60 protein-coding genes (1 of these 60 running past the window's edge) are annotated in these 57,671 nt (G+C 37.3%); 44 read left to right on the top strand and 16 right to left on the bottom strand.

Features of this window, described 5'->3' with window-relative positions; all coding sequences use genetic code 11:
• Both GH715_RS11460 and GH715_RS11455 read right to left on the bottom strand, forming a co-directional pair.
• A protein-coding gene (locus GH715_RS11460) for a TetR/AcrR family transcriptional regulator (RefSeq protein ID WP_153835540.1) crosses the window boundary here: on the bottom strand, positions 1-318 show its 5' portion. 276 nt of this gene lie to the left of the window's left edge; the window shows 318 of its 594 coding nt (coding positions 1-318); its start codon is at positions 316-318; its stop codon lies beyond the left edge, outside the window.
• A gap of 18 nt (positions 319-336) precedes the next feature.
• Positions 337-798, bottom strand: coding sequence for a hypothetical protein (locus GH715_RS11455; RefSeq protein WP_153835541.1), 462 nt, complete (start codon positions 796-798; stop codon positions 337-339).
• Between the two features lie 410 nt (positions 799-1,208).
• On the opposite strand from GH715_RS11455, the gene GH715_RS11450 reads away from it, so the two are divergent.
• The 18 genes from GH715_RS11450 to GH715_RS11365 all read left to right on the top strand — a co-directional run bounded on the left by GH715_RS11450 (position 1,209) and on the right by GH715_RS11365 (position 16,999).
• Positions 1,209-1,670 carry a hypothetical protein gene (locus tag GH715_RS11450; RefSeq protein WP_153835542.1) on the top strand — a complete coding sequence of 154 codons (462 nt, stop codon included), beginning with the start codon at positions 1,209-1,211 and terminating at the stop codon, positions 1,668-1,670.
• Between the two features lie 109 nt (positions 1,671-1,779).
• Entirely contained in the window at positions 1,780-2,367 is a 588-nt protein-coding gene (locus GH715_RS11445) for an LOG family protein (RefSeq protein ID WP_153835543.1), read from the top strand.
• An 88-nt stretch (positions 2,368-2,455) separates the two neighbouring features.
• On the top strand, positions 2,456-3,313 hold the full coding sequence (locus GH715_RS11440) for an aminoglycoside 6-adenylyltransferase (RefSeq protein ID WP_153835544.1): 858 nt from the start codon (positions 2,456-2,458) through the stop codon (positions 3,311-3,313).
• Between the two features lie 6 nt (positions 3,314-3,319).
• Positions 3,320-4,078 (top strand): GNAT family N-acetyltransferase, encoded by a 759-nt coding sequence (locus tag GH715_RS11435; RefSeq protein ID WP_153835545.1) that lies wholly within the window; start codon positions 3,320-3,322, stop codon positions 4,076-4,078.
• Positions 4,072-4,422 (top strand): hypothetical protein, encoded by a 351-nt coding sequence (locus GH715_RS11430; RefSeq protein WP_240469383.1) that lies wholly within the window; start codon positions 4,072-4,074, stop codon positions 4,420-4,422. The genes GH715_RS11435 and GH715_RS11430 overlap by 7 nt, the downstream gene beginning before the upstream one ends.
• Positions 4,423-4,500: 78 nt before the next feature.
• Complete coding sequence (locus tag GH715_RS11425; RefSeq protein WP_420842027.1) at positions 4,501-5,337, top strand: glycerophosphodiester phosphodiesterase; 837 nt, start codon at positions 4,501-4,503, stop codon at positions 5,335-5,337.
• Between the two features lie 174 nt (positions 5,338-5,511).
• The gene (locus tag GH715_RS11420) at positions 5,512-5,808 is read left to right on the top strand and encodes a DinB family protein (RefSeq protein ID WP_153835547.1); all 297 of its coding nucleotides are present in this window, start codon (positions 5,512-5,514) and stop codon (positions 5,806-5,808) included.
• Between the two features lie 9 nt (positions 5,809-5,817).
• On the top strand, positions 5,818-5,985 hold the full coding sequence (locus GH715_RS11415; RefSeq protein ID WP_153835548.1) for a hypothetical protein: 168 nt from the start codon (positions 5,818-5,820) through the stop codon (positions 5,983-5,985).
• A gap of 17 nt (positions 5,986-6,002) precedes the next feature.
• Positions 6,003-6,554 carry an alpha/beta fold hydrolase gene (locus GH715_RS11410; protein WP_153835549.1) on the top strand — a complete coding sequence of 184 codons (552 nt, stop codon included), beginning with the start codon at positions 6,003-6,005 and terminating at the stop codon, positions 6,552-6,554.
• Between the two features lie 47 nt (positions 6,555-6,601).
• Complete coding sequence (locus GH715_RS11405; RefSeq protein ID WP_153835550.1) at positions 6,602-7,210, top strand: dihydrofolate reductase family protein; 609 nt, start codon at positions 6,602-6,604, stop codon at positions 7,208-7,210.
• Between the two features lie 488 nt (positions 7,211-7,698).
• Positions 7,699-8,337: a hypothetical protein gene (locus GH715_RS11400; RefSeq protein WP_163578615.1), complete on the top strand. Its 639-nt coding sequence runs from the start codon at positions 7,699-7,701 to the stop codon at positions 8,335-8,337.
• 6 nt (positions 8,338-8,343) lie between these two features.
• Positions 8,344-9,057 (top strand): ABC transporter ATP-binding protein, encoded by a 714-nt coding sequence (locus GH715_RS11395; RefSeq protein WP_153835551.1) that lies wholly within the window; start codon positions 8,344-8,346, stop codon positions 9,055-9,057.
• Positions 9,026-11,494: an ABC transporter permease gene (locus GH715_RS11390; protein ID WP_163578614.1), complete on the top strand. Its 2,469-nt coding sequence runs from the start codon at positions 9,026-9,028 to the stop codon at positions 11,492-11,494. The genes GH715_RS11395 and GH715_RS11390 overlap by 32 nt, the downstream gene beginning before the upstream one ends.
• Positions 11,495-11,506: 12 nt before the next feature.
• The gene (locus GH715_RS11385; protein WP_153835553.1) at positions 11,507-12,010 is read left to right on the top strand and encodes a PadR family transcriptional regulator; all 504 of its coding nucleotides are present in this window, start codon (positions 11,507-11,509) and stop codon (positions 12,008-12,010) included.
• Positions 12,011-12,265: 255 nt separating this feature from the next.
• A complete protein-coding gene (locus tag GH715_RS11380; RefSeq protein ID WP_153835554.1) occupies positions 12,266-13,252 on the top strand; it encodes a LacI family DNA-binding transcriptional regulator in 987 nt (328 codons plus the stop codon).
• Between the two features lie 148 nt (positions 13,253-13,400).
• Positions 13,401-14,735 (top strand): ABC transporter substrate-binding protein, encoded by a 1,335-nt coding sequence (locus GH715_RS11375; RefSeq protein ID WP_153835555.1) that lies wholly within the window; start codon positions 13,401-13,403, stop codon positions 14,733-14,735.
• A 113-nt stretch (positions 14,736-14,848) separates the two neighbouring features.
• Positions 14,849-16,162, top strand: coding sequence for a carbohydrate ABC transporter permease (locus GH715_RS11370; RefSeq protein ID WP_240469381.1), 1,314 nt, complete (start codon positions 14,849-14,851; stop codon positions 16,160-16,162).
• Positions 16,163-16,177: 15 nt separating this feature from the next.
• Positions 16,178-16,999 carry a carbohydrate ABC transporter permease gene (locus GH715_RS11365; RefSeq protein WP_153835556.1) on the top strand — a complete coding sequence of 274 codons (822 nt, stop codon included), beginning with the start codon at positions 16,178-16,180 and terminating at the stop codon, positions 16,997-16,999.
• 17 nt (positions 17,000-17,016) lie between these two features.
• Here GH715_RS11365 and GH715_RS11360 read toward each other — a convergent pair whose 3' ends face one another.
• Positions 17,017-18,459 (bottom strand): amidase, encoded by a 1,443-nt coding sequence (locus GH715_RS11360; protein WP_153835557.1) that lies wholly within the window; start codon positions 18,457-18,459, stop codon positions 17,017-17,019.
• Between the two features lie 112 nt (positions 18,460-18,571).
• Here GH715_RS11360 and GH715_RS11355 point away from each other — a divergent pair, with 112 nt between their 5' ends.
• The 4 genes from GH715_RS11355 (at position 18,572) to GH715_RS11340 (ending at position 21,015) form a co-directional block, all read left to right on the top strand.
• On the top strand, positions 18,572-19,003 hold the full coding sequence (locus GH715_RS11355; RefSeq protein ID WP_163578613.1) for a VOC family protein: 432 nt from the start codon (positions 18,572-18,574) through the stop codon (positions 19,001-19,003).
• Positions 19,003-19,785, top strand: a complete 783-nt coding sequence (locus tag GH715_RS11350; RefSeq protein ID WP_153835558.1) for a DNA alkylation repair protein — start codon at positions 19,003-19,005, stop codon at positions 19,783-19,785. The genes GH715_RS11355 and GH715_RS11350 overlap by 1 nt, the downstream gene beginning before the upstream one ends.
• Before the next feature lie 13 nt (positions 19,786-19,798).
• On the top strand, positions 19,799-20,383 hold the full coding sequence (locus tag GH715_RS11345) for a TetR/AcrR family transcriptional regulator (RefSeq protein ID WP_153835559.1): 585 nt from the start codon (positions 19,799-19,801) through the stop codon (positions 20,381-20,383).
• Between the two features lie 83 nt (positions 20,384-20,466).
• Entirely contained in the window at positions 20,467-21,015 is a 549-nt protein-coding gene (locus GH715_RS11340; RefSeq protein ID WP_153835560.1) for a DUF7010 family protein, read from the top strand.
• A 43-nt stretch (positions 21,016-21,058) separates the two neighbouring features.
• On the opposite strand, the gene GH715_RS11335 is transcribed toward GH715_RS11340, so the two are convergent.
• The 4 genes from GH715_RS11335 to GH715_RS11320 all read right to left on the bottom strand — a co-directional run bounded on the left by GH715_RS11335 (position 21,059) and on the right by GH715_RS11320 (position 27,414).
• Entirely contained in the window at positions 21,059-24,256 is a 3,198-nt protein-coding gene (locus GH715_RS11335; protein WP_153835561.1) for a DEAD/DEAH box helicase, read from the bottom strand.
• 247 nt (positions 24,257-24,503) lie between these two features.
• Entirely contained in the window at positions 24,504-24,914 is a 411-nt protein-coding gene (locus tag GH715_RS11330; RefSeq protein WP_153835562.1) for a VOC family protein, read from the bottom strand.
• Positions 24,915-24,956: 42 nt separating this feature from the next.
• Positions 24,957-26,468 carry an osmoprotectant update ABC transporter permease/substrate-binding subunit OpuFB gene (opuFB, locus tag GH715_RS11325; RefSeq protein WP_153835563.1) on the bottom strand — a complete coding sequence of 504 codons (1,512 nt, stop codon included), beginning with the start codon at positions 26,466-26,468 and terminating at the stop codon, positions 24,957-24,959.
• Positions 26,461-27,414, bottom strand: a complete 954-nt coding sequence (locus tag GH715_RS11320) for an ABC transporter ATP-binding protein (protein WP_153835564.1) — start codon at positions 27,412-27,414, stop codon at positions 26,461-26,463. The genes opuFB and GH715_RS11320 overlap by 8 nt, the downstream gene beginning before the upstream one ends.
• A 486-nt stretch (positions 27,415-27,900) precedes the next feature.
• On the opposite strand from GH715_RS11320, the gene GH715_RS11315 reads away from it, so the two are divergent.
• From GH715_RS11315 to GH715_RS11295, 5 genes are all read left to right on the top strand, one after another.
• Complete coding sequence (locus GH715_RS11315) at positions 27,901-28,380, top strand: DinB family protein (RefSeq protein WP_153835565.1); 480 nt, start codon at positions 27,901-27,903, stop codon at positions 28,378-28,380.
• A 157-nt stretch (positions 28,381-28,537) separates the two neighbouring features.
• Positions 28,538-29,731, top strand: a complete 1,194-nt coding sequence (locus GH715_RS11310; protein ID WP_163578612.1) for an MFS transporter — start codon at positions 28,538-28,540, stop codon at positions 29,729-29,731.
• A 118-nt stretch (positions 29,732-29,849) separates the two neighbouring features.
• Complete coding sequence (locus tag GH715_RS11305) at positions 29,850-30,395, top strand: NfeD family membrane protein (protein ID WP_476729759.1); 546 nt, start codon at positions 29,850-29,852, stop codon at positions 30,393-30,395.
• 14 nt (positions 30,396-30,409) lie between these two features.
• Positions 30,410-31,861 carry a flotillin family protein gene (locus GH715_RS11300; RefSeq protein WP_153835568.1) on the top strand — a complete coding sequence of 484 codons (1,452 nt, stop codon included), beginning with the start codon at positions 30,410-30,412 and terminating at the stop codon, positions 31,859-31,861.
• A gap of 329 nt (positions 31,862-32,190) precedes the next feature.
• Entirely contained in the window at positions 32,191-32,640 is a 450-nt protein-coding gene (locus tag GH715_RS11295) for a DUF1801 domain-containing protein (RefSeq protein ID WP_153835569.1), read from the top strand.
• A 2-nt stretch (positions 32,641-32,642) separates the two neighbouring features.
• Here the strand turns inward: GH715_RS11295 and GH715_RS11290 are convergent, their stop codons facing one another.
• Positions 32,643-33,593: a sodium:calcium antiporter gene (locus GH715_RS11290; protein WP_018932211.1), complete on the bottom strand. Its 951-nt coding sequence runs from the start codon at positions 33,591-33,593 to the stop codon at positions 32,643-32,645.
• A 144-nt stretch (positions 33,594-33,737) separates the two neighbouring features.
• Here GH715_RS11290 and GH715_RS11285 point away from each other — a divergent pair, with 144 nt between their 5' ends.
• A complete protein-coding gene (locus tag GH715_RS11285) occupies positions 33,738-34,232 on the top strand; it encodes a metal-dependent hydrolase (protein WP_153835570.1) in 495 nt (164 codons plus the stop codon).
• Here the strand turns inward: GH715_RS11285 and GH715_RS11280 are convergent.
• Positions 34,204-34,923, bottom strand: coding sequence for a MurR/RpiR family transcriptional regulator (locus tag GH715_RS11280; protein ID WP_153835571.1), 720 nt, complete (start codon positions 34,921-34,923; stop codon positions 34,204-34,206). The genes GH715_RS11285 and GH715_RS11280 overlap by 29 nt on opposite strands.
• Before the next feature lie 191 nt (positions 34,924-35,114).
• Here GH715_RS11280 and GH715_RS11275 point away from each other — a divergent pair, with 191 nt between their 5' ends.
• A complete protein-coding gene (locus GH715_RS11275; RefSeq protein ID WP_153835572.1) occupies positions 35,115-36,557 on the top strand; it encodes a glycoside hydrolase family 1 protein in 1,443 nt (480 codons plus the stop codon).
• Positions 36,558-36,883: 326 nt separating this feature from the next.
• Here GH715_RS11275 and GH715_RS11270 read toward each other — a convergent pair whose 3' ends face one another.
• Positions 36,884-37,270, bottom strand: a complete 387-nt coding sequence (locus GH715_RS11270; protein WP_205601851.1) for an ACT domain-containing protein — start codon at positions 37,268-37,270, stop codon at positions 36,884-36,886.
• Between the two features lie 128 nt (positions 37,271-37,398).
• On the opposite strand from GH715_RS11270, the gene GH715_RS11265 reads away from it, so the two are divergent.
• Both GH715_RS11265 and GH715_RS11260 read left to right on the top strand, forming a co-directional pair.
• Positions 37,399-37,743: a DUF4260 domain-containing protein gene (locus tag GH715_RS11265; protein WP_163578611.1), complete on the top strand. Its 345-nt coding sequence runs from the start codon at positions 37,399-37,401 to the stop codon at positions 37,741-37,743.
• Positions 37,744-37,811: 68 nt separating this feature from the next.
• Positions 37,812-38,630, top strand: a complete 819-nt coding sequence (locus GH715_RS11260) for a polysaccharide deacetylase family protein (RefSeq protein WP_153835573.1) — start codon at positions 37,812-37,814, stop codon at positions 38,628-38,630.
• A 228-nt stretch (positions 38,631-38,858) separates the two neighbouring features.
• On the opposite strand, the gene GH715_RS11255 is transcribed toward GH715_RS11260, so the two are convergent.
• Together GH715_RS11255 and GH715_RS11250 are read right to left on the bottom strand one after the other, a co-directional pair.
• On the bottom strand, positions 38,859-39,314 hold the full coding sequence (locus GH715_RS11255; RefSeq protein ID WP_153835574.1) for a DUF2188 domain-containing protein: 456 nt from the start codon (positions 39,312-39,314) through the stop codon (positions 38,859-38,861).
• Between the two features lie 25 nt (positions 39,315-39,339).
• Complete coding sequence (locus GH715_RS11250) at positions 39,340-39,666, bottom strand: four-helix bundle copper-binding protein (protein ID WP_153835575.1); 327 nt, start codon at positions 39,664-39,666, stop codon at positions 39,340-39,342.
• Positions 39,667-39,811: 145 nt separating this feature from the next.
• Between GH715_RS11250 and GH715_RS11245 the strand changes: the two genes are divergently transcribed.
• The 10 genes from GH715_RS11245 to GH715_RS11200 all read left to right on the top strand — a co-directional run bounded on the left by GH715_RS11245 (position 39,812) and on the right by GH715_RS11200 (position 49,695).
• Entirely contained in the window at positions 39,812-40,783 is a 972-nt protein-coding gene (locus tag GH715_RS11245) for a sugar-binding protein (protein WP_153835576.1), read from the top strand.
• On the top strand, positions 40,776-42,185 hold the full coding sequence (locus GH715_RS11240; RefSeq protein ID WP_153835577.1) for a sensor histidine kinase: 1,410 nt from the start codon (positions 40,776-40,778) through the stop codon (positions 42,183-42,185). The genes GH715_RS11245 and GH715_RS11240 overlap by 8 nt, the downstream gene beginning before the upstream one ends.
• A 4-nt stretch (positions 42,186-42,189) precedes the next feature.
• Positions 42,190-43,716: a response regulator transcription factor gene (locus GH715_RS11235; protein WP_153835578.1), complete on the top strand. Its 1,527-nt coding sequence runs from the start codon at positions 42,190-42,192 to the stop codon at positions 43,714-43,716.
• Positions 43,717-44,054: 338 nt separating this feature from the next.
• Positions 44,055-45,458 (top strand): sugar porter family MFS transporter, encoded by a 1,404-nt coding sequence (locus tag GH715_RS11230; protein ID WP_153835579.1) that lies wholly within the window; start codon positions 44,055-44,057, stop codon positions 45,456-45,458.
• A 252-nt stretch (positions 45,459-45,710) separates the two neighbouring features.
• Positions 45,711-46,193 (top strand): small multi-drug export protein, encoded by a 483-nt coding sequence (locus GH715_RS11225; RefSeq protein WP_153835580.1) that lies wholly within the window; start codon positions 45,711-45,713, stop codon positions 46,191-46,193.
• A gap of 17 nt (positions 46,194-46,210) precedes the next feature.
• Positions 46,211-46,987, top strand: coding sequence for a hypothetical protein (locus tag GH715_RS11220; protein WP_153835581.1), 777 nt, complete (start codon positions 46,211-46,213; stop codon positions 46,985-46,987).
• Between the two features lie 17 nt (positions 46,988-47,004).
• Complete coding sequence (locus GH715_RS11215; RefSeq protein WP_153835582.1) at positions 47,005-47,406, top strand: GntR family transcriptional regulator; 402 nt, start codon at positions 47,005-47,007, stop codon at positions 47,404-47,406.
• Positions 47,403-48,278, top strand: coding sequence for an ABC transporter ATP-binding protein (locus GH715_RS11210; RefSeq protein ID WP_153835583.1), 876 nt, complete (start codon positions 47,403-47,405; stop codon positions 48,276-48,278). The genes GH715_RS11215 and GH715_RS11210 overlap by 4 nt, the downstream gene beginning before the upstream one ends.
• A 415-nt stretch (positions 48,279-48,693) precedes the next feature.
• The gene (locus GH715_RS11205) at positions 48,694-49,023 is read left to right on the top strand and encodes a PadR family transcriptional regulator (RefSeq protein WP_153835584.1); all 330 of its coding nucleotides are present in this window, start codon (positions 48,694-48,696) and stop codon (positions 49,021-49,023) included.
• Entirely contained in the window at positions 49,024-49,695 is a 672-nt protein-coding gene (locus GH715_RS11200; protein WP_153835585.1) for a DUF1129 family protein, read from the top strand. It begins immediately after the preceding gene.
• A 68-nt stretch (positions 49,696-49,763) separates the two neighbouring features.
• On the opposite strand, the gene GH715_RS21875 is transcribed toward GH715_RS11200, so the two are convergent.
• The 4 genes from GH715_RS21875 to GH715_RS11185 all read right to left on the bottom strand — a co-directional run bounded on the left by GH715_RS21875 (position 49,764) and on the right by GH715_RS11185 (position 53,421).
• Entirely contained in the window at positions 49,764-50,564 is an 801-nt protein-coding gene (locus GH715_RS21875) for a CAP domain-containing protein (protein ID WP_153835586.1), read from the bottom strand.
• Between the two features lie 415 nt (positions 50,565-50,979).
• Positions 50,980-51,105: a hypothetical protein gene (locus tag GH715_RS21785; RefSeq protein ID WP_018932177.1), complete on the bottom strand. Its 126-nt coding sequence runs from the start codon at positions 51,103-51,105 to the stop codon at positions 50,980-50,982.
• Positions 51,106-51,219: 114 nt separating this feature from the next.
• On the bottom strand, positions 51,220-52,392 hold the full coding sequence (locus tag GH715_RS11190) for a TraB/GumN family protein (protein WP_153835587.1): 1,173 nt from the start codon (positions 52,390-52,392) through the stop codon (positions 51,220-51,222).
• Positions 52,393-52,536: 144 nt separating this feature from the next.
• Positions 52,537-53,421, bottom strand: a complete 885-nt coding sequence (locus GH715_RS11185) for a TIGR01777 family oxidoreductase (RefSeq protein WP_153835588.1) — start codon at positions 53,419-53,421, stop codon at positions 52,537-52,539.
• A gap of 251 nt (positions 53,422-53,672) precedes the next feature.
• On the opposite strand from GH715_RS11185, the gene GH715_RS11180 reads away from it, so the two are divergent.
• The 3 genes from GH715_RS11180 to GH715_RS11170 all read left to right on the top strand — a co-directional run bounded on the left by GH715_RS11180 (position 53,673) and on the right by GH715_RS11170 (position 57,283).
• On the top strand, positions 53,673-55,130 hold the full coding sequence (locus GH715_RS11180) for a nicotinate phosphoribosyltransferase (RefSeq protein ID WP_153835589.1): 1,458 nt from the start codon (positions 53,673-53,675) through the stop codon (positions 55,128-55,130).
• An 18-nt stretch (positions 55,131-55,148) separates the two neighbouring features.
• Positions 55,149-55,979: an ammonia-dependent NAD(+) synthetase gene (gene nadE, locus GH715_RS11175; RefSeq protein WP_153835590.1), complete on the top strand. Its 831-nt coding sequence runs from the start codon at positions 55,149-55,151 to the stop codon at positions 55,977-55,979.
• A 317-nt stretch (positions 55,980-56,296) separates the two neighbouring features.
• Entirely contained in the window at positions 56,297-57,283 is a 987-nt protein-coding gene (locus GH715_RS11170; protein ID WP_153835591.1) for a ring-cleaving dioxygenase, read from the top strand.
• Positions 57,284-57,671 lie beyond the last annotated feature (388 nt).

Raw genomic sequence — 57,671 nt, 5'->3', positions numbered from 1 at the left:
ATTGTGAGCATGATGAGTACCTTGATAAGCCAAAGAGGCATCTATAAAAGTAATAAGTTGATCATATGCAGATTTGCGCTCAGCAACTTTTTCTTTAATAAAGTCATATTGATTTGTTAATAAATAGACAAGTGTATTGTTTAACACATCTTCTTTATCAGAGAAATGATAAGAGATCAGTCCTGTACTAACCTTTGCTTTTTTGGCTATTTTGGCCAAACTGATCTTTTTATAACCAATTTCGTCTAAAGCTTCAATGGTTGCTTTGATAATTTGCTCTCTTCTCGCTTGTGTAATAAAAGACGGTTGCTTTTCCATTCTCTTTCCTCCTGCATATTACTTTTTCAATTTTTTAAGTTGATCGATTATCCACAAAACACCAATAATAAAAAGTACGCCTAATATGATTATATCGAATTTACTTGGATAATTCTCGATAAACATTCTAATCGGTTCGGGCACACTCCCTTGAAAAATGGACTGCAGAACTATTCGGATCACTCGTAAAATAAGCAAGAAAAGCTGGAGCATTAAGAGTACGGGTATCAAAGTTAATCCACCAATGAACAATTTCCAAGCTTCCTCTTTATTAAATACGAATGTGACAGCAGAAAAGACTAACACCGTACCAATGATAGAAAATATAATGATTCGCAGCCAATGTACAAATTCTAAATCTCCTTGTGTGTAACGGTAGAAAACATAGAAAAAAGCTAATAACGACAGCACGATACTTATAAAGGGAAGAAGGCGTTGAAGCCAATCAGGGAGACTTTTATATGCTTCTACATGATCCATAAAACCACTCCTTTTTGATTAATCAATATTTATTTTGATTATTCAATCAAATTTTATCATTACAATAAATATTTTACAAGAGAACGGATCAGAAAAAAACAGGGGACACCCTCTGTTTTTTTCTTGTGCTACAGCTATACCTGAGTTAAATTAAGTTCTCTAAATATCGATTGCATATAGGTAGTCGTATCTATTATACCTACTTCCCTTTTTTTCCATAGGAGTAGTTTGTGATAAGATCAAGATAGGACTACTAAGAAGTGAAAGACATAAAACTGTAACATTAATTTAATATGGATAAATGAAACCTTACATGTAGTGAAATCGTCTCCTTTAATATAGAAAAATAAAGATAAGTACAAGAAAATGTCTTATTTGTATATACATTCAAGGGAAGGAGCAATTCAACATTGAAGAAGGTATCTTTTATACTAATCATTCTTTTTGGCCTATTATGTGCTTGTTCTACTGAGGAAAAAACGGTTCAAATAGATAATAAGGATTTTGCCGATACATTATATGTGCAGAAGGTGGAAAATAATTTTACTTCAGATAAACTAGCGAAGATGATAGAAGATACGGAGAAGATCAAACAAGTGTTATCGAAGGTGGAAGGACTAGAAGCAGAAAAAATTGATAATGATGAGCTAATCAGGATACTAGAAAATCATGATAGTTACTATATGTTTGGCTTTTTTGAAGGTGATAGTACAAATATTCAAAAAGAAGATTACGGGTTTCAAATTTTGGAGGATGGAACGATTCTATTCAACTATGATCAAGTCGACAATTCTGATCATCCTCTTGTCACGGTGGACACACATAAAGATATTTTAGAGGATATGAAAGAAATGCTTGAAATAACTTTCTGATTTCAAGTGGAATGTCATAATTGCTCTTTCTCTATTAGGCATAAGTAGGAATATAGGTTAATATAGTAATATATGAAGTAATCAATAATGAATGAGTGAGGTAATAGTAATGAAAAGATTAGCAGTTTATTGTGGATCTAGTACGGGGACTGACCCGATTTATGTAGAAGAGGCAAAGAAGTTAGGACAGCTATTAGTAGCGAACGGTATTGATCTGGTATACGGCGGTTCAAATGTTGGTTGTATGGGAGCTGTTGCCGATGGTGTTTTAGAGAACGGCGGTAATGTGATCGGTGTCATTCCAGAAAAGTTAAAAAATGTGGAGATCGCCCATGAAAAACTGACTGAACTACATGTAGTGCAATCGATGCATGAGCGAAAAGCGATGATGGCAGATTATGCGGATGGATTTATTGCATTACCAGGTGGAACAGGAACGTTAGAAGAATGGTTTGAAGTATTTACATGGGCTCAAATCGGTTACCATAAGAAACCATGTGCATTGCTTAACATCAATAATTACTATGATCCGATTATGACGCTTTTTGATCATATGATAGAGCAAGGATTTGTGAAACCTGCATATAAAGAACTGATTTTAATAGAAAATGAATCCAAAAAATTAATCGATCGAATGTTGAAATATGAGGGAACTTATATACATAAATGGGGAGCGGAACCAACAGAGAAAAAATAATGGTTATAGTTCTAACAAATATCCCTACGCCAAACAGTAATAACTGAGCGAGACCTAAATGATACAGAAAGATGGTAGGTGGATGAGTTTGGTTAATTTGACATACGATATTATAACGGAGAGATTTCAATCATTTGCTGAAAGAGAGCAAAATATCCGAGCAGCAATAATAGTTGGCTCAAGAGCAAGGCAAGAAAAACCAGCTGATCAATATGCAGATCTGGATCTCGTTATATTTGCGGAAAATCCCAATTCATTACTGCATCATACCAAATGGTTAGCTCAGATAGGTAAGTATTATCTTACCTTCCTTGAACAAACAGCAGTTGGTGGAGGGATAGAAAGAAGAGTTTTATTTGATGGTGGACTGGATGTCGACTTTGCTTGCTTTCCTATATCAGCAATTGCAGAGATGGAGTCTCACCATCAAGTCTTAAGTGTTCTTTCCAAAGGAACAAAAGTACTATTAGATAAGGATCATATCATACCACGCCTGAAAAACAATAATATAAAGCAAAATAATAAAGAAATGTCAGAAGAGGAAATAGAAAATATGGTGCACGATTTCTGGTATCACGCCGTCCTAGCTGCTAAAAAACTACGTAGAGCTGAGTTGTTAGAAGGGAAATCTATAGTCGATAGTTATATGAAGCACTTGCTGATATCTTTCATTCGAATACAAGCAAAATTAAAGAATGGTAATGAGTATAACACATGGCACGGATATCGTTTTTTTGAAGAATGGGCTGATACTAAATTTGTGTCTCCATTCAAGCAAATCTATGCACATTACGATGAAGAAGATGTTTGGAAAGCACTTAAAAATACCATGAATCTGTTTCATGAAGTCGCTATAGAAGTTTATCAATTCAAGAATCTTTCTTATCCTCACGAAAATATTCGATACGCAATTCATTTAGTTGATTCATATTATCAAGGGAGATAACAATAAATGAGTAGTGATATAGATATTCGAAAAATCGAAGAGCTATCCATGAATGCTTTTCCCTCACTGCAAACGCAACTTTTGGATGGATGGGTATTACGTTTTTCCAATGGCTATGCCAAAAGAGCAAACTCTATTAATCCGTTATATCATTCACAAGAAGATATTAACCGAAAGATAGAGAAATGTGAAAAAGTATACCAAAGGAAAGGATTAAAAGTTATCTATAAACTAACAACTCACGTTTTCCCGGAAGAATTAGACAACATTCTAGAACGAAAAGGGTATGGCCTTGTTGGAGAAACGAGCGTTCAATTATTATCCCTAGACGAAGAAGAGACAATTTTCTCGAACAAGGCTAGTATTGATAATCAATTAAATGATAGATGGTTTTCAGAGTTTTGTGAATTAAATCATATAAAAGTTGCGGACCAGCATACGCTTAAACAGATGTTAAACCATATTAATGCTGATGTTTGTTATGTTCGTTTGACTAACGAAAAGGAAGAAACGCTCGCATGTGGAATGGGTGTGTTAGAAGGCGGGTGGATAGGGTTATATGATATTGTTACGAGTAAAATGCATAGAAACAAAGGCTATGGTATAGAACTCGTTTCTTCGATTCTGAATTGGGGAAAGAAACACGGTGCAGAAAAGGCTTACCTACAAGTGATGTTACATAATATACCAGCTTTAAAGCTATACAAAAAGCTAGGCTTTACAGAAGCGTATCAATATTGGTATAGAATAAAAAGGGAATGTTAATACACGATGGTGAGGTGAAGCGCTTGTATACTATCCTCGCATATTCCTCCTTAACTGTAGCACTTTTATCAGTAGTTTTAGCTGTTAGCGGGAAACGTTACTATTACTGGGTATCAGCAATTGGCATTTATATATTTAGTTTCTTGGCGGGGTTTTCTATAGGGCAACTGACAGTAGGATTAACGTTTATACCACTCGTATTGGCTGTTGGTTATACGTTCGGTTGGATCAAAAATAAAGCTCAAATTTTAATAGTTTTAAGTATAGGTGTCCTCATAGGAATTATCATGGTATTTTTTGTGGATGATAAATGGGTGTTTTTACCTTTCTGGATCTTTAGTTAGAATCATTTTTAGAGTAGTGAAGGTGATGTTGTGAAGACAACTTGGAAATGGAGCTTCATCGTACTTTTTGTTGTGATAGTGATAATTGGAGGAACATATTTATGGAAGGCTGAGGAAAAGGTGAGGAATGTTAATAGTGTATCACCCATTTCTTTATCTTCTGACAAAATTTTAAATATAGCCCATCGTGGAGCATCCGGCTATGCACCAGAACACACATTAATTGCTTATCAGTCTGCTCAACAGATGAATGCTGATTATTTAGAGATTGACATACATATGACAGCTGATGGAGAGTTAGTTGCGTTGCATGATGAGGATGTTTCCCGTACGACAAATGGAAGTGGTTTAGTTGAATATATGTCTCTTACTGAACTGAAAAAATTAGATGCTGGTACTTGGTTCAATATTGCTTATCCTGAAAAAGCAGACGATTATTATGTTGGAATAGAAGTGCCCACTTTAGAAGAGATTTTCGATAATTTCGGTTTACATAGCAATTATTATATCGAAATAAAAGACCCAGATCCTGTGATGACTGACAAATTTCTTAGCATGTTAGAGGACTACCACCTAATCGAAGAAAATAAAGTCATCATTCAATCCTTTAGTGCAGAGACATTGGAACAAATTCATGCAAAATATGAGTCAATTCCGCTTATTCAACTGTTGTATAAAGATGAAGCAAAGTCCGCTAATTACAATCAGATTCGACAATATGCATCAGGAGTAGGTGTTTCCTATCAAGAGCTTGATCAAGAGCTCGTTCAAAAGATTCATCATGAAGATTTACACGTTCATACTTATACAGTCAATACGGCAGAAGATATGGTACAAATGGTAAGGTGGGGAGTTGACGGCATTTTTACAGATTATCCTGATCGGTTGGCAGAAATACTTTCAAATAATAGTTAATAAGAGTAACTTTGTAAATCGCTAATGACCTCCGTTCACATATGAAAAGTGAGCGGATTTTTTTACTTATAAAGAGAGCAGAACCCTAGCAATTAATAAGAAATGTGTTGTGTTAGTCTTTGGTATACTCTCATTAATGTTTGATTGAATACTAAACCAAGGAGGAGGAAGCACATGACAATATTGGATCAATATGAGTTGACGAGAGGGTTGTTTATTGATTCCATCTCACCGATTGCGAAGGATTTGATTGATCTGCAGCCACCTGGATTTCGTAATACGATTCATTGGCAGATTGGCCATGTATTAGTCATAGCAGAAGAAATTGCTAATTTCCCGCATCGAAGTAAGAGTAGCTTACCAGATAATTATAAGAAGTTGTTTGGAAGAGGTACCAAACCTAATGATTGGCGTCAAAATGTACCAAGCATGGACCAATTAATATTAGATTTACAAGATCAAGTAAATTGAATCGGGAATATGTCATCTGAACAGGTGCAAGAACGTTTAATAGAACCATTTGATGGGATCGACCGTTTTGAAGAGTTTGCTAGTCTTGGATTATTCCATGAGGCCATGCATTTAGGGCAGATTTTTGCAATGCAGCGAATATTGGAGCAAAATCATTCGGGTTATCAAGATTTATAGTATAGGAGATGTAACAGTTGAAAAAACAAATACTTTTTGTTCATAGTGCAGGGCCACAGGGTCCTCAGCAAGGAAGCAGTGATTTAATCGAATATTTACAAGCTCTACTTGGTGATACGTATCATTTGTTATCTCCTAAGATGCCTAATCCAGAAAGTCCTGAGTATGCCAGATGGAAAGCAGCATTAACAAACATATTCGCTAACTTGGACAATGAAGTTATACTGATTGGACATTCGCTAGGTGGTGCGGTTTTATTAAAATATCTTTCGGAAATGGATGTAAAGCCTGTTGTCTCTAGTTTGTTCTTAATTGCATCACCATACTGGGGAAAAGAGGAGGACTGGCAGGCTGAGGAGTTTACCCTAGCAGAGAATTTCACATCAAAACTTCCACACGTATCCAATATATATTTGTATCACAGCAAGGATGATATGGTAGTGCCGGTTACGCACATCCATCACTACGCGAACGAATTTCCACAAGCTATTACTAGAGTGTTAGAAAGAGAAGATCATTACTTTTCTAATGGCATACCTGATCTCATAACTGATATAAGGATCTCTTAGTTAGATCCAGTAAGATATTATTAAAGTATATAGAAAGGAGAAATGGAATGGGTAAAGTAATTCTAGATATTTCTATGTCACTTGATGGTTTTATCGCAGGTGTGAATGATAACCAAAAACAGCCGCTAGGAGAAGGAGGGGAATTGATTCAAAACTGGTTGTTCAGTGGTGATCAATCCAGTCGTTACAATGAATTTTTTAAGCTTTCTGCAACAAACAAGGAAATTTTTGATGGTCCAGTTCCCATGACAGGGGCGATGGTTGTAGGGAGGAGAACTTTTGATATTGTTAATGGTTGGGGTGGCAGTCACCCGATTCAGGGTGTTCCTATTTTTATTGTGACACACGAAGCTCCGGAACGTTATGTAGAAGATAAGACAAGCTTTACTTTTGTCACAAGTGGAGTTGAAGATGCTATTGTACAGGCGAAAGAAGCTGCAAATGGTAAAAATGTCAGTATTGGAACAGCAAGTGTTGCTCAGCAATGTATAAAAGCCGGTATTCTGGATGAAATGCATCTGCATGTAGCGCCAATCCTAATGGGAAAAGGTATTCGCTTGTTTGATCAAATTGGCTCAGAACAAATAAAGTTAGAATCTCAAGAAGTTACAGATGGTTCAAATGTTACACACTTGAAATATAAGCTGTTGTATTAGCATCTTGTTTTTTTACGGACAGTTTAGAGTCCATATGCAAAATTGTGTCCGTAAAAACAGATCTTATGGACAGTATGAGGGAAATGTGAGAAATTTTGTCCATAAGAATGCGTCTTACAGACAGTTTAAAGTAAATAAGTCAAAATGTGTCCATAAGATTGATTCTTATGGACACAAATACGTAAAAATCTGAAATCGTGTCCGTAAGAACCCCGAATCCCCCCCATTTCTTTCTAAAAATCACCCGAATAATATTTGGAAATAATCAAGGACTATTAGTAAAATGAGTATCATAACGGAATTATCTAATAGAAGGTTGGGTTTCAAAACTAAGAGATAAAATATAAAGGAGTTAAAAAATTGCCGAAAGAGTACATGTAGTACTTTTTCGGCTATTTTACAATCGGCCATAAAAACAGATTGACTTTATATACTGAGTAAGTATATACTCGATATATATTTACTCAGTATATAAAAGGGTGGGAAAATTGAATTTTATTGTCCAATACCAATGGGAAATCTTTATTGTCGCTGAAATACTATCACTTGCCTGCTTATTGTTATTTGGTGGGGTGCGTTATCTGTTTGGTAAGAGGAAACATAGCTTATTCTTCTTATTTTTGTTCCTCTTCTTACTCATTCTAGAAGCTGGATTAGCCTTCTTGATCTATAACGAAACAGGTGAAATCTCCACATTCCAAATAGTTATTACTATATTTGTTATTTACGCTTGTACGTTCGGTATTAACGATTTTAAAAAACTTGATCGATGGATGCGAATAAAAGTAGGAAAGTGGAGAGGTGTTGATTTACTAACAGAAAAAGATAAGGCGATTATGAAAAAGCAACAAGATCCAAAGTATATTGCGAAAATAAATCGATATAGTGCAATAGCTCATTTATTAATATTTGTTATCGTACAAACCGGCTTCTGGCTATATGGATTGGGGGATTTTACACATTTCAGCGAATATATTACCGATTTTTCCTGGATTGGAACGGAGGACTTAGAGAAAACGCCATATCCAAATGAGACACTCTATCGTATTTCGATGTTATGGGGGTTAATATTTATCGTTGATTTTATCTGGTCGATGTCTTACACGATTTTTCCAGCGAAAGGATGAAAAAGTTTGATTAAAACAATAGGTTTAACAAAGGATTTTAAGGCAGGAAAAGAGATGGTTTCCGTATTAAAAGGAGTAGAGTTCACCGTCAAAGAAGGGGAGTTTGTAGGGATTATAGGACCAAGTGGATCTGGAAAAACGACACTGCTACATTTATTGGCAGGGTTGGATACCCCAACAGAAGGGTCCATTCAGTTAAACGGAGATGAGTTATCATCCCAATCTGAAAAACAGCGTACTATTTTTCGGCGTCAGAAGATAGGTCTCGTTTTTCAAAATTATCAATTATTGCCTACTTTAACAGTATTCGAGAATATTGCTTTTCCACTGCATGCAGATGGGAAGAAGACTTCCACAAAAGATGTGAACGAGCTTCTAGAAGCAGTCGATCTGAAGGGATATGAGAAACGTTTTCCCAATGAGCTTAGTGGAGGACAACAGCAAAGAGTAGCAATCGCAAGAGCATTAATCCATAAACCAGCGATTTTATTAGCAGATGAGCCGACCGGAAATTTAGATCGAGAACGCTCCAGTGAAATTCTCGACTTATTAGCTAAGCTTCATCAGGAGCGAAATCAAACGATTGTGATGGTGACACATGATATGTTTGCGGCAGGTTATTCAGATCGAATTGTGTTATTTAAAGATGGGGTGATTGAAGCAGAAGTACAAAGAGAGGATGAAGAATATGCGTTTTTCCTTTCTCGTTTCATGGCGTAATCTTACGCAGCATAAAACACGGTTTTTCCTAACGCTTATTGCCATGATATTAGGTGTTACCGTAATGACCAGTATGCTGATAGCGAAAGAAACCACGATTAAAATCATGGATGAACAAGAGCAGCTATATGCAGGAGATGCTGATTATTGGATAAAGAGCAATCAGCGTTTTTTCTCGGAGAGTGAAGTGGAGTGGGTAACAGATCGTGAGGAAGTTGAAAAAGGTGTCGCAGCATTACTTAAACAAGGTTTTATAAATGTAGAGACGGAGAACATTGCACAAGCTTCTGTCAGAATTACGGGTGTTTCGAGTTATGATCATGAACTAATTGAATTACCTGTTAAAGAAGGGGATGTCACTAAAGAAGGTTTAATTATTACGGAAAACGCTGCTGCTCTATGGGGAAAAGGCGTCGGGGATATAGTAACATTTAAGGACATGGGGCAGGTCGAAGTGACGGCAGTTGTTTATGAAGGAGCAATGCTGAACAGTCCCAAAACATTAGAAGGATCGACTTTTCGTGATGCACGTGTCATGGTTCCTTTAGATACTTTGCAAGAATGGACGGGGATGGAAGGGCAAATCTCTAATTACCGTTTTTCAGTAAAAGGGGAAAAACAAACAGAATTATTGGAAGCCTATCAAGCGAACCTAGAAGGCTCACAATTATTTGTACAGCCGGTAGTTGTCGATAGTCAACAGAATAATGATGTAGCAGGTCTCTATTTCATGTTTGATATTATTGCGATTCTTTCTATATTCATCAGTGCATTTATTGTTTTTAACATGCTTTATACAACTATTGTTGAACGAAGGAAAGAATTTGCCGTAATGAAAAGTTTGGGATATACGAATGGAAGCATTAGACGGTTGATAGCATACGAAATTGGGGTTCTTGCTGTCATAGGTTCAATACTTGGATTACCACTAGGCGTGTGGTTAGGTTCTTTTCTCCAGGAGATGTTTATGTCTGCTATTGCTACTCAAACGATTACCTATGAGTTAGAGCTGATTAAACCAATAATAATTTCAGGAATGGTTGGTCTCGCTTTTCCTTATCTTGCTGTCATATTTCCTATTTATCAAGCGGGTAAAACGTCTGTTATAGAGGCATTATCAGAGAGTACCATTAATCGTCATAAAAATGGAAAGGGGTCGCTTATACGTATCCTAGTGGGTGTTATCTGCACAGGAATTGGAATGATTGATAATACGTGGACATTCTTACTCTTATTCGTCGGTTTAGTACTGTTGTATCCAATTTGGATGAAGCTATTTCAATGGTTATTACAACCTCTATACAAACTGTTTTTCCGATATGCAGGAGAGCAAGCTATCCGGTCCGTAAAGCAATTCGAAAATCGAAATGTAAATACATCTGCTATGCTAGCAATAGGTGTGAGTCTCGCTTTATTTATGAGTGCAGCTTTAGAATCTTTGCCTGAAGGAATAGAAGATGATATTCATGCCACTTTTGGTGGGGATATACATGTGGAAAAAGAGTCACCGTGGATAGATGCAGATTTGGAAAAAGTTAATAAGATAGAAGGTGTAAGTGATACTATCCCTTATGCAGAAATTCCCAACATAACATGGCAAACCAAAACAGGTGAATTACGAGAATTTTCTATTATTAGTTATACTGGTGAACCACAGAATGCGGAGCTGTTCGCCATTTCGCAAATAACGGAAGAGCAGGGAGAGCATCCAGCAATTTTTGTTGGAGAGAGAGCATTAACAGAATGGGGTGGTGAGCTGGGTAAAGATATAACATTGAATACCCCTTCCGGTCCAGTTACCTTTTTTGTCAAAGGAACCGTTCAAACTTCTCATTATATGAACTATGTCGCATTTGTAGAAGACAGTGTATTGACGACTAACTTAAACTGGCCAGAGAAGTTCCATCTGATTATTGATACATCTGATGAAGAAACAATTCCGCTCGTTTTCACACAGTTTTGGCGTTCCTTTGAGGATTCGATCGTAAATGTTAACCCAATTACAGTTAGTATTGAACAGGGGAAGCAAGCTTTAACAGGAATGCAGGAATTAATGCAAGGCTTGTTATTGTTGATAATTGCCTTGTCTGCAATCGGTATTAGTAATACATTATTGATGAATACGATGGAACGGATAAAAGAGCTGGGTACAATGCGAGCGCTCGGTTTTACAAGAGCACAGGTAAAGGTTATGATTATGGCCGAGGGACTTATGATCGGTATTACCGGAATTATAATAGGAACGTTATATGGTGTACTAGTCATTTACCTGAATGCCCATTCTGCTCAAGGCCAAGCCTTGCTGAGCTTTACAGTTCCCGGGATGAGCCTATTTTTAGCAATTGCAGGAGGATTATTGTTTACCCTTCTTGCTTCATGGTTTCCGAGCAGAACGGCATCACATATACCAGTGAAAGAAGCGATAAACTATGAATAAGCAGGGATTACCATGTCAGTAAAACATTCTATGCTTGCATTATTATATGAAAAACCGAGACACGGCTATGAATTGAAAACAGGCTTTGAAGAACTTGTTCAAGGAATGTGGCCACTCAATGCTGGCCAAGTATATACCACTCTTGATCGGTTGGAGCGTGATGCTTTAGTAGAGTCTCCGGGAAACGATCAAAAGGATCGTAAGCTTTATACGATAACACAAGCAGGTAAAGAAGAACTGTGGAGTTGGTTGGAAAAACCGGTCGGAAGGTCATTGTTGAAAGACGAATTTTATTTTAAGTTTCTCTGTGCTGATCATGTAGCATACGGTGAGAAACAAACAATGATCAAGAAACAAAAAGAAACGATGATAAAGGATGTCCTTCATTTAACCCATTTAAAAAAACAAATGACGCAATCAGGAAATGATACGATGAAAATGCTTATCGAAGGAGCATTACTGCATTTAGAAGCGGATATAAAATGGCTTGATATCCTTGCTGGGGACCAAAAATAAAATGGATGTGGCAAGATTTGAACCGAGAATGTATGAAAACTCATCTCGGTTCTTTATTTTAATGTCTTTTTTCCATCCTATTTGTTAAAAAATGTTGTATAACAGGTAGAGTTTGACTTTATATTTCCCTATATTATAATGTTATCAAATATGTAATGGATTACATTTTGATAGATAATCAAGGTCCGTATATGGTGAATTCTTCATTTTTAATTTATATGGTGACCTTCATGATGTTAGAAAGGAGGTAGTATTATGCCTACTATACAAGACGTGGCAAAAAAAGCAGGTGTTTCAGTTGCGACCGTTTCACGGGTTTTGAATACTCCGTCTGCGGTGACAGAAAAAACGAGACAAAAAGTTCAGGATGCAATGCAGGAATTAGATTATGCCCCTAGCATTTTAGGTCGAAATCTCAGGAATTCTGAAAGTAGAATGTTGCTTGTTTTGATACCGAAGATATCAAACCCTTTCTATTTGCGAATAGTTGAAGGAATTGAAGAGACTGCACTAGATCATGGGTATAATATATTAGTCTGTCAAACCCATTCTAAAACGGAAAGAGAAAGTGTCTATTTTGATCTACTAAAAAATCGGTTAGCAGATGGTGCTATAACCATGGATCCTACGATAGATAAGGATAAACTCGTACAACTGGCTAGACAATTTCCGATTGTACAATGTAGTGAGTATGATAAAGATAAAAGTTTATCTTATATTACGATTGATAGTGAGTTGGCAGCATACCAGATGACAAAGTTCCTCTTAAAACAAGGACATAAGCGAATTGTCCTAATCAATAGTGATGAAAAATTTCTTTACGCTCGTGAACGAAAGAAAGGCTTCCATAGAGCATTAAAAGAATTTGAAATAGAATTTGAGGATGATTGGATTTATAAAACAAATGATGTGACGTTTGAAGCAGGTCAACAGGCGATGAGGTCACTGTTGAGTCATAAGGCAGGAAAGTTTACCGCAGTTTTTGCTGTATCCGATGTATTAGCTATTGGCGCGTTAAAGGAGTTAAATACGCAAGGGGTCCACGTTCCCGATGAGATGGCGATCGTTGGTTTCGATAAAATTGACTTTACCAATATGACATTCCCAAGATTAACAACGGTTGCGCAACCAATGTATAAAATGGGAAGTATAGCAGTAGATATGTTAATAAAGAAAATTCGAGGCGAGGAAATAGAAGATGTCATATTAGACCATGAATTAATTATAAGAGAATCTACTTAAAGGGTTCAGAGTATCTTTTTCCACCGATTAAATTAAGATAATTTATTTTCGTAAATCATTGACTTGTATATACAGTTCATATAAAATCAAAAATGTAATCGATTTCAATTATAAATGAAATCGAAATTCTACATTAGGGGGTTCTGTTATGGAACAGGTGAAGAGGTTTTTTTTAGTTGGTATTATCTTAGTATTGGCTATATTTGTTACAGCATGTAATGGTGACAATACATCTGAAACAAATAATACAGAAGGTACATCTGATGAAGAAACAAACAGTGAAGAAAATGAAAGCGCTTCAGAAGATGAGGAAGTTACAATCGTTTATGCGCGTGGTGTAGATACGACAGGAGCGATTGACTTAGTAATTGAAGCTTTCGAAGAGAAACATCCCCATATTAACGTAGAACTTAGAGAAATGCCGGCAGATACAGGGCAATCACATGATCAATATGTAACCATGTTCAGTTCACAAAGTGCTGAAGTGGATGTATTTGACGCAGATGTTATCTGGCCTGCAGAATTTGCACAAGCAAACTATGCATTAGAATTAGATCGTTTCATTGAAAGAGATAGTATTGATATGGATGCCTATTTCCCAGGTACTGTTCAAGCAGCAAACTTTAATGGCAAGCAATGGGCAATGCCAAAATTCACAGATGCTGGTATGCTTTACTATCGTACTGATATTGTAGAGGAAGCACCCGAAACTTGGGATGAATTGATAGAGCAAGCGAGTGAGTTACAGGGAGAAGAAGATACAGAATTTGGCTACTTAATGCAAGCAGCACAATATGAAGGGTTAGTATGTAACTATATTGAATTTATTGCATCCTATGGTGGCCAAGTTATTGATGATGATAATAATGTAGTTGTAAACAGTCCTGAAACGGTCAAAGGGCTAGAAAAATTAGCGGAAGTTGTTAATTCAGATTTTGTTCCTGACAATATTTTAAACTTTATGGAAACAGAAACAGAGAACGCTTGGATTGCTGGGGATGCGGTATTTGCTCGTAACTGGCCATATTTACAAGCATCATCCAATGACGAGGATCGTTCCTCTATTGTTGGTAATGTTGATATTGCACCTCTTCCAGCAGGTGACGAAGGTCATGCAGCCACTTTAGGAGGCTGGATGGGGATGATTAACCGTTATTCAGAACATCCAGAAGAAGCTTGGGAATTCTTAAAGTTTATGACTGGTGAAGAAGGACAGAAAATTATTGCTGTCCATGGAGGGCGCGCACCAACTTTGGAAGCGCTTTATGATGATCCGGAAGTACAAGAAGCTGGCCCGTTATTTGCAAATCCTGAATTTGTGAATGTTTTACAATCTGCGGTGCCACGTCCTGTTTCACCAATTTACCCAGAAATTTCTGATATCATGCAAATTGAAATATCCAAAGTATTAACTGGAGATCAATCAGCAGAGGAAGCTGCAGAAAATATGCAATCCAAAATGGAGGAAGCAATGGGAGACTAACTTGTATCAATTGGAACTAAAAAAAGCAAGATGGGCATGTGTAACTCATCTTGCTTTTTCTTTCAAGTACATCTTTCGAAAGGTGTATTTGATAGAAGGGGAGGGAAGGTAAAGTGAAAAAATTTCAACTTAACGAAAAGCAGCTAGGTTATGCGATGATTTTACCATCGTTACTACTTGTTATCGTTGTCACTTTATGGCCAGTTGCACAGTCCTTTTATAACAGTCTATTTGATTACCGCTTAAATGACCCAACAAGGTCACAAAAAATGTTAAACGCTAATATTGATTTAGAACGGTATGTTGACAATTACTTTTATATCGAGGGTCAGCTTAGTGATCTAGAAGGTAATGCTGAAGGAGATCAGTTAGAAGTAGTTCAACAAGCAAGGGAAACAATTGAAGGTTATCATCAGGAATTAACAAGTGATGGAGAAATTAATACAAAGATTGAACAGATAGATGAAATGTTGATGAACTTTGAGCCTATATCAGACGCTGAACTCAAATATACCGAGGTAGACAATGATTTTGCTTCAGATTATCGGAGTGCTCTGGAGAATATAGCAGCGGAGTTCCAATCAATAGCGGAAGCTACTGACAATGAACAGTTAGCACAAAGCTTCGAACAAACTGGGTCATTGCTTGCAGGGACAAGTGACAACATTTTAGAATCGAATTTTATTGGTTTTGCAAATTATATTAAATATTTCCAAGACCAACGTATGTGGCAATCTTTATGGAACACGTTTTATTTTACCGTTGTCTCTGTTGGATTTGAACTTGTCTTAGGTTTAGCAATTGCCTTACTGATTAACCGTGCTTTTAAGGGAAGGGGAATCGTGCGGGCTTCCGTATTAATCCCTTGGGCAATACCGACAGCGGTTGCCGCCATGATGTGGGGTTTCTTATATGATGGTCAAACAGGAATTGTTGCCCACTATTTTGAGAAATTAAACATGATACCGAGTGCTTCATGGCTATTAAGCACTTCTGATGGTGGCATGTTTGCCATTATATTTGCGGATGTTTGGAAGACAACCCCATATATGGCGTTATTATTACTTGCTGGGTTGCAAACGATTCCAAATTCCTTGTATGAAGCTAGTAATGTCGATGGTGCAAATAAATGGCAACAATTCTTTAAAATTACACTGCCCTTACTAAAATCAGCAATTTTAGTTGCTCTGTTGTTTAGAACATTAGATGCGTTTCGAGTTTTTGACTTAATTTATGTGTTAACTGGTGGTGGACCTGCGAATGCTACAGAATCGATATCTGTTTATGCATATATCACCTTGTTCTCACAACAGAATTTTGGAGCGGGTTCCGTGCTATCCGTTATTGTATTCCTATGTGTAGCATTAATTAGCTTTATCTATGTCCGGTTAATTGGTTCCGATTTATTCGCAGGACGTACGAAATAGAAGGGGGTACGAAAGATGAGTAAACGAGCCGGTATTGGATTTTATATATTTTTAGCCATTTTTGTTTTTTTAGTGATGTTTCCATTTATATGGGTGTTTTTAACTTCGATCAAACCTGTAGGTGAAATTTTCACTTCATTCAGTTGGTTTACCAAGAGTCCGACACTATCGTCTTATGAAGCTGCATTGACGAATCGACCGTTATTGCGTTATATGTTAAACAGTTTCGTAGTGTCTAGTTTAACTACTGTATTAGCAGTCGGTTGTGCAGCGTTTGCAGCATATGCTGTTACAAGGTTGCCAATTAAAGGAAAGGGGATATTTTTAGGAGTTGTACTTGCAGCTTCGATGTTTCCGCAGATTGCGATTATATCACCCATTTTTAATTTGGTGACGGATTTAGGATTACGCAACAGCTATATCGGATTAGTTATTCCGTATATTACAATCAGTTTACCGTTATCAATCTGGGTACTTTCGACTTTTTTTCACAAGATTCCGTTCGAATTAGAAGAATCTGCAAAATTAGATGGTGCTAGTCCATTTCAAACATTTCGTAAAATTATCTTCCCTTTAGCAACACCAGGTATTTTTACGACAGCGATCTTAGTTTTTATTGCCGCTTGGAATGAGTATTTATTTGCCTTAACTATTAATAGTGATGATACGTGGAGAACTGTTCCAGTAGGAATATCTATGTATCAAAGTGAATTTTCTATTCCGTGGGGCGATATTTCCGCCGCAACGGTTATCGTAACAGTACCGATCGTTGTCTTAGTACTACTATTCCAAAAGCGGATCGTATCTGGTTTAACTTCTGGATCTGTTAAGGAGTAAAAAAATAGGGGAGGTGGTCACCTCCCTCCTAATATGATATCACTAATTTTTCGATAGTTGTGAAACCATGGTTTTTCTCGTTCAATCTGGGAAGCAAGCTGGAGCAATAACTGATCTTCACCGAGTCTGCCAAAGAAGTGCGTGCCAACGGGTAGTCCATCATTTGTCCAATGGGTTGGGACACTCATTGCCGGTTGTCCTGTTGCATTTGCGATTGGCATAAATGGGTTGTAGTCTAACATGTTATCCATCATTTGTTGAAATCCATCTTTTGCTGGATCTGTATCTTTTCCAAGTTTTGTTGGCAATTGATTCATAGTCGGCGTCATCCATACATCTACGTCTTGGAAAAAAGCTAAGATTTTTTGGGCTTCCTTTTGGATGTATACTCGGGATTCCTCATATTCTAACGCTGATAAGTCTTGGCCATATTTTAAAATGTCATAGGTTAAAGGTTCTAGGTTTTGGTAAGAAGGTTCATGGCCGACCATTAATCCAGTATGCTTAATAATAGTAGACCCACTCCCCATCCAAATTTTAATAAAATGTTTGGCTAGTTCTGGGAAATCGATTACTGGCATTTCCTCGACTACTTCATGCCCCAACTCCTTCATAAGTTGTACGGTGTTCTCCATGTTATTTCTTGTCTCCGAATCAAAATGAATCGTCTCATCTTCTTGATATTGAACAGCAATTTTCAGTTTTCTCGGTGTTTCATGGACGCGTTCTAAAAAGTTGTTCTGTGAAGCAAAGCTTGGATATAGTTGATGATCTCCAGCACCATTTAGAATATCTAATAATGCTGCGCTATCTCTAACAGAACGAGTAAGAGCGTGATTGATAGAAAAATGATTCATATAAGCAGGATAAGGCATTCTTCCGCGACTTGGCTTAAAACCAAACAATCCACAGGCAGAAGCAGGAATTCGAATCGATCCACCACCATCATTAGCATGTGCAAAAGGAATCAATCCAGCTGCAACAGCTGCTGCAGAACCACCGCTTGATCCTCCAGGTGAGCGCTCTAAATCCCACGGGTTTTTGGTTGCTCCAAATAATAGAGGTTCTGTCGTAGGTAGAAAACCCAATTCAGGTGTATTTGTTTTTCCTAGAAAAATAAGTCCAGCATGTTCAAAACGATCAACGATCACATCATTGTCTGGAGCGATAAAATCCTTTAACATTCGCGACCCGCTTGTTTGTCTAATTCCTTTTACCGCATTCAAATCTTTTATTAAAAAAGGAAGTCCTTTAACCTTACCTTTCGTTGTTGTCATTTTTTTTGCTTGCTCCCGTCCTAGCTCAAAACTTTTTGTGACTACCGCATTCAAAGTTGGATTATATGTTTCAATTCGATCGATATAAAAATCAGTTAATTCTAGGACAGATAATTCCTTTTGATCGAGCAACGTCTTTTGCCCTAAGGCATCTAGTTGAAGCAAATCATTAAAAGCTTTCATACATCCATCATTCTCCTTTAATACTTAACACTTATTAACAGTATACCATATCATTTAACATACATGCTGTTTGTATGTTAAAATAAATTCAAAATTAAAAGAGGTGTGAATCGTGAAATCTAGCAGCTTTTATCCGGTATTGATGACTGAAAAGGTAAAGGAAACAGGAGAATTTTATCAAAAATTTTTTGGTTTCTCTGTCGTGTTTGAGGCGGATTGGTACATGAGTTTGAAGCAGGAGGAGACGGGTGCTGAATTGGCAATTCTTCAAGCTAGTCATGAAACAGTCCCATCTTCGTTTGGTAAGTCCGTACAAGGTCTGATCCTTAATTTTGAGGTGGTCGATGTGGATCAAGTGTATCAGAAACTGATCAAAGAACATCGACTTCCTTTACACCTTACATTACGTGATGAGGCATTTGGGCAAAGACATTTTATTACAAGTGATCCAAATGGTGTTTTAATTGATGTGATCACTGTCATTCCACCTGATGAATCGTTTCAAGATCAATATAGAGAAGAAGTATGGAAGGATGAAGTGTAATGGGCAATTATGTCCCTGTAAAATATTACTTTGATCGGGAATTGGCCCTTCGTTTAACGGAATTAATTCACCCGTTTTATCCTGGCTTTGACCAAAATGCCTTTATAGAGTTAGTAACCAAAGAAGTAGCGAATAAAGAATTGAAAGCTAGAGTGGAGGTATTCGCGGATGCGTTGAAACAAAATCTCCCATCAGACTATCCGCAAGCTATAGCTATCTTACTAAAGATTATTGGACCAGAAAATAAAACAGAAAAAGGAATGTTTACCAACGGATATTTCTTAATGCCGGTAGCCTATTTTGTTGAAAAGTATGGGCTGGAGTATTTTGATCATTCCTTCCATGCGATGTATGAAATAACAAAACGACATACAGCTGAATATGCGATCCGTCCATATCTAATAGCAGATACCAATTCTTCTATGACCTATCTACAAGATTGGATAACAGATCCGAACCCACATGTGAGACGATTAGTGAGTGAAGGAACACGTCCAAGACTGCCATGGGCTAAAAAGATACCGCCACTGAAGAATGATCTTGAAAACAATTTATCTTTGCTTGAAAGCTTGCTTCATGATACTTCTCCTTATGTGCAAAAATCAGTAGCCAATCATCTGAATGATTTAACGAAGGAATCTCCGGAACAAGTTTTAGTATGGTTGGATCAGCTGATGAAAGCCAATCATCATGTGAATCGAAAAATAATTAAAAATGGGTTAAGAACTCTGGTAAAATTAGAACATGAGCATGCACTAAAGTTATTGCGAAAAGTAGAGTAAGGAGCGGAACAGCATGAGAAGAACCAAATTAGAAACGGAACAGACGATAGACAACTTGATCAAAATTGCCCGATATCACTTTACAGAGTATGGCTATGCAAAAGCAGCGTTGGAAGAGATAGTTAAAGAAGCGAATTTAACTCGAGGGGCACTATACCACCATTTTCAAAATAAAAAAGGACTTTTTCTTGCTGTTTTTGAAACTGTTCAAAAGGAAGTTGGGGAACATGTAGAAGCAGAAGCGGCAAGCGGTAATGACAGCTGGGAGCAGCTAATCCGTGGTTGTCGAGCTTTTTTGGAAGGGGCAGTGCAATCCCACAATCAACGCATCCTTTTGATAGATGGACCGGCCGTTTTAGGCTGGGATATGTTTCGGAAAATGGACGAAAAATACTCGATGAGTTCTTTGAAAGAACAATTACAGTTGATGCAGGAACAAGGATTACTAAAGCCGGTTTCGATTGAGGCGATGACACATTGCTTATCAGGAGCAATGAATGAAGCGGTGTTATGGATAGCTAATCGACTGGATCAAAAAGAGGTAATAGAAGAAGCAATGGTTGTTCTGAAGCATTTGCTGGAAGGATTAAGGGAGTGAGACTTCTTTACGTGTTAGAATAATGATAATCAACGAGATTTTTATACACCACGTTTAAGTCTAAAATGGTGGAGGTTAGTAAATTGAATATACTTGAATTGAAGCAAGATGCTTCTGTTAAAGGGAAAAATGGGATTGCTTTTATTATTGCGGCAACGATTATCTGGTCTGCTATAACGATTGTTTACTTGTTAGCGCTACCGCTGGAGACGAAGAATGTGATCTTATTATTTCTGCCTGCCTGTCTTTTTCCGCTTGCACTTGCTGTTTCTGCTTTGATCAAAGCGGATTGGAAGTTAGCTGATAATCCATTAGGGATGCTTGGATTGTTTTTGAACCTTGCGCAACTTGTCTATTTTCCGATGATTATCTGGGCATTTATCCAAAGTCCTGAACAAATGGTAGTCTTTTTTGCAATTATAACAGGTGCACACTTTTTCCCTTATGGCTGGTTGTATGATGCGAAGCCTTATTATATCTTTGCTCCTATTATTTCGATTTCAATTATGGTAGCAGGCTGGACGATACAAGTAAATCATTTATGGATCATATCGCTTATGATGGTCATTTTTCTTAGTATTCTAGCTCTCTTATTATATGGGGACTATCAACAAAAGGTGAAAAGTAACTAGAATGGAGAGGGACAAACACTATGTCCCCTCAACCCTATTCTCGCTACAATGACAATATTTCACGAATATCTTCTTCCGTTAATGTGGAAGATGCTTTTTCCTTCGAATCAATGATCTCTTCTATAAGGGATCTTTTTTGTTCTTGCAAATCATTCATTTTCTCTTCGATTGTGCCACGGGCAACAAGCTTGATGACCTGTACGGCACTCGTTTGACCGATACGATGGGCACGGTCAGCCGCTTGTTCTTCCACAGCAGGGTTCCACCAAGTGTCATATAAAATGACCGTATCAGCACCAGTCAGATTAAGACCTGTTCCGCCTGCTTTCATTGAAATGAGAAACAAATCGCATTCACCAGCATTGAACTGATTACATCGTTCAACACGTTCTTCTGACGGAGTTTGTCCATCCAAATACAAAAAGGACTTTCCCTGAATGGCTAGATCTCTACCTATCAATTCAAGCATTTTCGTGAACTGTGAGAAAATCAATACTCTTCTCCTAGCAAGCCTGGATTCCTCTAGAATCTGTTTTAGCTGTTCAAATTTAGCAGAACTCCCTTTGTACCCATCTACAAACAAGGCAGGATGACAACAGATTTGTCGTAACCGTGTCAGGCCAGCAAGGATTTTGATCCGATTTTTCCGTAATGTGTCCTTGTCTAGATGCTTTAAGGTATCGTGACGAAGCTTTGCCAAATAAGTGGCATAAAGCTTCTTTTGATCTGGTAGCAGTTCAACAGATTCCCTTGATTCGATTTTTTCTGGCAGCTCGGAGAGGACATCTTCTTTTACCCTGCGAAGTAAAAAGGGTCTGCTCCTCCGAGCAATCTGTGTTCTCGTGAGATTACTATACTCCTTCAATCCTTGAAATAGTTCTGGAAAGACGACATGAAAGATCGACCATAGTTCCTCTTGATTATTCTCTACCGGTGTACCAGTTAGGGCGAAGCGATTATCAGCCTGTATCTTCTTTACTGCCTGTGCTGTTTGTGTAACGGGGTTTTTAAAGGCTTGTGCCTCATCAAAGAAGACAGTGTGAAAGGCTTGTTTCTTATACCAGTCAATGTCCATTCGTAACAACTGGTAGGAAGTAATGACAACGTCCATTTCCAATGCACTTGTCTGTCTATTGGCCCGCTTCGTTCTATTTCCATCAACAATAGCCACTTGAATGTCTGGTGCGAATTTCCTGATCTCACTTTGCCAGTTATACACTAAGGAAGATGGGCAAACAATCAGAGTAGGCAGTTTTTTCTTACGGATTGTAGGAAGCTCAGACAAAATAAATGCGATACTTTGTAATGTTTTACCAAGTCCCATATCATCTGCAAGAATTCCGCCAAATCCGTGATTAGCAAGCGTCTTTAGCCATTTGTAGCCGTATGTCTGATAATCTCGTAATATTGGCTCTAAACTATTTGGCAATGTAATTGACTGATTATCAGGATTTTCGATATTGTGCAGGAACTGCCGAAACGATTGTTCAAATATGAATACTTGATCATCAGCGGAGTCTAGTAGCTGTATTCCCTTAATGACTGGTACATGTAGTCCACTTACCAAGTCGTCTTTATCCTGAATTGGAGCAGCACTTCTTAAAAAACGTTGAAGCTCTTCAAACTCTTTTGTTTCCAATGACAATAAGGATCCGTCCCGCAAACGATAGTACTTTTGCTTTTCCTCCAAAGCCGATAATATGTCGCGTATCTCTTGGTCAGGGATGCCATCCATTTCAAATTTGAATTCCAACCAGTTGGTTCGTTCCTTTTGGATCTTTACTTTAATCTTTGGTCGCGGATTCTCTTTGAATATCCTGTTTCGCACAGCAGTTGTAGCAAATACTTGTGCTATTTTTTGTACCTTCGGGAGCATATGGTATAAAAAGTCATATTCTAGAGCTTCGTTATGCAAGAAGTATCCACTATCTGTCTTTGCGAACTGACTGTCATCCATCATTTGCAGTATGGCATTTTCCTTTTCCTCATCTCTTATCAAAATCGATGCTGTTTCGATTTGTTCATCATCCAATGGATTGATCAAAATATTCCCATAATGAAATTCCACCCCAGCAAGAAGTCTGTTTCTCACTCGGTCCAAGTATAATTTTGTAATTAATGGATTCTGCTTCAGTTGATTGGTGACAGCACCATGTAAATGGACTTGACCTAATCTTTTCAATATAGGTAGTCCTTTTTCTATGAAAAATTCTGTTTGTTTTGGCGGAATCCGGATTTGATTGGTTTTAGAAGTATCTAGTATCTGAATCAGTTCAGAAAGGTAGTGAAATTCCTTCTCTTTTATCTGTATGAAATGGTCATCAAACAGTAGCGCTTGATAAGCATCTAACATAACGAGCTTATCTCGTCCTTTAACGGTGAGCAGAGAATCGTGATTGTCAGTTTTAGTAATGGAAATCGATAATGGCAAGGTGATATGATCAGAAAAGTAGAGTTTGTCTACCCTTTTCTCCCCATTTGCTAACTTTACAACTGGTGCTTTAGTGAGTAAGGGCACAAGTCGTTGCCAGGGAGATGGTGGAATAACTAATAGCTGATCTATGTTATATTCAAATTTATCTATTAACCGATCATAACCATATGCTGTTTCGTCATTCATCACTTGAATCAGTTGTTGGATAATGTCGTCTGTATCAGTTGAAAAACAATGCAATTCTGGATTGTAAGTGAATGAACTAGTTAGCTGATAGTTACCGTGTTCTTTCACCTGCTTCAGAAAGGCGCGGATATTGGTAACTTTAGTAGTACCAACTTCAATTTCAATTCCAAACAGGAATTGTCCCTGATTATTGGTAATAAGTTTGCATGTGAAAGCTAATGGAAGTACTTGCCGGCTTTCAAATCGTGGCTGTTGGGCACTAGGACGGACTCGGCGATTTTCTAATAGAGTCATTAGTCCTTCTGAAATTTCTGAACTAGACGAAGAGCGTGATTCTCTTGGTGAATGTTCAGATATCGCCAGTAAAACAGCCGCTACATGCTGACAGTCATTTTTGACAGAAGCTAATGTAGGACAGCTACATCTTGTATTTATACGACCACTTTCATCCTGTTCAACTGTGACATGAAAATCTTCTTTTCCGGCTACGATTGCCTCGCAACGATGAGCAGTGAAAATCTTAAGATATACTTTATTCGAACGATAAAAGGAAAGTCCTTTTTTGAAGGAAATTTTACCACTAGCCTCTTCAATTTTTTTGTGACTCCATTTTATATTCATAAGATGCGTTCTCGCCTTCTATCAAGACACATGTCATGTCCATTTAGTATTTGTTCAATATTTTAATCACGGTGCTAACCGTCTGTAAAACCCCCAATTCAAGCTTCAAGTCTAAGTGGGGGATAACAGACGCTAACACCCGCTATTAATCAGCAGGGATCCAAACCCCGACTGATCTCACTTTATCATTATTCTAGTAACGAACGGAATATAAATGTTGGGACTAGGCACTATGTAATATCCTTGTTTAAGGATAATCACAATATTCGATAATAGTTCCTTCTGTATCAGCAGGGTTTAAGTAAATTAATCGTCTGCCGTGTTTGTTGACTCGTCTAGTGTGCTCCATCACGCGAATGTCCTCTTTTTTTAGATCCTCAATTGCTATATCTAAGTTATCCACGCGATAAGCGATATGGTGAACCCCTTTTCCTTTCTGCTTAATGAAACGAGCAATAGGAGAGGTTGTATTATTGGTGGGCATCAATAATTCTGTACGAGCACCGTCGATATCGATGATCGCAATTTCACTCTCGACACCAGCGGCTTCACTACGATAGCGATCAACCAATTCTCCACCTAAGACATGTATATAAAAATTGATACTGCCTTCCAGATCTCTAACTGCAATCCCAATGTGATCTAATACTTTTTTCATAACAATCACCTTTCACAACTATTTCCACCAATTGTAACATGATTATAACCCTTCTTCTTCTAAGTAGGATTGTGCTACTTCATATGCACTCTTTCCTTCGACGGCTACTTGGTAGTTCATTTCACGCATTTGATCATCGGTAATTTTTCCTGCGAGTTGGTTAAGTATTTCCTCTAGTTTAGGATAACGATCCAGTGTTTCTTGTCTTAGTAGTGGTGCCCCTTGATAAGGTGGAAAAAGCCCTTTATCATCCTCCAACACTTGTAATTGGTACCTCCTTAATTCACTGTCCGTAGAATAAGCATCAATTAGATTGACATCACCTTCTTCGATAGCTGCATATCGAAGTTGAGGTTCCATCGTGGTAACGTTCGGGAAGTTTATTCCATAGAGTTCCTGAATTCCTAAATAGCCATCTTCTCGATCAGAGAACTCGAGCGTAAACCCTGCCTGCACCTCGTTTTCTATTCCTTGCAAATCAGAAATAGTCTCTAAATGATGTTTTTCGGCAAATTCCTCTGGTACTGCTAATGTGTATGTATTGTTATATTGCATAGGCTGTAAGAATTTCAGGTCATACTTTTCTAATAATCCATCATGTGCTTGATGATATACCTCTTCGGCATCATTACTTGAGGCTGTCTCATTTAAAAATTGCGATAATGCTGTTCCCGTAAATTCCGGATAAATATCAATGCTTCCTGATTGCAATGCGTCAAACAAAAAGGAAGTCTTGCCTAGTCCGGGTTCTAATTCCACCTGCAGATCTGTTTCTTCTTCAATTAATATTTTGTATATATTAATTAATATTTCCGGCTCAGCCCCTAGCTTTCCACCAATGACAATGGTATCTTGATTATTTTTCATTACATTCGGCACGATGATAAATAGTAAAGAGATGATGATAATTAGAATGATCGTCACGATGGATTGTTTGAAAGAAAATTTCTCCATCTTCCTTAATAAAAAGTCAAAAACAATGGCTAAAAGTGCAGCGGGTATTGCACCTAAGATAATAAGTGATGTGTTATTGCGATCGATTCCTAGCAAGATGATATCTCCTAAACCACCGGCTCCTATTAAAGCAGCAAGTGTCGCTGTACCGACGATTAAGACCATGGCTGTTCTGATCCCGGCCATAATGACTGGCATTGCAAGAGGGAGTTCTACTTTCATCAGTCTTTTTGATGGATTCATTCCCATTGCTGTTGCAGCTTCGATTAAGGAACTATCTACTTCTTTAATCCCTGTATACGTGTTGCGCAAGATTGGTAATAACGCATAAATAATTAATGCGATGATTGCTGGTACTTTGCCGATACCGAATAAAGGGATGAAAAGGCCTAATAAAGCTAAGGAAGGTATGGTTTGTAAAACGGCGGTAGTTCCAATGATAGCTTCTGCAATTTTTTCCTTTTTGGTCAAGTAGATACCGATAGGAATTGAAATGAATACAGCGAACAATAAGGCAATGAACGATATTTGGATATGTTCCAACAATGCTTGCCATAATTGGCCTTGTCTACCTTGGAACATGTCATAGAAATCAGACATATTCTCCCCGCCCTTCTTTTAAAGAGGAGGATAAGTATTGTACCAATGTTTGTCGATTTACTTGTCCAACAGTTTTCCCCTTTGATGTAACGTAAATGGTTTCTTCCTTGGATAACATATCTAAAACTTCTTCAAGGGAAGCGGAGGCGTCAATTGTCATAGACGGTTTTCCATCACTTGCAGGTTGCATCATATCGTTTAAATGAAAAGTGGCACCAATGCTGTTAGTAGAACCTATAAAGTCACGGACAAAATCATTAACAGGATTAGTCAGAATTTCTTTTGGACTACCGAGCTGCACGATTTTCCCTTCTTTCATGATGCAGATTCTGTCTGCAAGCTTAAGCGCTTCTTGGATATCATGGGTAACAAATACAATCGTTTTATTAATTTTTTGTTGTAAATCGATGATATCTTCTTGCAATTTTTCTCTGCTGATTGGATCTAATGCACTAAATGGTTCATCCATTAGGATAATATCTGGGTCTGCTGCTAAGGCGCGAATAACTCCCACTCGCTGTTGCTCGCCACCTGAAAGTTCATGTGGCTGACGGTCGCGATATGTATCAGGGTCAAGGCCGACCATTTGTAATAATTCATTTGTACGTTTTTTAACGTCATCCCTGTCCCATTTTTTCATTTCTGGAACAATCGCAATATTTTCTTCGATCGTCATGTGTGGAAAAAGCGCAATTTGCTGCAAAACATAACCAATATTCCACCGTAGTTCATCGATGTTGTAATCACTGATTCTTTTATTATCAATTAAAATGGTTCCAGTGGAAAGTGGAATAAGACGATTCATCATTTTAAGCGTAGTGGTTTTTCCACAACCGCTCGGTCCAATCAGCACAAAAAATTCCCCTTTTTCAATAGAGAAGCTCATGTTGTCTACAGCAGTCGTACCATCAGTAAATTGCTTGGTAACATTTTTAAATGTGATCATACGAATAAAACCCCTTCATTAAGCTTTGTAATAATAGTATTTTGCTCTTTATTTGGATAGATGCGAAACTAATATGCTTTCTTGACTAACATTGATTCACCGAACCCTCATAACAGAAACATTTGTTCTCCATTATATCATAATCATCATTTTGGGGTGAAATATTTCAAAAATGGCAATGGTCCGATAATGAAGGTGGCACATGCCGTTCCCTGTTCGAAGGCGATAAAATAAAAGCTGCTATTAATGAAAAGTATGCGAAACTCTAATAGGAAGAGAACAACATTAGCCAGTGTGTAATGTTGATGTGGATATTTCGGCATATATCCTATAGAATGGGGTTGAATATAATTCTTATTTTTCTATATATTGTAAGGTGACTGGCTTTTTGGTAGATTGCTATGCTTCCTGGATACTTTGCACGGTTGTTACGGTGAAGGGCAAAACCGTTACATCATAAAAAACGTAAGAAAGGTGATGAATTGGATGGATGAGCTTTTGAAACAGTTGCAATTTGCAAGACAAAGTACCATTGATTATGTTAAACAGTTGGAAGAAAGACGGTTAGAGATCATGCCTAAAGGATTTAATAATCATATTAAATGGAACTTGGGTCATCTCTATGTTGCTTTTGAAAACATTGTTTTTCGATTGATTGGCGAAAATGCGAAGTTTCCGATAAATTTCCCAGAATTATTTAGCCCTGGTACTTCACCAAAACAATGGACAATGGAAGCACCGGAAACAACAGAGTTAATTACTTTATTGGAGGGTCAGTTGGAAAGGCTTGCTTCATTGCAAGCAAAAAGTTTAGATGAGGCTATTCCGGAAGTGTATACCACTTCAACAGGTGCAAAATTTTTAACGGTTGGAGATTGTGTAAGCTTTATCATTTATCATGAGGGTATGCATTTTGGAATCATTAAAAGCATGAATCAAGTTTTACAAGAAGGCGAATCGAACTAGTTAAATAATAGAGTTCGCGTGATATCTCCACGTGAACTCTTTGTTCTAAGTAAAGAAAGGCTTCGATTCAACAAGGGAGGGTGAAGATTTGTTGAATAAACCAAAATAATCGACAACACCAACTAGGATGAACAAATCTGTTACTTTGGGGGATACTATGAAGCGGTTACTATGGATTGCTTGCTTTACCTATTTGTTAATAGGACTAACACATATTATTATAGGTTCTTTGCTAACGGAAATTTTGGACTATTATAACCGGAATTATACAGATGGTGGTATTTTAATAGCCTGTCAATCAGTTGGTTTTCTGGCAGGGGTTATTTGCTCGTCTTATATATCAAAATTTTTAGGCCGAAGACGTGCTGTCATATTCGCGATTCTATCGATTGGACTGGCACAAATGGCATTCGTATCACTAATACCATGGACATGGTGGTTGATCATCGCTGTATTTTGTGGGTTAGGATTTGGGATTATCGAGCCATTGGTAGGATCGCTTATTATTGATGCGATTAAAGATAAACCAGCAGTGGCGTTTAGTAGATTAGAAGTTTTCTTTGGGATAGGCTCATTGATTATGCCGATTATATCCGGTTGGTTAGCGTCGACAGAGTTATGGCGTTATTCCTTTTTAGTGTTGGGTTTGTATGCGCTTATTATTTGTGTGATATGGATGAAGGTTTCCTTTGGGTCACTGGATGATAAGTTGATGACAAAATCAATCGAGCAAGAAGAAGATAGGCAGACAGAATCAACGACATTTTTAGGAGGGAAATATCTCCTGTTTATTGGATTTATTCTGTTTTTCCTTATTTATGTCGGAACAGAAGTCAGTATTATGAACTTTCTACCCTCTATTCTTATAAGTAAATTAAACACAGAAACTTTTGCGGCAACGCTAGCCGTCACAATCTTTTGGGGAGCGATGGTTGCAGGCCGATTGGTAGCTGGTTACTTAGCAGAAAAAATGAACTATGCCCGGTATTTAATGGTTTGCTGTTTAGGAACAGTCGTGTTTGTTGCGAGTCTAGGCTTTATTTCCAGCTTGTGGCTAGGCTATGTCTTCATTGTCTTGATCGGGTTAATGATGGCTGGGATATTTGGCATTGCTCTTGTATATGCTAACCAAATGCTTCAGGGAAGTACCGAACGAAATACTAGTATATTGATAGCAGCTGGGGGAGTTGGAGGCATTGTTTTTCCACTGGTAACAGGTAGTATTATGGATCAATTTCCAACAATGATCGTTTCGTTAGTACTTGCAGGGTTATCTCTTTTTATGTTTGCTTTTATTACGTTTACTAAAGGTCAACGATCTGAACAAGCTAGTGAACAGCTTGAAGTTTAAAATCAATAAGAAGTTATATCTGATAAAAAGTAATAAAGCTACATAACTATTTTGTTATTTACTTTTGTGCGAAAAATTGGGAACTTTTTTCCTTTTGATTCGTATATATTAATAAGAAATATCATCAGGAGGTGTACATATTGGAGTACTAGATATTTATTGGTGGATACTATGGGGGAGTTTGGCAGTTGCGATTTTTTCTTTGTTATTAGGCAATGTTTTGGATGGAATCTTAGATAGTGTATTCGATAGTTTAGGAGACTTTTTCAATCCATTACTAGTCTTTGGTACTTTATCTGTTATTGGAGGAGCAGGTGTTTTACTTACGAAATATTCTTCTTTAAACGATATTTATGTCTTACTTATTAGTATATTAATAGGAATAGGAGCATATTTACTTATTTACTATTTCCTTGTGATTCCAATGTCGAATGCTGAGTCCTCTACTTCTATATCCATTCATGATCTAGAAGGAAAAGTTGGTGAGGTAATTACTACTATTCCTGCTCAAGGTATGGGAGAAGTATTCATTTCCTCTACAAGCGGCAGTCGTAATGAAACGGCCAAAAGCTTTGACCAAACGATTATTAAGCAAGGACAACAAGTTGTTGTTGTAAAGGTTGAAGATCAGATTTTATATGTTTCAGAACTAGATGAACTTTAATTAGGAGGCTAAGAATGGACTTTTTGATTGTTATAGGTGTCGTCGTAGCGGTTATCCTAGCATTTGCGATTCTATTTGCAGCTCGCTATAAAACAGTAGGCGCAGATGATGCTATGATCGTAACAGGTAGTTTTTTAGGGAGCAAGAACGTACACAGAACAGATGATGGAGGAGGCATTAAGATCGTCCGTGGTGGCGGTGCCTTTATCCTGCCGGTTTTCCAGCAGAAAGAAAACATTAGCTTACGTTCTCATAGTTTAGATATCTCTACACCGAATGTTTACACCGAGAATGGTGTACCAGTAATGGCGGATGGAACTGCGATTATTAAAGTGCAAAGTACCACAGAAGGAATTGCAACAGCAGGGGAGCAATTCCTAGGGAAAGATGATTCAGAACTTCGAAAAGAAGCGCAAGAAGTATTGGAAGGTCATTTGCGAGCGATTTTAGGAACGATGACTGTAGAGGAAATCTACAAAAACCGAGAACGTTTTGCACAAGAGGTACAAACGCAAGCAGCTGTTGATTTAAAGAAAATGGGGCTGCAAATTGTCTCGTTCACCATTAAAGATGTGCAAGACGAAAATGGTTATTTGGAAGCACTAGGTAAACCACGTATTGCGGAAGTAAAAAGAGACGCCCAAATTGCTGAAGCAAATGCCATGAGAGATGCTCGTATTCAAAAAGCTTCAGCAGAACGCGAAAGTCAAAGTGCAGAGCTATTAAGCGAAACGCAAATTGCCGAATCAACAAAAGAGAAAGAACTCAAAGTAGCAGCTTATAAGCGTGATCAAGACACGGCTAAAGCAGAAGCGGATATGGCTTATAAATTACAAGGAGCAAAATCAGAACAACAAGTTAAACAAGAAGAAATGCAAATCCAATTGGTTGAGAAAAATAAACAAATTGAAATTGACGAAAAAGAAGTACTTCGTAAGCAACGTCAATATGAAGCGGAAATCTCCAAAAAGGCAGAGGCAGAGCGTTATGCGGCTGAACAAAAAGCAGAAGCAGACAAAGTTGCTCGCGTAAAAAATGCCGAAGCAGAAGCTGAACAAATACGCTTGGACGGGGAAGCCGAAGCAGATGCTATCCGTCAAAAAGGTTTAGCAGAGGCAGAAGCGAAAGAAAAAATTGCCGAAGCAATGGAGAAATATGGCGAGGCAGCGATCCTCGAAATGATTATCAACATGCTTCCTGAATTTGCTGGTAAAATTGCTGAACCTGTTCGTTCTATTGACAAGGTAACAGTTGTTGATAATGGAAAAGGCGATGGCGACGGTGCAACGCGAATGAGTAATTATGTAACTAAATTAATGAGCCAATTACCAGAAACATTAAAAGATGTATCTGGTGTTGACTTAAAAGGGATGTTAGATAATGTCGCATCCACTAACGAATCCAAAATCAAGGATAGTTTAGCTAAAGCCAAAACAGAAAGTCCAGAAGTAACGAACGGAGAATAAACAAAAAGGGTAGGTTTAAGCCTATCCTTTTATTTATGGAAAGAAAGTATATAACCATCGATATCACAACTTTTACAGATGGAGTTGCCATTTTGAAAGCTAGCTAGTGTAAGTCAACCCGCTACGGCTGACCGTTTCGCTTTCCAAGGGGCATGCTCTTCAGCTAACTTTTGCAGGAGTATATACTCCTGCAAAAGTGGATCTTCAGATCATGCTAATCCCTTAGGAGTCGAAACGGTCGGCCTTCGCTATGTTTTTTCTACAACGAATAATAGAAGAAGCATATTGGGTCTGTGCTATAATAGAAAGAAAAATGAGGAGGCGTATTGATGTCGGAAACTATCATTCAAACATATTTAGAAGATAAAGAAGAAAAATGGCACGAACCGTTTACTAGACTTTATCATGTGATTGATGAGAATATTCCAGATGGTTTTGCACTTGAAATGCAATATGGCATGCCTTCATTCGTTGTTCCATTGGCAACATTTCCTAAAGGATACCATGTCCAGGAAGGTACACCACTCCCTTTTATAAGTATTGCAGCACAAAAGAAACATCTGGCTGTCTATCATATGGGCATCTATGCTGATGAGGAATTGCTTGACTGGTTTCACAAGGAATATCCTAATCACATGTCTACTAAATTAAATATGGGTAAAAGCTGTATTCAATTTACAAATCCTAAAAAAGTTCCTTTCGAGTTGCTTGGTGAACTATCCACCAAAATAACAGTGGATGAATGGATCGAGATGTATAAAAGTAGGACAGAGGGATAGCATTAAAACATGATGTAGGTAGCGATAAAATATAGAACAATGGTTGTTAATGATGGTAATGCATAGATGATTACATTTTTGACTATTGGTCTTTGTAATGCATAGATAGTTAAGAAGATCATCATCAGTCCAAGTAAAGCTGTCATTACATTTGATAGGCTTGTCATATTTAAAATCGCACCTTTTTGATGGAAGATGTCTGTAATCACCAGTAGTTGCAGATTATATAGGTTACTACCTAAAATCGCACCAATTGCAAGAGAGTATTTGGCCATCTGAAATGCTGCAAGTACAGTGACTAATTCAGGTAAAGAGGTTGCCGCAGCAATTAAGAAACTTCCGACAAAACTGGAGTTCATTCCTGTTTGATCAGCAATTTCGTCGCCGGAAATAGTTAGAGTACTACCAGCAAGAAAGACGGTAATCGCAGCTAAGATAAAACGAATGACTCCTTGTTTTAATGTTAAATCAGATGTTACTTCAATATCTTCTTCCTCATGATCGAGTTTCTTCACAACAAATAAATAAAGAATAATCAGTAGATACATCTCGAAACCAATATGAAAAAAGCTGGGAGAGTTGTCCCAAAGAATGGCAATGACTAATAAGGCGGTCATTACAAATCCGGCTTTTGCAACCGGGAGATGTGTGCTTTGTTCTACTCTATTAAATACTCTTTTTTTTCGGTAAATAAGATCAAATACCATTAAAATCAAAATGTTAAACACATTACTACCTAACATATTTCCAACGGCAATATCGGGATTGTCAATATAGACTGCAGTTAAACTAGTTGTTAATTCAGGCAAACTTGTTGCTCCACCAATTAGAAAGGTTCCTATCATAGCCCCACTTAATGTTGATTTTTGATTAATGACGTCTCCATATTTATTTAATTGAATGGCAGCGAAAATTACTATGATAGCTGCCAGAAAAAATACAATGAATGTCATGACTATCCTCCCTAAAATGATTAAACTACTAAAGATTTTAAACGAATAGCGAACATATATTCTTGATAGAACAGAATCGATATGGTATGATAAATGCCTTCATTACATAATTTTATCCGCAACACGAAAAGGAGATATAATATTATGACAGGAAAAACACATATTATGGGTGGGATCGCAGCAACTACTGTGATGGCCACTTTTACAGATTATGATCCTGCATGGTTTATATTTGCAGGAGCTATAGGGGGATTAATACCAGACATATGTCATGGAGGAAGTAAAATTGGCCGAAAATTTCCACTCCTGTCTAAATTGATTAATACGTTATTTGGTCATCGTACTTTTACGCATAGTCTATTATTTTTACTGTTAGTTGGATTTGTATTATCACTAATAACTAGTAATAGATCATTCATTATAGGTGTCATTATTGGAATGATCAGCCACTTCCTATTAGATTCTATGACAAAGCAAGGAATAAAATTACTTTATCCAGTAAACATTACTGTAAGATTTCCATTCACAACAAAAACCGGTGGTACAGTAGAAACTCTTGTGTTATTAGGGCTGACTTTGCTGACTATTTACTTTGGAAAAGACATTGTCCTTATGGCTTCTTCATTCTTCGTGCCATAGATTCCAAAATATAAACAACAGGCACTTGTGTGGTGACATTGGAATCTTGGAACCATTCTTCTGTAACATAATACGCAAGGTTTACATCTGATATCTTTGCTATTGTAGATAATTTATGATTCGTTATGCTAATAATCTGACTGCCTTCCTGTTTGAGCTGATTAACTTGAGTTACGGTAAAAGGGTTTTCTCCCGACACCGAGAGTACAATGGTTACACTGTTATAGCGAAATTTAGCATGAATCGGATAATGAGGATCTTTGATATAGACTGAAAATTTCCCCATGCTAGAAAAATATCTAGCTCCATATTCTGCTAGAATACCGGAGCTGCCGATCCCGGTGAAAATCACACTGTCAGCATTTGTTATTAATTTGGCAGCTCTATCCATCTGTTCCTCTAGATCGCCGGTTAGTGTCCGTTCGAAGAATTCTGTAATGGAATGCTGAGGACTTTTGATAACTGTCCGCTTATTTTCTTCTAAGTGCATTTTTAGTTTTACCTTAAACTCAGAAAAGCCATCACAATGTATTTTACGACAGAAGCGTAAAATCGTTGCTGTTGATACATGTGTTTCATCCGCTAATTCACGAATTCTCATATAAGCTACTTTTTCACTGTTTTTGGATATATAGTTATACAACGTTAATTCCAATTCATTAAAGGAAGCAATTATTTCATGGGTAAACATGGAGGTAGAATCCCTTCTTCCTAAATAGTCTTTCTCTTATTTTAGCATAATCATAGAAAGTGTTACAGGTTGTTACATTAGTGAAACATGTCACGAAAGTTGTTATATACAACAGAAAGATGGAATCATATTTACCTTGCTTATAATCCAAACTATAATGCAAATAGAATTGAATAACAGGAGGTTACGTCATGCCAACAAAAACGTATCAATTCCCAGAAAATTTTCTGTGGGGTGGAGCTACTGCAGCTAACCAAATTGAAGGTGGCTTTCATGAAGGAAATAAAGGCTTAAATATAGCAGATGTTTTACCAGGTGGAAAAGGCCGGCTAAATATTTTAAAAGAACCTGGTTTTAACTTTGAAGTAAATACGGAAAAATATACGTATCCGAATCATGAGGCTATTGACTTTTACCATCGTTACAAGGAAGATATTGCGCTGTTTGCAGAAATGGGCTTTAAAGTATTTCGAATGTCAATCGCTTGGACAAGAATTTTTCCTAACGGTGATGAGACAGTACCGAACGAGGAAGGACTAGCCTTTTATGATCGGGTGTTAGATGAACTGCATAAACACAATATTGAACCGGTCGTGACTATATCTCATTATGAAATGCCGGTTAATTTAGTCAAGAATTATGGTGGTTGGAGAAGTCGAGAAGTGGTGACTTTCTTTGAGCGTTATGCCAAAACGATTTTGGAGCGTTATCAAAACAAAGTGAAATACTGGATGACATTTAACGAGATTAACAGTGGGCTCATCATGCCAATTATGGGGCTCGGTTTCTCGATCCAAAAGGAAGAGGACAAATATACGCCAACATTCCAAGCATTTCACCACCAGTTTGTTGCAAGCAGTTTAGCGGTAAAAGCTTGTCATGAGATAATTCCAGATGCCCAAATTGGTTGTATGATTTTATATGCGCCAGTTTATCCATATGATGCTAATCCGGAAAATGTTATGCATGCGCTAGAGGAAGAGCGTCTGTTTAACTATTATTGTGCAGATGTGCAAGTCCGTGGTGAATATCCTGCGTTCATGACTCGTTACTTCAAAGAACATAATATCGAGTTAGATATCAAAGAAGGCGATTTAGAACTAATGAAAGAACATACAGTTGATTATATTGGTTTTAGTTACTATATGTCCCGTACAGAGAAAATGCAAAAAGCGGGTGAAGAACAAGCGGATGGTAATATTATGTCTGGTGTAAGAAATCCTTTCTTGAAAGCAAGTGACTGGGGTTGGGAGATTGATCCAACTGGTTTGAGAATCGCTTTAAATCAATTATATGACCGTTATCGTGTACCACTTTTTGTCGTCGAAAACGGACTTGGTGCAAAAGACGTAGTAGAAGAAGACGGCTCTATCCATGATGATTACCGCATTGAATATTTGCGTGATCACATTGTCGCTATGGGAGAAGCAATAGAGGATGGTGTTGATTTAATGGGCTATACCGCTTGGGGTTGCATTGATTTAGTGAGTGCATCTACAGGCGAAATGTCTAAGCGCTATGGTTTTATTTACGTTGATAAAGAGGACGGTGGTAGCGGAACACTTGAGCGTAGCAAAAAGAAATCATTTTTCTGGTATCAAAATGTGATTAATACTAATGGGAAAGAGTTATGAAAGAATATAGCTTGTTAAGAAGAAGAGACTAGCACCTCTTCTTCTTTTTGGTTAGCTCGCAAAGTATAAAGTGCATGCATTTATCGGTTTCAAGCAACTAGCCGAATTCATAAATCGTTATTACCGGCAATACCTCTCATTCTATTGGATGGATTTCCCGGTAATGATATTTTTACTGGGAAAACTTATCATTTATGTAGATAGGTTTCCCGGTTAATCTACCTTCACAGGGAAATCTTAAAGTTTCATCTAGCAGTTTTCCCGGTTATATACGCATGAATTACATTTTTCGCCACTAATAGACAAACCATGCTTTTATCAGTCAATTAATTACTCACGTGATGTCCAGCCTCAGTTAGCACTGCTGTCGCCTTTTCCAGCTTTTCTTCCTTTATTATAATATAATCCGTATTAAACGTAGACAGAGCAAAAATGCTAATTTCATGATTAGCAAGAGTGGTCGCTATGTTGGCTAATATACCTGTAAGCGCAAAATCAAGCACTCCCTCAATTTTTAAACAACGCCACCCATCTTCACGTTCGATAACGATACTCTCATCAAACGTTATGTTACTATTACAAACGATTGAGCACTCCTCTTTCGTATAGGAGACGGAAACTAGCTCATCAGTTTGCATTAGGTGAGTTGGAATGCTTTCTTGTGGTGCTAATTTAATAACAGAATACTGATTATGTAATATCGAAAAGTTCATTTGTTTTCCCCTTTTGTTTAGAAAATAGTGATCTAGTACTATTATAAGGCAAAATTAACGTAATTTTAATTATTCTTAATCATGACTTGTAGTAGAATGGTTGTAAGAAAAAAAGAAGGCGGTGTACTGTGAATAAATTATTGTTACATTTAGAAGGAGCGGCTGTTTTTGCGTTAAGTCTTTATGCATATTTTTATTTCTCATTTGGCTGGATATTGCTGATACTATTGTTATTAGCTCCAGATCTCGCGATGCTTGGATATCTAATTAATAACAAGATCGGTTCCGTTATTTATAACCTTTTTCATACGTATGTTCTTTCGCTTGCTGGTGTATTAATCGGATTCCTTTTTCATGATTTGTTATTGGCGATAAGTTTAATCTGGACAGCACATATTGGGATGGATCGAATGGTGGGCTATGGATTAAAGTATTCTAGTGGTTTTAAAGATACGCATTTCGATCGGGTCTAAATAGCAGATTTTTAGGTTAACATACGTTACAATAGAAATGGAAGCGGTTTAAAAAGGAGATGACTCAAATGCCAAAAGTGGTGATGACTTTTCCAAAAGGGAAATTCAAAGTATTAACGATGAGCTATGATGATGGGAAAGCGGCGGATAGACGTTTAGTCGATATCTTTAATCGTTATGGGCTTAAAGGATCTTTTCACTTGAATTCGGGCTTACTAGGAGAAGGAGACAGAATACCAGCAGAAGAAATAGTGTCCTTATATCAGGGACATGAAGTTTCAGCACATACAGTCACACACCCTACTATTGAACGTTCTCCGAAAGAACAGCTAGTAGAAGAAATACTGGAAGATCGAAAAAGGCTTGAAGAACTAGCAGGTTACCCGGTAAGGGGGCTATCCTATCCGAATGGTTCTTATAACTCTTTCATAAAAGAAGTATTGCCCTATTTAGGGATTGAATATGCAAGAACAGTAAATAGTACAGGCCACTTCAATATGCCAGATGATTTTCTCGAATGGAATCCGACGTGTCATCATAACCATAATCTTTTACAACTGGCGGAAGAGTTTGTTTCCTTACATAAAAAACAATATTTATATATGTTTTATGTGTGGGGACATAGCTATGAATTTGATCAGGATGATAATTGGGAGTTAATTGAACAGTTCTCCGAATTTATTGGAGGTAAAGAAGATATCTGGTATGCAACCAATATGGAAATTATTGATTATATCATGGCTTTTAGGAGATTGCATTTCTCAGCAAATAGCCAGTTTGTCTACAACCCATCAGCGCAATCGGTTTGGTTAATCGTTGATGAACGGATTGTAGAAGTACCTGGTGGTAAACAAGTGGGATTGATAAAGGAAGAGAGCTGGCAATAATAAGTCCGCTAGTTACGACTATTCAAGTACATTCATTATTAACTATCAAGGAAAAGGCTGACCAAAGTGTGTGAGATATCTCTGGTCAGCCTTCTTATATTAATTATTATCATTTTCGCTATTTTTTTGATTGCCTTTTGCATATTTTCCTTGGTTGTTGGCCATGAATGATTCACCCCTTTCTCTAGTTGTATTAATCTGATACCCGATACTAAAACGATTAAACTATTATTCTGAGAAAGTTACTTTTTCTTGAATGGAACCGTCTTTTTTATGGATTATAGCAGCGGTTCCTTTATTAGCGGCAATTTCCTTTGCTCTCTCGATAGCTTCCTGTTTATTGTTGAAAACATAAGAAGCTTGTTTGGCGTCTTGTACTTTTACAGCCCAGCTATTTTCATGAGGAATGACGTGCTCACCTTTTTTCAATAGCTCGGGTCTACTATTTTGTGCATCTTGATCGCGACTCCGAAGCTCTTCGTCACTCATTTGTTTGGCTTGTTGAATCTCTTGATCAGATGCGTTTTCATACCATTCCTTTGCCTGTTCGGTTGCAATCGGAATAGCCTGTCCTTCCTGGTATCCTTCATCGGTCATAGCGTTGGCGATATCAATCGCTTTTTTCCTGATGGGAGTTTCTAAGTTTTTTAATGAACTTGGATAATCACTTGTATCCCAAGGCATAAGTATCACTCCTCTTAATGGTAGGTTAGGAAACTTCTCTACAAGCTTTTGCACATTGGAAGCATGCATCCGCACATCTTTGGCAATGATCGTGATGATGTCTGTTACATTCCTCTCCACATGTTTGACAAATTTCTGCACAAATAGTAGCTAATTGCTTAATAAACGGGGAATTTCTTGTGATAGCTCCCTGTAAATAGCTGCAAATCTCAGCACATTCACGATCAAGTTGAATGCATTTCGTCATCATGTCGACATTTTCTTCTTTTAAGCACGCATTAAAACAATGGTTACATTTCGTCATGCAAATGTGTAAAGTATCGAGTAGTTTTTGGTACTTTTGATCAATCATGAAACTAACCTCCAATCGTAGTATGGTGCTTACATAATGTACGATTCCCATATTTAGGACGATTAAACTTAGATGCAGTTGGTTTTCGTTTCAGATTTGGTGTGCTATTATAATTCGTATCATCATTGGAACACAGGAGGGTGACATGAGAAATAGTAAGTTAATGAATATAATCCTTATTTCATGTTTTATGATAGCGGTAAGCTTTTCGATATACTTTTATATACAATCTAAAGCATTCCAATCCAAGATTACGGATGCGACTTCGAAAGAACAGGTGCCAACCTATCATTTTGCTCTAATTGGAGAAGAAATGGATCATGATTACTGGCGATTAGTTGGTGAAGGGGCAAAAGATATGGAGGAAAAATATGATGTGTTTATCGAGTATGAGGGGCCGAGACGTTCCAATCCAGAAGAACAACTGAAGCTTCTCGACATTGCGATGAAATCAAAAGTGGACGGCATTATTGTACAAGCGTTGAATGATGAATTTTTACCAGTGATTAATCAAGCAGTAGATCAGGGGATTCCAGTTATAACGATTGATACTGATGCACCGGAGAGTAAACGGTCAACTTATATCGGAACGGATAATTATGAAGCTGGAAAACTAGCTGGTAAGGCATTGCTTGAAGACACGGGTGGTGAAGCTACTGTAGGGATCATCACAGGTAGTTTTGAAAACGCTCATCATCAATTACGTGTCGAAGGATTTAGAGATGTTGTCGAACAAGAGCCAGGTATTGATATTGTTGCGGTTGAAGAGTCAAATATTACGAGAGTAGTTGCGGAAGAGAAGACGCATAATATGTTAAGTGATTATCCTGATATTACCGCGTTATATGGCACAAGTGCATTAGATGGGATTGGTATGGTTGCTGCTGCTGAATCGTTGGGAATAGAAGAATCTCTATATATGATTGCCTTCGATGTATTACCAGCGAATATTGCACTTTTGGAAGAGGGAAAAGTGGATGTATTAATTGGGCAAAAACCATATGAAATGGGAAATCGCAGTGTGGAGTTAATGCTGGACTTGATGAATAATCAAGAAGTACAGGATGTTTACCATACGAATGCATCTGTAGTTAGAAAAGAGGATATTGATGATTAGGATTAGAACAAAACTACTCATATACTTCGCTGCTATTCTGTTATTAGTGATTATTTTATTTTTCATTCGTGAACAAAGTGCGCAAAGAATTGTTGAATTACATGATGAACGTTCAGCTCATTATTTTTTATTAAATGAAATAACAAATAATACAGATCAAACCTATCAATCACTGCAAATTTATGTGCATGAGCCAACAGATGAAAACCTCCAATATTATGAGGAGGACAAGCAACAATTAAACGAATTACAAGAGCGGTTTGAGATAGCTGCTGAAGAAAGTATAGATAAGAAAAACTATGTCCATTTATTAACAAGCTTTTTAGAATTAACCGATTTAACTGCAGAAGGTGTAGCACAAGATGATATTGAGCAATATTCCTATTATTTGAATGAAGCAGATAATAGTGCAACTTATATTCATGAGAAAACCTTAGAATTAATTAATTCAGAACTTACTGTTTATCAGAACTTAATAGAACTGGAAGACCAGCGGGTTCAATATTCGAAAAATATGGGGACTGCTATTTTTATTTCAGTGATCATCCTTAGTATTTTGTTTGCCTTATGGTTCTCTAATGGCATTACAAGGGCGATTGAACGCCTAACTGGTGCTGCCAAGGAAATTTCACAGGGGAATTATACAGTAGAAGATGTCGTTGTGCCACAAAAGGATGAACTAAAAATTTTAACAGAAACATTTAATCAAATGAAATGGAATATCGTCGAGGCGATTCGGGAAATGAAGGAAAAAGCCCGGATGTCTCAATTGTTAAAGGAAATGGAATTGAAGAGCTTGCAAAATCAAATTAATCCTCATTTTCTATTTAACACATTAAATACGATCTCCAAAACATCGTATATTGAGGGAGCAGAACGAACCAGTGATTTAATCTCGTCTGTTTCGGCGTTGTTACGTTATAATATCGGTAGTTTAGATAGAGAAACCCATTTGAAAGATGAAGTAGAGATCGTGAAGGAATACTTTTTCATACAAAAAACGAGGTTCGGTGATAGGGTAACATTCGATCAGGATATTGAGGAAGAATGTTTACAAACCCCAATACCTTGCCTGACGTTACAGCCTATTATTGAAAATGCCTTCATGCATGGTATTGAGGAAATGGCAGATGGTGCAGAAATAACCCTTGCCATTTATCAAAAGGAAGAAAAAGTATGGATTGAAATAACCGATAACGGAGTAGGGATGGAGCAGGAAACGATTGATCGTTTATTAACAGCAGATGAGAATACAGAAACGAATAGAAAAGGGCATTCGACAGGGATTGGCATGAGAAATGTAATCGATCGCCTCAAGTTATTTGATAAAGAAAGTGAAGTGTCTATTCAATCAGTGGTCGGTAAAGGAACCAAAGTAACCATTAAGCTAAGAAAGGAGTGACAAAATGATAAAAGTTATGCTTGTAGATGATGAGGCAATTGAACGAGAAGGAATCCGGATGATTTTAGAACGAAACAGATCAAATGCTGAAATTATTGCAGAAGCAAAAAACGGCAAAGAAGCAGTTGAGCTTGCCACAACACATCGACCTGATATTATTTTAATGGACATTAAAATGCCAGAATTTGATGGTTTGGTAGCCATTGAACAAATTCTTCAGACATTACCGGAAACAAAATGTATCATGGTATCTGCATTTGATACGTTTCAATATGCTAAACGAGCCATGAAATTTGGCATAAAAGAATACCTGTTAAAGCCGAGTAAAGTATCAGAAGTATTAGAAGCTTACGATCGAATGGTTGCAGAACTATCTGAAAAAAATGAGCTAAATGAACGATTAGAACAAGCCAGTGCATTGGTAGAGATGGAATTTATCTTAACGTTAATGATGGATCATGTTCATGAGTTCAACGCCGAAGATTGGACGAAATGGCTAGATGTCGAGAATACAAAAGGCTTTGCTGCTGTATTTTCTTTTCAGTCAAAGGTGCTTAGACCTGCCCGTGAACAGAAAAGTAACTGGTATCGCACACTAAAAGACGGATTAACAAGGTTACCTTATGATGTTTTTGTAGGACCGCTGACAGGTTATCAAGTTCCAGTTTTCGTTAAGTATGGTGATTATCGAATGGATCAGTTTGCCAGAGATGTTATACAGGATATACAGCGTGAATTGCATGACTGTCAGCTCTGTGTTGGGGTAGGAGCAGTTATTACTGATTTACAGGATTTTTCCAGGTCCTATCAAGAAGCACTATATGCTTTAGAGCAAGTGCAAACCCACTCTGGCGCTAAATATCAAGTCTATACAGAACAAATGGCTGAAAAAAGAAAAGAACGGATCCATTTTGAGGAAGAGAAAGACTTACTAGAAGCCATTAAAAAAGGAGATAGTCAGCAGGGAACGTTGTTATTTGACGGCTATTTCCAATCGGTACAACAGAATGCAAGTTATCAGGTCCAAATCATCCAAAAGACAATCGAAAACTTTTTTATTATCTTAACAAGAATGATGAAAGAGCTAGGTCTGGATCGGAATATCCAAATGAGCTTTGATCAGTTTGAAACAGCGACACAGATCAGGGAAGCTGCTAAGGTTCACTTGCAAAGAGTAATGATGCAGATAAGTGAATGGCGTTCAACTGGAGTTCAAGGTCTGTTGATGCAGGCAAAGGAATATATTGAAGCCCATTATCAAAGAAATATAACATTGGAAGAAGTAGCTGAGACAGTGGGGTTAAGCTCTTATTACTTCAGTAAATTGTTTAAAGAGCATTTTCAATTTACTTTTGTTGAGTATGTGACACAAACCAGGCTGACAAAGGCAAAAGACTTATTATTAGATGAGCGAGTATCATTAAAAGAAATTGCTTTAACGGTTGGATATAAGGATCCTAATTATTTTAGTCGAGTATTTAAGAAAGAGACTGGACTGAGCCCGAGTGAATACCGTAAGCAATATTCTTAACAGTGGTCTGAGGGTCGCTCTCGAGAACAAAAGGGAGAGAAAAACACAAAAAAGTCTTCGAGAAACAGCGCGAAAAATGAAAGAAGAGAAATCATAAAAGTGACTTTTGTTTAAACTTGGCGATCAGCCAAGTTTTTCTTTTTCACAACATACAACAAAATAATCTAGCAAATAACAAAAAAGTGAAGATGATGACGCTCCCATGAAAGTGTATACATGATAAATTATAAATATCTTAAAGTTATAAACCTTTATTACGTAATGAAAGCGGATCAAAAAAGGTTCTAACTTAGCTAAAAAGAAAACGATATCAAATTTATCATAATGGGGGATTTATCATGGAAAAGAAACATTCACTTTGGTATGTTATTTTAATTGCAGCATCTGCTGGTATGGCAGGTCTTTTATACGGTTTTGATACCGCTGTTATTTCCGGTGCAATCGGATATTTGCAGGAGATATATAATTTAAGTCCAGCGATGGAAGGTTGGGTTATCTCATGTGTCATGGTTGGTGGTGTCACAGGGGTTGCATTATCCGGATTTTTAAGTGATCGTTGGGGACGTAAGAAGTTATTGATGATGTCTGCTATCTTTTTCATCATCTCAGCATTAGGTTCAGCTTTTGCGATAGATGTAACAACATTAGTACTAGCACGAATTTTAGGTGGTCTTGGAATCGGTTTTGCATCCGCTTTATCGGTTACTTACATCAGTGAATGTGCTCCGCCAGCAATTCGTGGACGATTAGGCTCGTTGTATCAGTTATTCACGATCTTCGGTATTTGTGCCACTTTCTATATTAATTACTTTGTAGCAAATAGTGGCACACATGAATGGGGATTAGAACTAGGCTGGCGCTGGATGTTAGGATATGGAACAATTCCAGGGATCATATTCTTATTCCTTTTATTCTTTATTCCAGAGAGTCCAAGATATCTTATTCAAAAAGGAAAAGATAAAGAGGCATTTCATATTCTAAAACGAATTAATGGTGATGAAGTTGCCAAGAAAGAAGCAAAAGAGATCAAAGCCTCTATCGAAGTGGAACAAAGCAGTTCTGTAAAAGAACTTGTAAAGCCTGGATTAAGAATGGCAATGGGTGTCGGTATTTTCCTTGCCCTATTCAACCAAGTAATCGGTATGAATGCAGTAACTTACTATGGTCCGGATATTTTCCGTAGTGTCGGTTTTGAAAACAATACAGAGTTTTTAGCGACAAGTATTATTGGTAGTGTACAAGTTGTCTTTACAATTCTGGCAATCTTTTTAATAGATAAGCTCGGTAGAAAGAAATTGATGGCAATTGGTTCTAGTTTAATGGCAATTTTCATGCTCTTAATTGGAAGTGTCTTCTACTTTGAACCAGCAAGTTCAGGCGTCTTATTGATTATCTTAATTGCAGGTTTCACCGCTTCCTTCTGTGTGTCGATGGGACCTATTCCGTGGATTATGATTCCAGAGATTTTCCCGAACCACTTACGGGCAAAAGCAGTAGGGATCGCAACCATCTTCTTATGGGGAGCTAACTGGGCAATTGGTCAATTTACACCAGTACTCATTAATAATATGGGTAGCTCATTTACATTCTGGATGTTCGCTGTCATCAACGTTATCTGCTTCATCTTCGTGATGACAATTGTTCCAGAAACAAAGAACAAAACATTGGAAGAGATCGGTCAACTGTGGAAATCAAACAAACAAGTGGAAAAAGAAGAGAAAGTACAAGAAGAAATGGCATAGACTATGGAGTAAGCTGATCTGAGGTTATTAAATACCTCTGGTCAGCTTTTTTTGTTAAATGCAAAGAAAGTATAAAAATTGGATGCCTGTCTAGCTCCGAGCGCGCAGAAACTAGGCGGGCGCTTTTCTTATATGTTATGTAATAAACAAATCTCCCAAAAAGCAGAGATAATAAAAAAGGTCTTGACTGGAAATAAATATTGTTATACTGTATATATTAATATAAACACTATAACAATTTGAGGTGAAAAAATGGAATTCATGGAATTGATTTGGGCTTATATCTTGGTTTTCTTATTGGCAGCGATACCTTTTGTGGAAGCTGTATATCTTACACCGATAGCGGTAGTGGCAGGACTATCACCTGTTCCAACCTTTATATTGGCTGTATTAGGGAATCTTATAACTGTTTATTTTGTTATTCTATTTATTAACAAAATAAAACAGTGGAGGAGGAAAAAGAAGCAACAATCTAATAAAAAAGCTACGAAAGCTGAAAACATTTGGAAAAAATATGGACTCCCAGGTCTGACGCTAATTGGTCCATTCTTGATTGGGAGTCATCTTAGTGCGTTTTTATGTTTAGTTTTCGGAGGAACCAAGAGACAAGTAACAGTATGGATGACAATAAGTATTGTTGGTTGGAGTTTATTATTAGGAATACTAGCAGCATTAGGATTTGAATTTATGAATGTAGAAAATCCATTTATCGAAAGATTTTTCGAAGAGCAATAAGTGAGGTGGATATTAAGATGTGGAAAGATTCTTGGTGGATAGCAAAAAAAGAATTAAAGATGCAAATTCCTGGAATCATTTTGACTTTGCTGTTCACGATTTTTATCGGAATAATTATTACACCAACTTTTTACTTAAATATAATTAATTTATTTGAAGATGCGGATATATATGGTAGTCGGCTAGTTTTTGATGGCTATACTGTTTATATTGATAGTATTCTTGTTGATGCAATTTTCCTTGGGTTTACCCCATGTTTGTCAGCGCTTTTTATGTGGGGCCCATATGTAAGCCTTCGAGCGATTAAAGAAGATCCATTTGGAAAAAGATTGGCCGTTTATCGTTCCTTACCTGTATCAACGGAGGTACTGACGTTAAGCCGAATATTATTTATGCTCGTTATATTTGTACTGTTTTCGCTAGCGTTCTATTTAACGATAACGTTTAGTGTGCCAAATTCGATTTTCATTCACCTTGAGTATCATCAATTCCTAGCTTTCGTTTTATTTTGGATTGGTTATGCATTAGTAATAGGTAGTTTAAACCCGTATATTGAATCTGGTACAAATGGAAAAGTGTTATATATTTATTCATTTATCTTGATGGTTTGTTTAATTCTTGTTTTATTTCTTGTCCATCAAGTCTGGAATACGAGTATTGTAAATGCGACCATTTTACTTCTGACAAGAGCGCCTGTTATTCCTGTTATTATTTCCCTTACCTGTGGTATATTGGGAGTTATCACAATGGCGAAGTTATTAAATAAAAGACTCTTGGAAAGAGATTATCTGTAGATGGAAGGTGAGTGTGAATGAAGCTACCAATCGTAGTATCAGATGATAGTAAAGAACCTATTTACTATCAAATTGAACTACAAATTAAAAGACTAATTGTTAGTGGGCAACTGCAGGCAGGTGCGGCACTACCTTCCATTCGGGCTTTATCACATGACTTATCTTGTAGTGTTATTACAACCAGAAGAGCATATCAAGATCTTGAGAACAAGGGATTTATCGAAACAGTGCAAGGGAAAGGAACTTTTGTAAAGGCGTTGGGGTCGAATACCCAGGATCAAATAAAAGAAGAGATTGTCTATTCCATATTGAAGAAAGCGCTCGAAGAAAGTAAATGGATGGGCTATTCACTCACACAGCTAAGAGGAATATGTGATAAAGTAATTGATGATCTTGAGAGAGGAGATGATCGTTCATGAACTTTGCAGTTGAGATTCAATCATTAGTAAAAACATATAATAATTTTAAACTGGGCCCACTTGATCTAAAAGTGGAGAAAGGTATGGTTATTGGATTACTAGGATCGAATGGATCAGGGAAAAGTACGTTATTACAGACGATCATGAAGTTAAGAAATCCTGACAATGGGAGTATTCAAGTACTAGGAATGGATATAAATCAACATGAAGTGCAAGTCAAAGAGCGGATTGGATTTGCAGGTGGGGGATTATATGAGGCGTTTAAACAATTAACGGTTGATGGACTGGCTGAACTTGTTGGACATTGGTATCGTAATTGGGATCAGCAATATTATACTTTGTTGACTGAACGGTATCATATAAATCGGAAAGAGAAATTCGCTCATTGTTCCATGGGGACAAAGAAAAAAGTAGAATTTGTTTTAGCAATGGCGCATCATCCCGAGCTTTTAATATTAGATGAACCAACAGCTAGTGTAGATTTGATATCCCAACAACGAATGCGCGAAGATTTATCACAGTTTATGGAGGATGGTGATCACACCATTGTCATGGCTACTCATTTGCAGGAGGAAGTCAAGCAATTGTGCGATTATATTTGTTTATTAGATAATGGTGAGATCAAAGATATGTTTGAAAAGGATGAGATCCAAAATCGCTGGGCAAGACTATGGTTATCCGATTTGCCGGATCATTTCCAAGATGACATTAGGGTCTGGCAAATAGAAGAGAGCCCAACTCAAATTGTAACCAACCAACTTGTAGAATTAGAAAAAGAATTGCAACAACAGCAAATAGAGATTAACCAAGTAAAACGTCTTGAATTACATGAGATTCTAGAATATATTTTACAACCTTCATCAAACTCCTGAGATACTTTTCAGGAGTTTTTTCTTGCTAAAGAACTGGAAGGTATATATAATATAACTATATTGTATAACAAGATACTAAATCTTGTTCTTATTTATTTATAAGGAAAGTATATAATAAGCGGCATGATAGTGTTTTATATCATAGGTGGTCATTTGGAAATGATATGTAGACGGAAAGCATCGCTCCGGCTGCCCGCTTCCCTTTCCGTGGGGTTTTACCTTCAGCTAACTTTTCCAAGCAAAAACCGCTTGAAAAAGTGGATGTTCAGGTAAAACAGTTCCCACAGGAGTTGAAGCGGGATAGCCGCAGCGGTTGTTACACCTATTATTCATGTCAAAATAACTACTTTGGACAGGAGGGGCTTTCCCGGTTTTTCTTAACTTCAGTAACTTGCAATACAAGGTAGGTGATGAGATGGCAATCAGAAGTCAATTATTGAAAGGAATATTAGAAGGGTGTATTTTGGCTATTATTTCCAAGGAGACCGTTTATGGATATGAATTAGCCATGAAATTGCAAGACCAGGGTTTAGATGTTAGTGAAGGTTCCATTTATCCCATATTACTACGGCTGCAAAAAGAAAAGCTCATTCAAGGAGAAATGAGAAAATCACCTAGTGGGCCCAATCGTAAGTATTACACATTGACAGACTCAGGAGAAGAGTCATTAGAGACTTTTCGAAAAAATTGGGAATATCTAAAAAAACCAGTTGATCAATTATTAAGTGATAAGGAGGAAATCTAAATGCAAAGCTTAATTGCAGAGAATAATGAAAAAAGAAAGCTGCTGAACAAAGAAAATAAGAAAATATATGAAGATATGCTGATGTATGTTCGTCTGTCTTATAAGAAGTCAGAAGCTGAAACGGAAGAGGTATTAATGGAACTGCTGGATCATTTGCTAATATTACAACATGAAGGGAAAGATGCTTCTGAGTTGTTTGGTACAGATCCAAAACAGTATGCAGATGAAATAGTTGGTGAATTGCCACAAGTCATTACGAAGAAAGTAATCATGCTCTTTTTTATGGGGGTGTTTTATTTTCTAGGTGTAGCAACATTTGTTAATGGTTTAGTTAGTTCAATTCTTTCTTATGGATTTGGCCAATTGGAATCGAATGAAACGTATTATATCGGAACCTTGTCTGTTAATACGCTATTATCATTAGGGATTGCATTTCTTGTCGTTTGTGGTGTTATCCGATATATTATTTGGACTTGTTTTAAAAATGTATCAAAGGTCTTTGAACTCTTGGTTACGGGGATAGTCTTTGGGACTTTGCCATTTTGTATTTTTCTGGCATTGTTCTACTTTATGCCATCTTTTGGACCGTCCATAACAATCGAGTTATACTGGCTCATCCTAATCGGTATTTGCTTCTATCTGTTAGGGAATGTGTTTAAGAGAAAAGCTTAAATAGAAGAACACCTAGAGAAATACATATTCTCTAGGTGTTTGCAGATTCGGGAAAAGATCCCCGTTACTTATTTACCAATAAATTGTTGTGTCCAATGATTCCCTTGTTCGACATATCCAACTCCGATATGAGTAAAGTTTTCATTTAAGATGTTTGCTCTGTGGCCTTCACTATTCATCCAAGCATTTACTACTTCTTCTGGTGTTTGTTGACCCTTAGCAATATTCTCACCAGCAGTGCGGTAATCGATACCTGCTTGTTGGATCATATCAAAAGGAGATCCGTAAGTCGGACTGTTATGGCTGAAGTAACCATTTGTAGCCATGTCTTCTGATTTTTGTTTAGCTACTTTGCTTAACTCTGCATCGATTTCCAATGCTGGCAATCCTTGTTTTTGACGCTCTTCATTTGTTAATGCAACAACTTCTTGTTCAAATTCGCTAATATCAGCGTCTTGATTATTTTCTGTTGTTTGTTCTTGCTCTTCTGTATTTTCTTGAGCATTATCTTCTTTAACAGATGTTTCTTGTTGTGTTTCTTCTTGCTCAACTGGTACTTCTACTGGTGCTTCATTTTCGTTATTATTTTCTGGTTGCTCTTCAGCAGGTGTTTGCTCTTTTTCTGGTTGTTCCGCTTCTTTTTGATTTTCGTTTTGCTCTGGCTGTTTCTCTACTTCAACATTGGCATTACCGAAACATTTCTCTATTAGCTCTTGTATAGTAGATTCAGAGAATTTCTCTGTTGAAACATATTGAAAATTATTACTTTGCACATGTTGCTTAGCATACAATGTTGAATTAGATGAAAAACCTGCTGTCATTACTAGCGCTCCAATTAGTAGAAGCGTCATTGATAGTTTCTTTATCATAAAGTGATCCACTCCTTGTTCTTTGTTGTACGATTACATCATAGCATGGATTTTTTGTAATAATTTTGGATTACTTTACCAATATTTAAAAGCGATAATGGAATTAGTTGATCAAGCCGTTTTATTAAAAGGTATCAGGAAAAAAAAGGTGAAAATAGAAAAATATAATCAAAAAATGCTATTGACAAGTTTGGGGAACACGAATATTATGACATATTGTTACTGATTCATTGCATATATGACAAACTTCGCAAAAATAGAACAAGCGGCCGTTAAGAATATGGAGCGGCATTATAAAAGCCGGAAATTGTGAATAATATTCGTTTACATATCATACATATTTCTTGTATAATGAAAGTAGAATATGGAGTGAGTGCGAGGAATAATCCTCACACTCGTGTGGCTTTTACTCGGATCATCGCTTGGCAGAGCGGTGATCCTTTTTCTTATGCCTTTTAAAGTTCATGATCGCCGTTACTAAATTAATACAAGCAACCATGATACCTACAGCTAACCCAATAATAGTTAGCACCACTTCCATATTCCACACCCCCTTTCTATGTAGAGGGTTGTCTATAGTATACCACAAAATCGAACGTGTGTTCTAGTCATAACGAAAAAAATTGGACTTTTCGTAAAGAAAAGTCCTTTTTACCTATAAATTATTAATAAATAATCGAACAATATCTGTCCCTGCAATAATGGTTCCTAGTGTACTACCAAGGTTGGCGAAAACTATAATCAGCAATATTCTAGTAACTTTATTGTTCCAAAACCCTTTTACCGTGTGAACATCATCAGTTAAAGCTTCAAAATCGGATACGTGAGGCTTTTTCACTAGCGCTTGTACAAACCCTGCAAACCATCCGGCAGCTATTAAGGGATTAAGAGATGTAATCGGCGCAGCAATTAATGCGGTTAAAATCGATAAAGGATGACCGAACGCCAAGGCTACACCCAATGCGGAAAAGCCTCCGTTCCAAAGTAACCAACTGACTACTTGCTGCCAACCTGCTACAGGATTGGACCAAAAGGTATATGCAATTAACGCAATAATAATTAAGGGAATGGACCATCCAATAATCTTTGGTACATTCGACTTTGGAGGTAATTTCGTTAATTTTTTTAGGTCGTGGTTATTTTGAATTTCCTTTGTAATTCCTGGTACATGGGCAGCTCCTAAAACTGCCACGATTTTCTCACCAGGTGCTTTTTTTATTTTTTGTGCTAAATATTGGTCTCGTTCATCAATTAATGGTTTTTTTAGGCGTGGAAAAGCTTCCGAAAACTCACGTAACACACTATCAATCGAGTCTTGTGTTTTCATTTTTTCCAGTTCTTCTTCCGAGATTGATTCTTTAGAGAAAACGCCAGCTAATACTTGTGTTAAAAGCATCATTTTCCCCTTTAAACCAATACTTCGCCAAATGCGTGCGAAGGTGATTTGGATATTTCGATCAGCTAACACTAATTCTGCACCTATTTCATCGGCTGATTCAATTCCTTGAATCATCTCTTGTCCAGGATTAATACCAAATTGTTTCGCCATCCGTTTTTGAAAAGAGGATATAGCTAGATTCATCAGTAATAAAGTAGCTTTTTTTTCTTTTATTACTTGGAATATATCCATGTCACGCCAGCTACTGCCTTTGACGATGGATTGATAACGCTGTTTATCCAATTCGACACAGATGGAATCAGGCTGTTCCTGTTCAATTACTTGTTTAACCTGCTCTGCACTTTGCTTTGATACGTGAGCAGTTCCAATTAATATGTATTCTTTTCCGTCTAATTCAATTCTCGTAATATTTTCATTATGATCCGTCATGCACGATTCCTACCTTTTAAAGTGAGACTTCCCTTAGTAGGGGATTGCCCCCAATAAGGGTTAGCGAAACTAAACGACTATTTCTAGTATAGCGGATTATTAGCAAAAAACATACTAACAATGCTGATATTTCTAAAATAACCTTTACAGTATGTCTGCTAATGTTTGTTCAATTGTTGGAAAACGGAAGGTATAACCGGCATCTAGTAATCTTTTTGGTATAACCCATCTGCTTTTTAAGATTAATTCCGTTTCTGTTCGTAGAAAAAACGAACCTAATTCTAACAAAGGAGCTGGTGCTGATAAACCAACAGGTCGGTTCAACTGCTCCCGTAATACTCTCATTAAATGATAGTTAGGAATCGGATTAGGAGATGAGCAATTAAATACTCCTTCCAATTCTTCATGCTTGTTCAAAAATACAATAATTTGAAATAGGTCTTCAACATGAATCCAACTGAACATTTGCTTACCATTTCCTTGAATGCCACCGAGGCCAAATTTCACTAAGTTTTTATAAGGTGTAATAACACCGCCATCAGGGCCTAATACAATCGCGATTCTTAATGCTACCTGCCGTGTTTGGGGTGTGGTGAAATGGAAAAAAGTATTTTCCCATTTCGTTGCAACATCAACAGAGAAGCCTGTTCCGATTTCACCATCTGTTTCTGTCATCGGCCGATCTTCTGCATGCCGATAAATCGTAGCCGTACTAGCATTGACCCAAAGTCTCGGAGGATTTTCACAAGCTGTTACGGCATCTCCTAACAATTTCGTAGTACCTGTTCGAGATTGAAGAATCTCTTTTTTGTTCTGTTCATGATAACGGCAATTTACGGATTTTCCTGCTAAATTAATAACCATTTCAGCATTTTCTAAAGCATCAACCATGCTCTCATGATCATTCCATGTAATAGCAGGCGATTTCCTTGCAATTAGGATTACTTTATATCCGAGTGCTTCGAACTTCTGTTGGAAATACTGGCCGATAAATCCTGTTCCACCTGCAAGTACTACTTTATTTGTCATCTAACTCCTCCTATGTACTCATTTTCTCCATCATACCAAATTGGTCAGTATTGTAAAATTCTTCTGACAACTGTTCATCGTTTTGTTATAATTAACAGTTAAATAGGTTCTTTAATAAGTATTCTTTTTTACATAAGTGTATGGAAGGGTTAAACTATAGGTAAAGAAGATGATGACAACTATTGCATATAAGAGTGAAAGACTGAACATACTTGGGAAGCAAGAGTAACAGAATTTGGAGGAGAACAACAATGACGTATGAAGACGATAGCTTGATGCTACACACTGACCTGTATCAAGTCAATATGGCAGAAACTTATTGGCGTGATGGCAAAGCAAATCAAAAAGCCGTATTTGAATTGTATTTTCGCAAACTTCCTTTTGATAATGGCTATGCTGTTTTTGCCGGATTAGATCGTGTATTAGATTTTATTGAGAATTTCGGTTTTACGGAAAGTGATTTAACCTACTTAAAAGAAATTGGTGGATATGAAGAGGATTTTCTTGATTATTTACGAAATATGAAGTTTTCAGGTACGATACGGTCGATGAAAGAAGGGGAGATTGTCTTTGCCAATGAACCATTAATGCGAATCGAAGCACCTTTAGCAGAGGCGCAATTAATAGAAACACCTTTGCTTAACATTGTGAATTACCAAACATTGATCGCAACAAAAGCTGCCCGGATTAAACATGTGGTAGGCGACAGTACCGTAATGGAATTTGGAACAAGACGTGCTCATGAGATGGATGCTGCCATTTGGGGAACAAGAGCTGCGTATATCGGTGGTTTTTCTGCTACAAGTAACGTCCGAGCTGGAAAGCTGTTCGGGATACCGATTGCCGGAACCCATGCTCATTCAATGGTGCAGGCTTATCGAGATGATTATACTGCCTTCAAAAAATATGCCAGCACACATAAAAACTGTGTCTTTCTCGTTGATACTTATGATACATTACGATCTGGCGTCCCGAATGCCATTCGTGTTGCGAAAGAATTTGGTGATCAAATAAAATTCCAAGGTATTCGTTTAGATAGTGGGGATATGGCCTATTTATCTAAAAAAGCGAGAAAAATGTTAGATGATGCAGGATTTCCTGATGCTCAAATTATTGCATCCAACGATTTAGATGAATATACGATACTAAACCTGCAGGCACAAGGCGCACAAATCGATATTTATGGTATTGGTACTAAGTTGATTACGGCTTATGATCAAGCAGCATTAGGTGGCGTATATAAATTAGTAGCTATTGAAGAAGATGGTGAAATGATTGATACGATTAAGATTTCTGCTAACCCGGAAAAAGTTACAACGCCAGGAAGTAAGAAGGTCTACCGGATCATTAATAATGAAAATCGTCATTCAGAAGGAGACTATATCGCATTAGAGCATGAGAATCCACAAGCAGAAGAGCGTTTGAAAATGTTCCATCCAGTGCATACCTATATTAGTAAGTTTGTAACAAATTTTACAGCTGTGGATCTACATGAGGATGTTGTTGTAAATGGCAACATTAACTATCAAAGCCCATCCTTAGAGGAGATCCAGAATTACACAGCTAGCAATATGAAGCTTTTATGGGAAGAGTACAAACGAACAATGAAACCGGAAGAGTATCCAGTTGATTTAAGTGAAGCATGTTGGGAGAATAAAATGAACTTGATTCGCGACATTAAGGCAAAAGTAAAGCAGAAGGTTGAATAACAGAAAGGGGACATATATATGCGTTCTTTACAAAAAGAAATTATTGAAACTTTAAAAGTGCAACCGGAGATCGATCTACAAGAAGAATTTCGTCGTAGTGTCGACTTTGTCAAAGGGTATTTAACAAAACATTCTTTTCTGAAAAGTGCTGTATTAGGAATTTCTGGTGGTCAAGACTCAACATTAACAGGATACATCTGCCAAACAGCCATTAATGAATTGAATGAAGAGCTAGGTGAAGAAAAATATGAATTTATCGCAGTCCGTCTACCATACGGAGAGCAAGCAGATGAAGACGATTGTCTCGTTGCTCTTGATTTTATTAAGCCTAGTCGAACGGTCCGTGTGAATATCAAGGCGGCTGTTGATGCCAGTGAAGCTGCAGTTGAGAAGGAAATCGGCGATATTAGTGAGTTTGTCAAAGGAAATACCAAAGCACGTGAACGTATGAAAGTGCAATATGATATTGCGGCTGCATGTAATGGCGTTGTCGTTGGTACGGATCATGCTGCAGAAGCAGTCACTGGTTTCTTTACGAAATATGGTGATGGAGCAGCAGATATTTTACCATTATATCGCTTAAATAAGCGCCAAGGAAAAGCAATTCTTAAAATGCTCGGTTGTCCAGAGCGTCTATATGAGAAAACGCCTACTGCAGATTTAGAAACGGACCGTCCGCAATTACCGGATGAAGAAGCTTTAGGTGTGACGTACGACGCAATAGATGACTATTTAGAAGGAAAACAAGTGTCAGATAAAGATGCAGAAACAATTGAAAACTGGTTCTTAAAAACACGTCATAAACGGGAAGAACCTGTTACAGTATTTGATGATTGGTGGAAAAGTTAAACAGTGAACCGCTTATAGAGAGGGGAAAGTGGACATCTGTTCCGTTATTTGTGACAAAACTGCAATTTTGAGAAGGTTCGCGGACATTCATTCCGCTATTTGGAAATATTGGCTGTAAATTCCGAGCTTTTTGCCTAAATAGCGGAACAGATGTCCGAAGGCACTCCCCAAATACGGATTTCACCCAAATTAACGGAATAAATGTCCGCTCCAAGCTAAAGCTAATTGTGAAGTATTATTAATTGATTTTCCCAATTCTCTCTGTTATATTTATCTCGAATTCGAAACAATATTCCCTAATTATAGGAGATGATAATATGAACAGCTTGAAAGGTATTCATCACGTAACAGCTATAACAAGTAGTGCAGAAGAGAATTATAAATTTTTCACGTATGTATTAGGTATGAGATTAGTCAAGAAAACTGTTAACCAGGATGACATACAAACTTATCACTTGTTTTTCGCAGATGATAAAGGTAGTCCAGGGACAGATATGACTTTCTTTGACTTTCCTGGTATCCCAAAAGGTTCCCATGGTACAAATGAAATCTATCGTACAGCTTTTCGTGTTCCTTCTGATGCTGCCCTTGATTACTGGGTAAAACGGTTTGATAAGCTAGAGGTAAAACATGATGGCATTAAAGAACAATTCGGTAAAAAAGTAATTAATTTTGTTGATTTTGATGATCAGCAATACCAGTTAATTTCAGACGAAAATAATGAAGGAGTTGCATCTGGTACTCCATGGCAAGGTGGTCCTATTCCATTAGAGTATGCGATCACTGGCTTAGGTCCGATTTTTGTTCGTATTCAAGATTATAAATATTTCAAGCAAGTCATGGAAAAAGTCTTGCTGTTTTCCGAAATAGATCAGGAAGGTTCTTCTCACTTATTTGAAGTGGGTGAAGGCGGAAATGGAGCACAGGTGATTGTGGAAGAGAATGTTGTCTTACCTATGGCGCGTCAAGGTTATGGAACCGTACATCATGCTGCATTCCGGATTGATGATCTTGAAACATTACACGAATGGGATGAGCATTACCGCCGATTTGGTTTTCAGACCTCCGGATATGTCGATCGTTTCTTCTTTAAATCATTATATGCAAGGGTCGCACCCCAGATATTATTCGAATTAGCTACTGACGGTCCAGGTTTTATGGGAGATGAACCATATGAAACATTAGGTGAAAAGCTATCTTTACCACCATTTTTAGAAGATAAACGGGAAGAAATTGAAGGAATGGTGCGCCACATTGATACGGTAAGAAGTACGAAACAAATAGAAAAAGAATATATAGAATAAAATTTGGCCAAGTACTCGTACTTGGCTTTTTTATATGGTAAGAAAGTATAAATTTTGAGCAGATGTCTAGCTCCGAGCGCCCAGAAACTAGGCGACTTCACGAATTGCCCTACGATAAGTCATCATCGGTTCGTAAACTCACCGTGATTCCTTTATCTCAGTTAATTCGTTCCAGTCGCTACGTTTCTAAGCGGGCGCTCTGCGCTTTTCTTATATGGGAAAACAAAACGTCATTACTCTTTAATATTTGCCCTTTTTTAGGAAAATTCATCATAATTTTACAACAATTTATTACTTGCTTAATATTCGACATTTATCATTGAAGAAGTAGATGTTTATTTTTTAAAATTGGAACTGTAAAAAATTCTATGAAAACTAAGTGAAACAG

The organism is Gracilibacillus thailandensis, assembly GCF_010994055.1.
GTDB classification, from domain to species: Bacteria; Bacillota; Bacilli; order Bacillales; family Amphibacillaceae; genus Gracilibacillus; species Gracilibacillus lacisalsi.
This window is presented reverse-complemented; position numbering and strand designations above follow the sequence as displayed.

What these genes read in the sequence shown, in the direction of transcription:
- GH715_RS11455 (WP_153835541.1), bottom strand. Translation starts at nt 798, where the DNA reads ATGGATCATGTAGAAGCATATAAAAGTCTCCCTGATTGGCTTCAACGC.
- GH715_RS11445 (WP_153835543.1), top strand. Translation starts at nt 1,780, where the DNA reads ATGAAAAGATTAGCAGTTTATTGTGGATCTAGTACGGGGACTGACCCG.
- GH715_RS11435 (WP_153835545.1), top strand. Translation starts at nt 3,320, where the DNA reads ATGAGTAGTGATATAGATATTCGAAAAATCGAAGAGCTATCCATGAAT.
- GH715_RS11430 (WP_240469383.1), top strand. Translation starts at nt 4,072, where the DNA reads ATGTTAATACACGATGGTGAGGTGAAGCGCTTGTATACTATCCTCGCA.
- GH715_RS11420 (WP_153835547.1), top strand. Translation starts at nt 5,512, where the DNA reads ATGACAATATTGGATCAATATGAGTTGACGAGAGGGTTGTTTATTGAT.
- GH715_RS11415 (WP_153835548.1), top strand. Translation starts at nt 5,818, where the DNA reads ATGTCATCTGAACAGGTGCAAGAACGTTTAATAGAACCATTTGATGGG.
- GH715_RS11405 (WP_153835550.1), top strand. Translation starts at nt 6,602, where the DNA reads ATGGGTAAAGTAATTCTAGATATTTCTATGTCACTTGATGGTTTTATC.
- GH715_RS11390 (WP_163578614.1), top strand. Translation starts at nt 9,026, where the DNA reads ATGCGTTTTTCCTTTCTCGTTTCATGGCGTAATCTTACGCAGCATAAA.
- GH715_RS11385 (WP_153835553.1), top strand. Translation starts at nt 11,507, where the DNA reads ATGTCAGTAAAACATTCTATGCTTGCATTATTATATGAAAAACCGAGA.
- GH715_RS11380 (WP_153835554.1), top strand. Translation starts at nt 12,266, where the DNA reads ATGCCTACTATACAAGACGTGGCAAAAAAAGCAGGTGTTTCAGTTGCG.
- GH715_RS11375 (WP_153835555.1), top strand. Translation starts at nt 13,401, where the DNA reads ATGGAACAGGTGAAGAGGTTTTTTTTAGTTGGTATTATCTTAGTATTG.
- GH715_RS11365 (WP_153835556.1), top strand. Translation starts at nt 16,178, where the DNA reads ATGAGTAAACGAGCCGGTATTGGATTTTATATATTTTTAGCCATTTTT.
- GH715_RS11360 (WP_153835557.1), bottom strand. Translation starts at nt 18,459, where the DNA reads ATGAAAGCTTTTAATGATTTGCTTCAACTAGATGCCTTAGGGCAAAAG.
- GH715_RS11350 (WP_153835558.1), top strand. Translation starts at nt 19,003, where the DNA reads ATGGGCAATTATGTCCCTGTAAAATATTACTTTGATCGGGAATTGGCC.
- GH715_RS11345 (WP_153835559.1), top strand. Translation starts at nt 19,799, where the DNA reads ATGAGAAGAACCAAATTAGAAACGGAACAGACGATAGACAACTTGATC.
- GH715_RS11335 (WP_153835561.1), bottom strand. Translation starts at nt 24,256, where the DNA reads ATGAATATAAAATGGAGTCACAAAAAAATTGAAGAGGCTAGTGGTAAA.
- GH715_RS11330 (WP_153835562.1), bottom strand. Translation starts at nt 24,914, where the DNA reads ATGAAAAAAGTATTAGATCACATTGGGATTGCAGTTAGAGATCTGGAA.
- opuFB (WP_153835563.1), bottom strand. Translation starts at nt 26,468, where the DNA reads ATGTCTGATTTCTATGACATGTTCCAAGGTAGACAAGGCCAATTATGG.
- GH715_RS11320 (WP_153835564.1), bottom strand. Translation starts at nt 27,414, where the DNA reads ATGATCACATTTAAAAATGTTACCAAGCAATTTACTGATGGTACGACT.
- GH715_RS11315 (WP_153835565.1), top strand. Translation starts at nt 27,901, where the DNA reads ATGGATGAGCTTTTGAAACAGTTGCAATTTGCAAGACAAAGTACCATT.
- GH715_RS11310 (WP_163578612.1), top strand. Translation starts at nt 28,538, where the DNA reads ATGAAGCGGTTACTATGGATTGCTTGCTTTACCTATTTGTTAATAGGA.
- GH715_RS11300 (WP_153835568.1), top strand. Translation starts at nt 30,410, where the DNA reads ATGGACTTTTTGATTGTTATAGGTGTCGTCGTAGCGGTTATCCTAGCA.
- GH715_RS11295 (WP_153835569.1), top strand. Translation starts at nt 32,191, where the DNA reads ATGTCGGAAACTATCATTCAAACATATTTAGAAGATAAAGAAGAAAAA.
- GH715_RS11290 (WP_018932211.1), bottom strand. Translation starts at nt 33,593, where the DNA reads ATGACATTCATTGTATTTTTTCTGGCAGCTATCATAGTAATTTTCGCT.
- GH715_RS11285 (WP_153835570.1), top strand. Translation starts at nt 33,738, where the DNA reads ATGACAGGAAAAACACATATTATGGGTGGGATCGCAGCAACTACTGTG.
- GH715_RS11280 (WP_153835571.1), bottom strand. Translation starts at nt 34,923, where the DNA reads ATGTTTACCCATGAAATAATTGCTTCCTTTAATGAATTGGAATTAACG.
- GH715_RS11275 (WP_153835572.1), top strand. Translation starts at nt 35,115, where the DNA reads ATGCCAACAAAAACGTATCAATTCCCAGAAAATTTTCTGTGGGGTGGA.
- GH715_RS11270 (WP_205601851.1), bottom strand. Translation starts at nt 37,270, where the DNA reads ATGAACTTTTCGATATTACATAATCAGTATTCTGTTATTAAATTAGCA.
- GH715_RS11260 (WP_153835573.1), top strand. Translation starts at nt 37,812, where the DNA reads ATGCCAAAAGTGGTGATGACTTTTCCAAAAGGGAAATTCAAAGTATTA.
- GH715_RS11255 (WP_153835574.1), bottom strand. Translation starts at nt 39,314, where the DNA reads ATGCCTTGGGATACAAGTGATTATCCAAGTTCATTAAAAAACTTAGAA.
- GH715_RS11250 (WP_153835575.1), bottom strand. Translation starts at nt 39,666, where the DNA reads ATGATTGATCAAAAGTACCAAAAACTACTCGATACTTTACACATTTGC.
- GH715_RS11245 (WP_153835576.1), top strand. Translation starts at nt 39,812, where the DNA reads ATGAGAAATAGTAAGTTAATGAATATAATCCTTATTTCATGTTTTATG.
- GH715_RS11240 (WP_153835577.1), top strand. Translation starts at nt 40,776, where the DNA reads ATGATTAGGATTAGAACAAAACTACTCATATACTTCGCTGCTATTCTG.
- GH715_RS11235 (WP_153835578.1), top strand. Translation starts at nt 42,190, where the DNA reads ATGATAAAAGTTATGCTTGTAGATGATGAGGCAATTGAACGAGAAGGA.
- GH715_RS11230 (WP_153835579.1), top strand. Translation starts at nt 44,055, where the DNA reads ATGGAAAAGAAACATTCACTTTGGTATGTTATTTTAATTGCAGCATCT.
- GH715_RS11225 (WP_153835580.1), top strand. Translation starts at nt 45,711, where the DNA reads ATGGAATTCATGGAATTGATTTGGGCTTATATCTTGGTTTTCTTATTG.
- GH715_RS11220 (WP_153835581.1), top strand. Translation starts at nt 46,211, where the DNA reads ATGTGGAAAGATTCTTGGTGGATAGCAAAAAAAGAATTAAAGATGCAA.
- GH715_RS11215 (WP_153835582.1), top strand. Translation starts at nt 47,005, where the DNA reads ATGAAGCTACCAATCGTAGTATCAGATGATAGTAAAGAACCTATTTAC.
- GH715_RS11210 (WP_153835583.1), top strand. Translation starts at nt 47,403, where the DNA reads ATGAACTTTGCAGTTGAGATTCAATCATTAGTAAAAACATATAATAAT.
- GH715_RS11205 (WP_153835584.1), top strand. Translation starts at nt 48,694, where the DNA reads ATGGCAATCAGAAGTCAATTATTGAAAGGAATATTAGAAGGGTGTATT.
- GH715_RS11200 (WP_153835585.1), top strand. Translation starts at nt 49,024, where the DNA reads ATGCAAAGCTTAATTGCAGAGAATAATGAAAAAAGAAAGCTGCTGAAC.
- GH715_RS21875 (WP_153835586.1), bottom strand. Translation starts at nt 50,564, where the DNA reads ATGATAAAGAAACTATCAATGACGCTTCTACTAATTGGAGCGCTAGTA.
- GH715_RS21785 (WP_018932177.1), bottom strand. Translation starts at nt 51,105, where the DNA reads ATGGAAGTGGTGCTAACTATTATTGGGTTAGCTGTAGGTATCATGGTT.
- GH715_RS11190 (WP_153835587.1), bottom strand. Translation starts at nt 52,392, where the DNA reads ATGACGGATCATAATGAAAATATTACGAGAATTGAATTAGACGGAAAA.
- GH715_RS11185 (WP_153835588.1), bottom strand. Translation starts at nt 53,421, where the DNA reads ATGACAAATAAAGTAGTACTTGCAGGTGGAACAGGATTTATCGGCCAG.
- GH715_RS11180 (WP_153835589.1), top strand. Translation starts at nt 53,673, where the DNA reads ATGACGTATGAAGACGATAGCTTGATGCTACACACTGACCTGTATCAA.
- nadE (WP_153835590.1), top strand. Translation starts at nt 55,149, where the DNA reads ATGCGTTCTTTACAAAAAGAAATTATTGAAACTTTAAAAGTGCAACCG.
- GH715_RS11170 (WP_153835591.1), top strand. Translation starts at nt 56,297, where the DNA reads ATGAACAGCTTGAAAGGTATTCATCACGTAACAGCTATAACAAGTAGT.